The 57,671-nt window shown below is 38.5% G+C and carries 54 protein-coding genes and 1 tRNA gene (1 of these 55 cut by a window edge); 20 read left to right on the forward strand and 35 right to left on the reverse strand.

Going from position 1 to position 57,671, the window contains the following annotated elements; translation table 11 throughout:
* Positions 1-50: 50 nt before the first annotated feature.
* The 3 genes from B3C94_RS19140 to B3C94_RS19150 form a co-directional block, all read right to left on the reverse strand.
* On the reverse strand, positions 51-1,298 hold the full coding sequence (locus tag B3C94_RS19140; RefSeq protein ID WP_293906676.1) for a hypothetical protein: 1,248 nt from the start codon (positions 1,296-1,298) through the stop codon (positions 51-53).
* Positions 1,299-1,434: 136 nt separating this feature from the next.
* On the reverse strand, positions 1,435-2,508 hold the full coding sequence (locus B3C94_RS19145; RefSeq protein WP_293906678.1) for a Gfo/Idh/MocA family protein: 1,074 nt from the start codon (positions 2,506-2,508) through the stop codon (positions 1,435-1,437).
* A 25-nt stretch (positions 2,509-2,533) separates the two neighbouring features.
* A complete protein-coding gene (locus tag B3C94_RS19150; RefSeq protein ID WP_293906680.1) occupies positions 2,534-3,124 on the reverse strand; it encodes a phosphatase PAP2 family protein in 591 nt (196 codons plus the stop codon).
* 395 nt (positions 3,125-3,519) lie between these two features.
* Here B3C94_RS19150 and hisG point away from each other — a divergent pair, with 395 nt between their 5' ends.
* The gene (gene hisG, locus B3C94_RS19155) at positions 3,520-4,371 is read left to right on the forward strand and encodes an ATP phosphoribosyltransferase (RefSeq protein WP_293906682.1); all 852 of its coding nucleotides are present in this window, start codon (positions 3,520-3,522) and stop codon (positions 4,369-4,371) included.
* 21 nt (positions 4,372-4,392) lie between these two features.
* Positions 4,393-5,679, forward strand: a complete 1,287-nt coding sequence (gene hisD / locus B3C94_RS19160; RefSeq protein WP_293906685.1) for a histidinol dehydrogenase — start codon at positions 4,393-4,395, stop codon at positions 5,677-5,679.
* A gap of 98 nt (positions 5,680-5,777) precedes the next feature.
* On the opposite strand, the gene B3C94_RS19165 is transcribed toward hisD, so the two are convergent.
* The 3 genes from B3C94_RS19165 to B3C94_RS19175 form a co-directional block, all read right to left on the reverse strand.
* On the reverse strand, positions 5,778-6,692 hold the full coding sequence (locus B3C94_RS19165; protein ID WP_293906687.1) for a YARHG domain-containing protein: 915 nt from the start codon (positions 6,690-6,692) through the stop codon (positions 5,778-5,780).
* Positions 6,689-7,258: a DUF2306 domain-containing protein gene (locus tag B3C94_RS19170; RefSeq protein ID WP_293906689.1), complete on the reverse strand. Its 570-nt coding sequence runs from the start codon at positions 7,256-7,258 to the stop codon at positions 6,689-6,691. Before B3C94_RS19170 ends, B3C94_RS19165 begins: the two co-directional genes overlap by 4 nt.
* Before the next feature lie 81 nt (positions 7,259-7,339).
* On the reverse strand, positions 7,340-8,584 hold the full coding sequence (locus tag B3C94_RS19175; protein ID WP_293906691.1) for an ABC transporter permease: 1,245 nt from the start codon (positions 8,582-8,584) through the stop codon (positions 7,340-7,342).
* Between the two features lie 185 nt (positions 8,585-8,769).
* Here B3C94_RS19175 and queA point away from each other — a divergent pair, with 185 nt between their 5' ends.
* Positions 8,770-9,819, forward strand: coding sequence for a tRNA preQ1(34) S-adenosylmethionine ribosyltransferase-isomerase QueA (gene queA, locus B3C94_RS19180; RefSeq protein WP_070567689.1), 1,050 nt, complete (start codon positions 8,770-8,772; stop codon positions 9,817-9,819).
* Positions 9,820-9,904: 85 nt separating this feature from the next.
* A complete protein-coding gene (locus B3C94_RS19185) occupies positions 9,905-10,588 on the forward strand; it encodes a 2-C-methyl-D-erythritol 4-phosphate cytidylyltransferase (RefSeq protein WP_293906694.1) in 684 nt (227 codons plus the stop codon).
* A gap of 6 nt (positions 10,589-10,594) precedes the next feature.
* On the opposite strand, the gene B3C94_RS19190 is transcribed toward B3C94_RS19185, so the two are convergent.
* The 8 genes from B3C94_RS19190 to B3C94_RS19225 all read right to left on the reverse strand — a co-directional run bounded on the left by B3C94_RS19190 (position 10,595) and on the right by B3C94_RS19225 (position 17,472).
* On the reverse strand, positions 10,595-10,750 hold the full coding sequence (locus tag B3C94_RS19190; RefSeq protein ID WP_104382583.1) for a lmo0937 family membrane protein: 156 nt from the start codon (positions 10,748-10,750) through the stop codon (positions 10,595-10,597).
* A 78-nt stretch (positions 10,751-10,828) separates the two neighbouring features.
* Positions 10,829-11,596 (reverse strand): MBL fold metallo-hydrolase, encoded by a 768-nt coding sequence (locus B3C94_RS19195; protein WP_293906699.1) that lies wholly within the window; start codon positions 11,594-11,596, stop codon positions 10,829-10,831.
* A 355-nt stretch (positions 11,597-11,951) separates the two neighbouring features.
* Positions 11,952-13,070, reverse strand: coding sequence for a glycosyltransferase (locus B3C94_RS19200; RefSeq protein ID WP_293906701.1), 1,119 nt, complete (start codon positions 13,068-13,070; stop codon positions 11,952-11,954).
* Positions 13,071-13,085: 15 nt separating this feature from the next.
* Positions 13,086-14,036: a glycosyltransferase family 2 protein gene (locus B3C94_RS19205; RefSeq protein ID WP_293907361.1), complete on the reverse strand. Its 951-nt coding sequence runs from the start codon at positions 14,034-14,036 to the stop codon at positions 13,086-13,088.
* 97 nt (positions 14,037-14,133) lie between these two features.
* The gene (locus tag B3C94_RS19210; RefSeq protein ID WP_293906703.1) at positions 14,134-14,736 is read right to left on the reverse strand and encodes a DUF4199 domain-containing protein; all 603 of its coding nucleotides are present in this window, start codon (positions 14,734-14,736) and stop codon (positions 14,134-14,136) included.
* 4 nt (positions 14,737-14,740) lie between these two features.
* Complete coding sequence (locus B3C94_RS19215; protein WP_293906705.1) at positions 14,741-15,415, reverse strand: hypothetical protein; 675 nt, start codon at positions 15,413-15,415, stop codon at positions 14,741-14,743.
* A gap of 3 nt (positions 15,416-15,418) precedes the next feature.
* Positions 15,419-16,687, reverse strand: coding sequence for a dihydroorotase (locus B3C94_RS19220; RefSeq protein WP_293906707.1), 1,269 nt, complete (start codon positions 16,685-16,687; stop codon positions 15,419-15,421).
* Between the two features lie 215 nt (positions 16,688-16,902).
* The gene (locus B3C94_RS19225) at positions 16,903-17,472 is read right to left on the reverse strand and encodes a UbiX family flavin prenyltransferase (RefSeq protein WP_293906709.1); all 570 of its coding nucleotides are present in this window, start codon (positions 17,470-17,472) and stop codon (positions 16,903-16,905) included.
* A 346-nt stretch (positions 17,473-17,818) separates the two neighbouring features.
* Between B3C94_RS19225 and B3C94_RS19230 the strand changes: the two genes are divergently transcribed.
* A complete protein-coding gene (locus B3C94_RS19230) occupies positions 17,819-18,469 on the forward strand; it encodes an ankyrin repeat domain-containing protein (protein WP_293906711.1) in 651 nt (216 codons plus the stop codon).
* Here B3C94_RS19230 and B3C94_RS19235 read toward each other — a convergent pair.
* Together B3C94_RS19235 and ribD are read right to left on the reverse strand one after the other, a co-directional pair.
* Positions 18,466-19,749 carry a DUF2851 family protein gene (locus tag B3C94_RS19235; RefSeq protein WP_293906713.1) on the reverse strand — a complete coding sequence of 428 codons (1,284 nt, stop codon included), beginning with the start codon at positions 19,747-19,749 and terminating at the stop codon, positions 18,466-18,468. The genes B3C94_RS19230 and B3C94_RS19235 overlap by 4 nt on opposite strands.
* Before the next feature lie 69 nt (positions 19,750-19,818).
* Complete coding sequence (gene ribD, locus B3C94_RS19240; RefSeq protein ID WP_293906715.1) at positions 19,819-20,862, reverse strand: bifunctional diaminohydroxyphosphoribosylaminopyrimidine deaminase/5-amino-6-(5-phosphoribosylamino)uracil reductase RibD; 1,044 nt, start codon at positions 20,860-20,862, stop codon at positions 19,819-19,821.
* A gap of 34 nt (positions 20,863-20,896) precedes the next feature.
* Here ribD and prmC point away from each other — a divergent pair, with 34 nt between their 5' ends.
* The 3 genes from prmC to B3C94_RS19255 all read left to right on the forward strand — a co-directional run bounded on the left by prmC (position 20,897) and on the right by B3C94_RS19255 (position 23,573).
* Positions 20,897-21,760, forward strand: a complete 864-nt coding sequence (gene prmC, locus B3C94_RS19245) for a peptide chain release factor N(5)-glutamine methyltransferase (RefSeq protein ID WP_293906717.1) — start codon at positions 20,897-20,899, stop codon at positions 21,758-21,760.
* Between the two features lie 115 nt (positions 21,761-21,875).
* Positions 21,876-21,948, forward strand: a tRNA-Lys gene (locus tag B3C94_RS19250).
* Between the two features lie 587 nt (positions 21,949-22,535).
* On the forward strand, positions 22,536-23,573 hold the full coding sequence (locus tag B3C94_RS19255) for a LacI family DNA-binding transcriptional regulator (protein ID WP_293906718.1): 1,038 nt from the start codon (positions 22,536-22,538) through the stop codon (positions 23,571-23,573).
* An 89-nt stretch (positions 23,574-23,662) separates the two neighbouring features.
* Here B3C94_RS19255 and B3C94_RS19260 read toward each other — a convergent pair whose 3' ends face one another.
* Genes B3C94_RS19260 through B3C94_RS19275 form a run of 4 tightly spaced genes read right to left on the reverse strand, consistent with a single transcriptional unit; the run spans position 23,663 to position 26,534 of the window.
* Positions 23,663-24,508, reverse strand: coding sequence for a hypothetical protein (locus B3C94_RS19260; protein ID WP_293906720.1), 846 nt, complete (start codon positions 24,506-24,508; stop codon positions 23,663-23,665).
* Positions 24,505-24,888 carry a GntR family transcriptional regulator gene (locus B3C94_RS19265; protein ID WP_293906722.1) on the reverse strand — a complete coding sequence of 128 codons (384 nt, stop codon included), beginning with the start codon at positions 24,886-24,888 and terminating at the stop codon, positions 24,505-24,507. The genes B3C94_RS19260 and B3C94_RS19265 overlap by 4 nt, the downstream gene beginning before the upstream one ends.
* Before the next feature lies 1 nt (position 24,889).
* Positions 24,890-25,699: a hypothetical protein gene (locus B3C94_RS19270; RefSeq protein ID WP_293906724.1), complete on the reverse strand. Its 810-nt coding sequence runs from the start codon at positions 25,697-25,699 to the stop codon at positions 24,890-24,892.
* The gene (locus tag B3C94_RS19275; RefSeq protein WP_293906726.1) at positions 25,683-26,534 is read right to left on the reverse strand and encodes an ATP-binding cassette domain-containing protein; all 852 of its coding nucleotides are present in this window, start codon (positions 26,532-26,534) and stop codon (positions 25,683-25,685) included. Before B3C94_RS19275 ends, B3C94_RS19270 begins: the two co-directional genes overlap by 17 nt.
* 680 nt (positions 26,535-27,214) lie before the next feature.
* Here B3C94_RS19275 and B3C94_RS19280 point away from each other — a divergent pair.
* Positions 27,215-27,694, forward strand: a complete 480-nt coding sequence (locus tag B3C94_RS19280; RefSeq protein ID WP_293906728.1) for a hypothetical protein — start codon at positions 27,215-27,217, stop codon at positions 27,692-27,694.
* Here the strand turns inward: B3C94_RS19280 and B3C94_RS19285 are convergent.
* From B3C94_RS19285 to B3C94_RS19295, 3 genes are read right to left on the reverse strand one after another with little or no spacing between them, the layout of a single operon-like run.
* A complete protein-coding gene (locus B3C94_RS19285; RefSeq protein ID WP_293906730.1) occupies positions 27,691-28,467 on the reverse strand; it encodes an enoyl-CoA hydratase/isomerase family protein in 777 nt (258 codons plus the stop codon). The genes B3C94_RS19280 and B3C94_RS19285 overlap by 4 nt on opposite strands.
* Positions 28,468-28,476: 9 nt before the next feature.
* Complete coding sequence (locus B3C94_RS19290; RefSeq protein ID WP_293906732.1) at positions 28,477-29,316, reverse strand: hydroxymethylglutaryl-CoA lyase; 840 nt, start codon at positions 29,314-29,316, stop codon at positions 28,477-28,479.
* Positions 29,317-29,322: 6 nt separating this feature from the next.
* Entirely contained in the window at positions 29,323-30,471 is a 1,149-nt protein-coding gene (locus tag B3C94_RS19295) for an acyl-CoA dehydrogenase family protein (protein ID WP_293906734.1), read from the reverse strand.
* 153 nt (positions 30,472-30,624) lie between these two features.
* Here B3C94_RS19295 and B3C94_RS19300 point away from each other — a divergent pair, with 153 nt between their 5' ends.
* On the forward strand, positions 30,625-32,232 hold the full coding sequence (locus B3C94_RS19300; protein ID WP_293906736.1) for an acyl-CoA carboxylase subunit beta: 1,608 nt from the start codon (positions 30,625-30,627) through the stop codon (positions 32,230-32,232).
* A gap of 71 nt (positions 32,233-32,303) precedes the next feature.
* On the opposite strand, the gene B3C94_RS19305 is transcribed toward B3C94_RS19300, so the two are convergent.
* Together B3C94_RS19305 and B3C94_RS19310 are read right to left on the reverse strand one after the other, a co-directional pair.
* Positions 32,304-34,232 carry an acetoacetate--CoA ligase gene (locus B3C94_RS19305; protein ID WP_293906738.1) on the reverse strand — a complete coding sequence of 643 codons (1,929 nt, stop codon included), beginning with the start codon at positions 34,230-34,232 and terminating at the stop codon, positions 32,304-32,306.
* A gap of 124 nt (positions 34,233-34,356) precedes the next feature.
* Positions 34,357-35,403, reverse strand: coding sequence for a ferredoxin--NADP reductase (locus tag B3C94_RS19310; RefSeq protein ID WP_293906740.1), 1,047 nt, complete (start codon positions 35,401-35,403; stop codon positions 34,357-34,359).
* Positions 35,404-35,823: 420 nt separating this feature from the next.
* Between B3C94_RS19310 and B3C94_RS19315 the strand changes: the two genes are divergently transcribed.
* Positions 35,824-36,540, forward strand: coding sequence for a superoxide dismutase (locus B3C94_RS19315; protein ID WP_293906742.1), 717 nt, complete (start codon positions 35,824-35,826; stop codon positions 36,538-36,540).
* Between the two features lie 54 nt (positions 36,541-36,594).
* Here B3C94_RS19315 and B3C94_RS19320 read toward each other — a convergent pair whose 3' ends face one another.
* Together B3C94_RS19320 and pyrE are read right to left on the reverse strand one after the other, a co-directional pair.
* Positions 36,595-36,993: an SRPBCC family protein gene (locus B3C94_RS19320; RefSeq protein WP_293906744.1), complete on the reverse strand. Its 399-nt coding sequence runs from the start codon at positions 36,991-36,993 to the stop codon at positions 36,595-36,597.
* Positions 36,994-37,012: 19 nt separating this feature from the next.
* Positions 37,013-37,663, reverse strand: coding sequence for an orotate phosphoribosyltransferase (pyrE, locus tag B3C94_RS19325; protein ID WP_293906746.1), 651 nt, complete (start codon positions 37,661-37,663; stop codon positions 37,013-37,015).
* A 22-nt stretch (positions 37,664-37,685) separates the two neighbouring features.
* Between pyrE and B3C94_RS19330 the strand changes: the two genes are divergently transcribed.
* The 4 genes from B3C94_RS19330 (at position 37,686) to B3C94_RS19345 (ending at position 40,711) form a co-directional block, all read left to right on the forward strand.
* Positions 37,686-38,273, forward strand: a complete 588-nt coding sequence (locus B3C94_RS19330; protein ID WP_293906748.1) for an NUDIX domain-containing protein — start codon at positions 37,686-37,688, stop codon at positions 38,271-38,273.
* Positions 38,274-38,330: 57 nt separating this feature from the next.
* A complete protein-coding gene (locus B3C94_RS19335) occupies positions 38,331-39,047 on the forward strand; it encodes a 3-ketoacyl-ACP reductase (protein ID WP_293906750.1) in 717 nt (238 codons plus the stop codon).
* 119 nt (positions 39,048-39,166) lie between these two features.
* Positions 39,167-40,228: an NADH:flavin oxidoreductase/NADH oxidase gene (locus B3C94_RS19340; protein ID WP_293906752.1), complete on the forward strand. Its 1,062-nt coding sequence runs from the start codon at positions 39,167-39,169 to the stop codon at positions 40,226-40,228.
* A 90-nt stretch (positions 40,229-40,318) separates the two neighbouring features.
* Entirely contained in the window at positions 40,319-40,711 is a 393-nt protein-coding gene (locus tag B3C94_RS19345; RefSeq protein ID WP_293906754.1) for a VOC family protein, read from the forward strand.
* Between the two features lie 64 nt (positions 40,712-40,775).
* Here B3C94_RS19345 and infB read toward each other — a convergent pair whose 3' ends face one another.
* The 4 genes from infB to B3C94_RS19365 form a co-directional block, all read right to left on the reverse strand.
* Positions 40,776-43,925 (reverse strand): translation initiation factor IF-2, encoded by a 3,150-nt coding sequence (gene infB, locus B3C94_RS19350; protein WP_293906756.1) that lies wholly within the window; start codon positions 43,923-43,925, stop codon positions 40,776-40,778.
* 103 nt (positions 43,926-44,028) lie between these two features.
* Positions 44,029-45,270: a transcription termination factor NusA gene (gene nusA, locus B3C94_RS19355; RefSeq protein WP_293906758.1), complete on the reverse strand. Its 1,242-nt coding sequence runs from the start codon at positions 45,268-45,270 to the stop codon at positions 44,029-44,031.
* Positions 45,271-45,275: 5 nt separating this feature from the next.
* Positions 45,276-45,740: a ribosome assembly cofactor RimP gene (gene rimP, locus B3C94_RS19360; RefSeq protein ID WP_293906760.1), complete on the reverse strand. Its 465-nt coding sequence runs from the start codon at positions 45,738-45,740 to the stop codon at positions 45,276-45,278.
* 234 nt (positions 45,741-45,974) lie between these two features.
* Complete coding sequence (locus B3C94_RS19365) at positions 45,975-46,751, reverse strand: XRE family transcriptional regulator (RefSeq protein WP_293906762.1); 777 nt, start codon at positions 46,749-46,751, stop codon at positions 45,975-45,977.
* Positions 46,752-46,853: 102 nt separating this feature from the next.
* Between B3C94_RS19365 and B3C94_RS19370 the strand changes: the two genes are divergently transcribed.
* Positions 46,854-47,177, forward strand: coding sequence for a hypothetical protein (locus B3C94_RS19370; protein WP_293906764.1), 324 nt, complete (start codon positions 46,854-46,856; stop codon positions 47,175-47,177).
* 75 nt (positions 47,178-47,252) lie between these two features.
* On the opposite strand, the gene B3C94_RS19375 is transcribed toward B3C94_RS19370, so the two are convergent.
* On the reverse strand, positions 47,253-49,649 hold the full coding sequence (locus B3C94_RS19375) for a penicillin-binding protein 1A (RefSeq protein ID WP_293906766.1): 2,397 nt from the start codon (positions 49,647-49,649) through the stop codon (positions 47,253-47,255).
* Between the two features lie 384 nt (positions 49,650-50,033).
* Here B3C94_RS19375 and rpoN point away from each other — a divergent pair, with 384 nt between their 5' ends.
* The 3 genes from rpoN (at position 50,034) to B3C94_RS19390 (ending at position 53,617) form a co-directional block, all read left to right on the forward strand.
* A complete protein-coding gene (gene rpoN / locus B3C94_RS19380) occupies positions 50,034-51,500 on the forward strand; it encodes an RNA polymerase factor sigma-54 (RefSeq protein ID WP_293906768.1) in 1,467 nt (488 codons plus the stop codon).
* Positions 51,501-51,581: 81 nt separating this feature from the next.
* Complete coding sequence (locus tag B3C94_RS19385) at positions 51,582-52,457, forward strand: carbon-nitrogen hydrolase (RefSeq protein WP_293906769.1); 876 nt, start codon at positions 51,582-51,584, stop codon at positions 52,455-52,457.
* 89 nt (positions 52,458-52,546) lie between these two features.
* On the forward strand, positions 52,547-53,617 hold the full coding sequence (locus tag B3C94_RS19390) for an agmatine deiminase family protein (protein WP_293906771.1): 1,071 nt from the start codon (positions 52,547-52,549) through the stop codon (positions 53,615-53,617).
* A 33-nt stretch (positions 53,618-53,650) separates the two neighbouring features.
* Here B3C94_RS19390 and agaR read toward each other — a convergent pair whose 3' ends face one another.
* From agaR to proS, 3 genes are all read right to left on the reverse strand, one after another.
* On the reverse strand, positions 53,651-54,412 hold the full coding sequence (gene agaR, locus B3C94_RS19395) for a transcriptional repressor AgaR (RefSeq protein ID WP_286801275.1): 762 nt from the start codon (positions 54,410-54,412) through the stop codon (positions 53,651-53,653).
* Positions 54,413-54,632: 220 nt separating this feature from the next.
* Positions 54,633-55,421, reverse strand: coding sequence for a GDP-L-fucose synthase (locus B3C94_RS19400; RefSeq protein ID WP_293906774.1), 789 nt, complete (start codon positions 55,419-55,421; stop codon positions 54,633-54,635).
* 12 nt (positions 55,422-55,433) lie between these two features.
* Positions 55,434-56,906: a proline--tRNA ligase gene (gene proS, locus B3C94_RS19405; RefSeq protein WP_286801277.1), complete on the reverse strand. Its 1,473-nt coding sequence runs from the start codon at positions 56,904-56,906 to the stop codon at positions 55,434-55,436.
* A 178-nt stretch (positions 56,907-57,084) separates the two neighbouring features.
* Between proS and B3C94_RS19410 the strand changes: the two genes are divergently transcribed.
* A protein-coding gene (locus tag B3C94_RS19410; protein WP_293906776.1) for a hypothetical protein crosses the window boundary here: on the forward strand, positions 57,085-57,671 show its start. 604 nt of this gene lie beyond the right edge of the window; only the first 587 of its 1,191 coding nucleotides appear in the window; it begins with the start codon at positions 57,085-57,087; the stop codon falls past the right edge of the window.

Raw genomic sequence — 57,671 nt, forward strand, 5'->3', positions numbered from 1 at the left:
ATCGAAGGCATTTTTTTGATAAGCAATAAATCTATATAATATACTTTAAATCATTTCACATAGGTCTTTAGAAAAGTGTCCAGAGCGAGCGTTTTCGTTTCTTCACTATCTTTCTCTCGAACCAAAACATTTCCAGCGTTATCAGCATCTAGAAATAGTAAGTTCGCCTTTAACAAAATCTTGCCGTTTTCGTCCAACAATCCAACCTTACCATTTTCAGAGAACATCAAATAACTGTCTAAAAATTTACTGATGTTTTCTTTTTTATCAAGCAGCACTTTCCCTTCCTGTGTAACCATTCCAAAATTACCATCTTTCTGAAAAATAGCCAGTTTTTGATTCGCAGGTGTAAGCCAGTCAAATCCATCTTTATTTATCTTTTGACCCTTCTTGTCCAGCAACCAAAAATAATTATCTTTATCTGAAACAATAGCAGTTTGCTCATTAAAGTACGCTAACGAGAAAAGGGAACAGGACAGGACTTCTTCTCCGGCCATGTTCTTGATACCATAATATTCATCATTGGTATCTTTATCCTTGACCATTGTCCATCTTAATGATTTGTCCAACGGAAAAGTGTCCTCAAATAAACTCACATCTTCTCCTTCGCTATTGCTTCCTCCTCCGGAGATATCGATTACCTTGGCATTTTTAGGTAGTTGAAAATCTTCCATAGAAGACACATTGTTCACTTTTGTTGTTTCAAAACCGAGTTCATTGTTTTCACCTAAAGACAATTTGAGCACAGCACCAGGCAAATCATTTATAAACGAAAATGCCGTCAAGTAATAGGTCGGTACTGCTTCTGAATACCAAACGGTTGCTATTGCTGAATCAGCCTGATTTTTTATCAATAACTTTGCTTTCTTACAAGTAATACCCGCAATCGACTCGATCTCTCCCATATCCTGCAACTGCACATAAGGTCCTTCAGATTGCTCCAGCTTGGCACTGACAATCTTATACGAGGGAGTATACGCTTCTGCTGTAACAACATCATCTCCGACCGAATACGAATATGTTTTTGCCAGCTTTCGATTTAAAATGGCATGTGCTTTTTGATTCACTACTGTAGACGAATAATCTGCGTCAGTCAAAACCTCCACATTTCGATAGGCCATTTTCCCTTTCAAGAATGGCTCATAAAACTCTTTTGCAAATTCCGGAACTTCACTTTCAAATTTTTCAGGCGACACTTCACCTTTAAAGACCAATTCCATCTGCCATTGCTTATCTTGCGCATAGACCGTAGAAATTGATAATCCAAATAATAATGCAACTTTGAGTAAATTATTCATAAGAGTGAGAAATATGTAGCTAAATAACAAAAGGCAGACCAAAAAGCCTATCTCATGCGCTATTTTTTTTATTTATTTGCTTTTTCCCATTCCTATTTTTATAAAACGCGAAAAAGAACCCGCCACGCGAAAAGAATTACAACTTTATCATCTGTCTAGTTTTCACCGCTTCGTCACATGCTAAAGCTATTCGTAGACTATTAATAGCATCTTCCATCGAAGCTGAAAGATCCAAATCATCTAAAATCGCCTGTAAAAAGAATAACTGCTCCCGATTACATAGCTCTTGATGATCGGGCTCATCAGACAAGTTGATCCATTCATCGACCTTCATAAATTCATTATTCGAATTTAAATCAGCATAATGCACCCGAAGGCTTTCTGTTTTGGTATGCGATGCGACCGAATCCGATTGACCTTCATCACTTGCTTTATTCGCTACAATGCAAACCGCACCATTAGGCCCAAAAACATCCTTGACAAAAAAAGCATTCTGACTGACCATCGGCCCCCAACCCGCTTCATACCAACCAACAGAACCGTCCTCAAAATGTAATTGCAACTGTCCGTAATTATAGTTCCATGTAGGAATATCATCGGTTAATCGTGCACCTATTGCGGATACATACAATGGCTTGGCTCCGACCATTTGGCACATCACATCAATATAATGCACCCCACAATCGACGATGGGACTTAAGCTAGACATCAGATTTTTATGTACATTCCACATATAACCATGACTCTGTTGATTAAGATTCATACGCATGACAAGTGGCTTTCCCATCGTTTTGGAAAGTTCTATAAATTTAATCCAGGAAGGATGGTACCGCAAAATATAGCCAACAACTAATTTTCTATCATATTTCACGGCCGCATCAACAACATCCTGTGCAGAAGTCACATCCTCAGCCAACGGCTTTTCCATAAAAACATGGGCGCCCGATTGAAAGGCTTTTATAGCATAGTCTTTATGTGTGTCTGGGTATGTCGCTATACAAACAGCATCTGGTTTCGTTTCGGCAAGTGCGTCTTCATAGGAGTCGAAAAGTTTATATATATTTCCTAACTCGCTATTCAGTTTACTTTTACTCTCACCTCGAGCCACTAAGCCTACGATTTCAAACCCGTCTAGATCATGATATGCTTTTGCATGGGAGGCTCCCATATTTCCACAACCTACAACTAATATTCTGATAACCTGTCGCATCAATTATTTTTTATTTAATTTAATCTTATTTCTTTAGCCCATCTAGCGCAAAAGACGAACCTGCACCGAGCACGGCTCCGGCAAGCACATCAGAAGGAAAATGTACACCCAAATACATTCTAGAATACCCCACACTACTTGCCCATAAAAGCGATGGCGCGATTACATACCATTTCGAATACGCACGCGATAGCGCAGAAGCAGTGGCAAAAGCAGAAGAAGTATGACCAGAAGGAAACGAATATCCACCTGCTGTACGAATCGATATAAAATTCGGATATTTTTTAAAGGGCCTGCTCCTTTTAAATAAATGTTTTAGACCAACATTAACTAAAGCAGTAACAGCAGTACTACTCGCAACATACAGCGCATTCTGGCGCATTGTCTTATCATCGTTCACTGCACCGGCAACCAATAAGCCAACGGGGACAGCTATCTGAACATAATTATTGATATCAGAAAGTACCTTAAAGGTTTGTGTTTGTGGTTCTGTCCTTGTTTCTGCAATAGACTCCAATATTCGAATATCCAATGTAGAAGCTGGTTTTTCCTGTCCTAAAACATGATTCTGTAGAAAACCAATCCAACCGATAACAATAAAAACTAATAATCTCATTAAATTAATCTATTTACTCGTTTATAATCCCCCAGCATAAGTATTTATACAATTTCAATCGGTCACAATCGCTTGGCCCATAACGACAGTAACATCAAACAAATTTGGGCATCCTTTCTTCAAAGTCGTTCCGACTCCCTAAAAATAAGGAAATTTACGCGAGTTGAAAGATATGCTGTGATTTTTTTAAAATGAGCATCTTGCATTTCCCATTAATTTACTATACATTTGCTATCAGTTATTAATACAAACATGGTCTATACCTACGTACATCATTTTCATTTGCACCATCGCCATTGTGGCGATATGTTGATTTAATGTGTTCTTACGTAGAATACCTTCCCTCTTGTTTGATTTCTTATTATTAATAATTTACTGCTAACATTTATAAAGCGTTGAAAAATCTTAAAATTGCTATCCAAAAATCGGGTAGGTTAAACGAAAAATCGGTTCAATTACTAAAAAACTGTGGTTTAGACTTTGAGAATTATAAAAGTTCATTAATCACCACGGTAGGAAATTTCCCTTTGGAAATATTGTTTCTTAGAGACGATGACATTCCAGGCTATGTAGAACAGGGAATCGCTGACTTAGGTATTGTCGGTGAAAATATCATCGATGAAACCGAATCCAAAGTAGAATACATCAAACGGCTTGGTTTTGGAAAATGCACGTTGAAACTAGCTATTCCAAAAGACAGCGACATCCAAGATCTTAAAGACCTTAACGGCAAAGCAATCGCAACCTCCTATCCAAATATCCTAAAGAATTTTCTAGACGAGTATAAGATCAATGCAGACATCCGTTTGATATCTGGCTCAGTTGAAATTTCTCCCGGATTAGGTCTTAGTGATGCAATCTGTGATATCGTATCGACCGGCGGCACGCTAAAAAGTAATGGGCTGAAACCTTTTGCCGATGTCAAAAATTCAGAGGCGATATTAGTCGGAAGAAAGGGATTGGAAGGTAATGAGGTATTAATAGAATTAGTACAACGTATTGAATCGGTTCTTTTAGCAAAAGAAACCAAATATGTCGTATTAAATGTCGAAAAGAAGAATTTGCCGGCCATAACTTCTTTATTGCACGGTGTTAAGAGCCCTACGGTTGTTCCATTGGCGGAAGAAGGCTGGGTAGCTGTACACACTGTTATCACCGAAGATGACTTTTGGGATAAGATCAATAAATTAAAAGCTGAAGGTGCCCAAGGTATCGTTGTGATGCCAATTGAAAAAATCATTCTTTAAACTTGATGCACTTATACAACCATGTTAAAAAAATATGATTACAAAACGTTAGGAAAAACTGAAATCCAGCAACTGGTCGCTAGGAATACAGATCCGAACAATGCAATACAAGAGGTTGTCCAAGAAATTATTCAACAAGTACGTCAACAAGGAGATGTCGTATTACGCGAATATGCAGCCAAATTTGATAAAGTTGAACTTGACAGGTTATATTTAGACGAGGGAGATATCGACGAATTGGCATCTACCATAGGCCGTGATCAACAAAGAGCACTGGAGATTGCGTTTCAAAATATCCATAAATTCCATAGTACCCAATTAAAACGAGAGCGTACTGTCGAAACCATGCCCGGTGTAAAATGCTGGCGGGAGGTTCGTCCTATTGAAAAGGTGGGGCTATATATTCCCGGTGGATCAGCGGTCTTGCCTAGTACACTTTTAATGCTAGGTGTTCCGGCAAGAATAGCTGGATGCAAAGAAATCGTCGTTTGTTCGCCACCGCAATCCAACGGAAAAATCAATGGTTTTGTCGCTTTTTGTTTAAAATTGCTTAAGATAAACAGAATATATCTGGTAGGAGGTGCTCAGGCCGTTGCTGCTATGGGCTTCGGAACGGAGACTATACCAAAAGTTGATAAGATATTCGGTCCAGGTAATCAGTTTGTCACTAAAGCAAAATCAATTGTGCAGGGCCTAGCAAATGTCAGTATTGACATGCCTGCAGGACCATCCGAAGTACTGGTCATTGCTGATGATTCGGCTGACCCAGCATATGTTGCAGCAGACCTTTTGGCACAAGCCGAGCATGGAGCCGACAGCCAAGCTGTCTTGGTTTCAACTTCAAACGCTATAATTGATGCAGTTAATACAGAAATTGTGGCTCAATTAGCGGTTTTACCTCGCAAGGAACTTGCTGCAAAAGCTATTGAAAATTCCTATGCAATAACTGTTGAGAATCTTCAGGAGGCCATACAGTTTTCAAATGATTACGCTCCAGAACACCTTATTTTGGAGACGGACCAATGGGAGTCCCTAACACGCTATATCAGTAATGCGGGTTCTGTGTTCTTGGGACACTTGACACCTGAAAGTGCAGGGGATTATGCCTCTGGCACAAACCATACACTGCCTACATCGGGATATGCACGCTCCTACTCAGGCGTATCCGTAGATTCTTTTGTAAAAAAGATTACATTTCAGCATATCAACGAAAGTGGACTTCAACAAATCGGGTCAGTAGTTGAAATACTCGCTGAACTTGAAGGCCTGCAAGCGCATAAAAATGCTATTTCCATTCGGAAGAAATGATATAAGATGAACTCTTGAAATCACAAAAAAAGCTTTACAATGTAAAGCTTTTTTTGTGAAATTGATCTTTCGAATATTCATGACTAATATTGACTACATTATCTCCCGAAGGTATCATAATTATCCGTTGCATATTTTTCAAATCGCGTAAGCAAAGCTATATTATCTTTTTCCAATTGAGTTAAGTCCGCATTGACATCTTTGGAAATAGGTACATACCAATCTACAGGCTCAAAAAACTGACGAATGCTGGGTTTAGTAAATGCATAGCCATGTCGGGCAAAAATAGTATTCCGAATAATCTCCAAATCTAATTTCTTGAGGTTTTTCAGATCTTTCTCCGTCAACTTTTGCTTAGATGCATTTACCGTAAAGACCGCAGGAGAAGCAGATCTATAGTACTGTATAATGTATGTATAAGTTGAATCCCCGTCAACGTCGGTCTCCTCCTTTCTTTTTTCGTTAATCCAGTCGACCAAAGTTCCATTTTCTCCATCCTGATTTTTCAGCATCAGATTTGGATTATAGGCGAACTGTTTTTTTAACAATTTAAAGCTTCGCTTTTTAATCTTTACCCCTTGATCATATGCGGTCCAATTGCCAATTAAGGTATCGTGATTAAGTTTAATTTCAAAACGTCCATCGGACTTTTTATCTCCAGGTTCATCCAATAATAGCCGTACATCAGCACCGTTTTCCTCCAGCTTTCCCACAAAGGAACGCAGATTTCCCTTGACAACATTCTGTCCAAATATATTGCCCTTATCGGTAATTTTTTTTATGGTCAAATTTATCTTCGGAGAATAATCTGTCGTGGGCAATCCCTCTCCTTCTTCAAGAGTACTTTCATCCACAACAAATTCGCCGACCCAATTGCCGTAAAGTTCCTGATGTGCCTCACGTTCGACAACAGCACTATCTTTCGCTTCGGCGACTTCATTTTTTTTGCTTTTCCCATCCTTACAACCTAGGACTGCTCCAAGCAATAACATTAAACAAAGGTTTTTCTTCATAATTTATGATTTTTTTGATAAATAATAAATTCTGCCAGCAACAAATTAGGTATCCATCCCAACCAGGCAATAATTTGATAGACATCCATTGGATTGGGCTGAAACAAGTATACCAAAGCGACCTTCCAAAATCGCAGAGTCAATGCCGAACCGGTTAATGCAAAACTGCGGATCATAAAATCACGGTGTTTATTAAATTTTCGCTGACCTGCCAAACGAACTGCTCGCCATGTAAAATAGAACCATCCGAGCCCCAATAATTCAAATGCAATAATAGAAGTCAAGCCACCATTTGCAACAGAGCCAATAAATAAGCCCGAAGGCGCAGCAAAAATTAAAACTATCAATACATACAAATAGCCGATAGCTCGATGAACACGTGGATATGTATTCAATAGATAGGTACTAAACTGGGTAAAGCCGGCAGGCAAAGCAAAGATAGCTGTGCAGACATGAATATAAAAAACGTAACGATACCACCAGAGCTCTTCAATTTCAGTTTGCTTGATCATCAAAAAATTGGCATCGAGATCGAAGCCACGGTAACGAAGTGTAATTTCCACCATAAGCAAACAGCTATAGGCAAAAATTAAAAGCCAAAATCCATGTAATATCGAAAATTGAGCTTTTTTAAACATATCTCCTTTTTATTTACTCCGGATAGCTTCTACGGGATCCAACCGAGAAGCCATTAAAGCAGGGACAATTCCTGAGATCAGGCCGATAAATGTAGAAAGCGAAACGGTAAGTATCACCATTTTTAAACTAACAACAATCGCCACACCGGTAGCAGCTTGCACTAGAAATGCCAAAAAATAGACAACAATGAGACCTATCCCCCCACCCAACAGACAAAGTACGATAGACTCCACTAAGAACTGTGAAAGAATAAAGAAATTTTTAGCGCCTAATGCTTTTTGAATTCCGATGATATGTGTACGCTCTTTGACACTTACAAACATGATATTCGCAATACCGAAGCCACCAACTAAAATCGAAAAAATACCAATTGAAAAACCTGCAAGATTAATAATGCCAAAAAGCTGATCCAAAGCACCGGTAATCATAGTTGTCTGATTGATGGAAAAATTCTCTTCCCGTTGCGGGGATATCCGACGGATGGAACGCATGAGTGTCTTCGCTTCGCTCTCAGCCTCGCCAAGCGTGTAGTTCGATTTAATAACCATCGCTATACTCGGTGAGAAATTATCATAGTTGACCAAATTCCGAGCCAGTTCAAACGGAATAAAGGCCGTATCATCAGGAGAAGTATTGATCAATACACCATTTCCTTCTTTCTTTAATACACCAATGACCTGAATTTTTCGTCCTAACATATTAATATATTTGCCAACTGGCTCCTCATTAGGAAAAAGCCCTTCTGCAATATTCGCTCCTAATACAGTCACAAGAGCTCCCCCCCTAGACTCGCTTTCAGCAAAGTAACGACCATCGACAATATTCAAATTTTGAATGTAAAGATTTTCGTAAGTCGCCGCATTGACCGACGAACCTTGGGCCGAATTATTTTTATATTTTATCGTCGTATTGCCAATATTGATCATGTACGCCATATACTCTGCAGTCGTCATCCGGCTTTTTAAGTCCAAATAATTGTTATATGTAGGTTCAGGTCTATTCAAGTATTTCCACCAAGGAAAATTGGGACCTCCATCCCATGGCCATTTTTCTATGTAGAGCGTTTTACTACCAATCTTTTTAACAGATTCTTCGATATTATTCCGTAGCGTATCTACGGCTGAAAATACACCTATAATCGTAAAAATACCGATGGTTACACCCAGCAATGAAAGCAAAGTTCGTGTACGATTGTCCTTTAATGCCGAAAAAGCAAATTGACAACTCTCCAGTATTAATCTAAAAAATAGCATAATTGTATTCTAAATTACAATATAGTTTTGATTTAATGTCAAAATCAACAAAAATATATGTATAAATTAGAAATATGCCCTTTCTATACCCGAAAAAATTATAACTTTGTATGCTTTTTGCAGCCTGGTATTTGGCGCACTGTAATGCGCTGAAAGGCAGATATTAATATATTATATTATTAAAGATGAAGTTATCTCAGTTTAAATTCAACTTACCAGAATCATTACTTGCTTCTGAACCTTCTGAAAACCGTGACGAATCACGCTTGATGGTATTACATAGGGATACTGGTAAAATTGAACACAAAATTTTCAAAGATGTATTGGATTATTTCGATGACAAAGATGTCATGATCTTAAACAATACTAAAGTTTTTCCAGCACGCCTCTACGGTAATAAAGAGAAAACTGGAGCTACTATTGAAGTTTTCTTGTTGCGCGAATTGAACAATGAGCTTCGTCTTTGGGATGTATTGGTAGACCCAGCGCGCAAGATCCGTGTAGGTAACAAATTATATTTCGGCGATGATGACTTATTGGTAGCCGAAGTTGTTGACAATACAACTTCTCGTGGCCGTACAATTAGATTTTTGTTTGATGGTACGGATGAAGAATTCCGCCGCAATATTGAGATCTTAGGCGAAACTCCCCTTCCGAAATATATCAAACGTAAAGCAACTCCGGAAGACAAATTCCGTTATCAAACTATTTACGCAAAGAATGAAGGCGCAGTTGCTGCCCCTACAGCAGGTCTTCATTTTTCAAGAGAGTTAATGAAACGTTTAGAACTTAAGGGTGTCGATTTTGCAGAGGTTACTCTTCACGTAGGTCTTGGAACTTTCCGTACTGTTGAAGTAGAAGATTTAACCAAACATAAAATGGATTCTGAGCAATTCATTATCACTGATGAAGCTGCGCGTGTGGTTAATAAAGCCATCGACAATAAACGTCGTGTATGTGCGGTAGGAACAACCTCGATGCGTGCGATAGAATCATCTGTTTCTGCGGACCATCATTTAAAAGCGGCTTCTGACTGGACAAGTAAGTTTATCTATCCCCCTTACGATTTCAGTATCGCAAACTCCATGATTACAAATTTCCATACGCCGGAATCTACGCTGTTGGTGATGATTGCTGCATTCGCGGGTTACGAAAATGTCATGAATGCATACGAAGTGGCTGTTAAAGAAAAATACAGATTCTATAGCTATGGTGATGCAATGTTAATTATCTAGTGATCTGATATAACAAAAACAGAAAACGTGGATGGCCTCATAAACTATCCACGTTTTTTTTAAATAAAAACCTTTCAATAAAACCATGAACTTTATCATAATCGTTGCTGCAGGAACCGGAAACAGAATGAAGAGCGACCTTCCAAAGCAGTTCCTTAATTTGAATGGGCTGCCGATCGTTATGCATACAATTAATCGCTTTTGCCAATCAGAAACTATTTCGGAAGTTATTTTGGTCATCAGCGAGCCAATGGAAAGTTTTTGGACCGAACTGTGTTTAAAACATCAATTTGACAAGCCCATACATATTGCATTTGGTGGAAGCTCCCGTTTTGAAAGTGTAAAAAATGGTCTAGATTACATTCAGCAAAATTTTGATATCGGTCCCAAAGATTATATTGCAGTACATGACGCGGCTCGCCCTATCGTCTCCGACCTCCTCATCAGAAAAGCTTTTCAAGGAGCTTACGAGCATCAAGCGATAGTGCTGGCACAAAAAAGTATTGAATCTGTTCGCATGGGCAATGTATCAACAAATAAAGCTGTGGATAGAAACCAGATTTGGATGATACAAACGCCACAAGTTTTTAACGGAGAATTATTGCTAAAGTCCTATCAACAAGATGAAGATCCACTTTTTACGGATGATGCTTCAGTTGTAGAAAAAATGGGCGAGCGTATCTATATTGTTGAAGGCGATTCTAAAAATATTAAAATCACCTATCCCCAAGACCTGCAGATTGCTCAACTTTATTTGAATCTAATTTAAATGGATTTAGGCATTACCACGAATAACACGCAATAATACGACAATAATTGCTATCACCAACAGAATATGGATGATATTATTTCCAGCTGCATAACCTCCAAAAAAACTTATCGCCCAGATGATAACCAAGATAACGGCGATGATGTACAATAGATTTCCCATTTCCTTATAATTTAATACCTAATTCTATTTTTTATAGGTATAACAAAGAAAAAAGTAGTATAGTTTTATTTAAATGGATTAGCCTACATCCAACTTCAATCTGTCATAGGCTAGGAACATATTTTCAGGCAACTCTCTTGAGACAGCTTCATGAAGCCCCATTCGATGTCCAATATGGGTAAAATATGTTTTATCGGCACGAATGTCACGGGCAAATTCGATTGCCTCATCCAAAGTTAAATGGGAAATATGGGATTCCTTTTGTAAAGCATTTACCACAAGTACGCGGACACCTTCCAACAATTTTCTCGATTCATCGGAGATGAATTTAGCATCGGTAATATAAGCGAAATCTCCTATTCGAAAGCCCAAAACAGGCATCTTATAATGTAAAACTTCAATAGGCATGATTTCCTTACCAAATAAAGGCAATGGCACCCCAGCCTTTATTACCTCCAAATCCAATCTTGGGGCTCCAGGGTATTTAACCTCCGTAAAAGCGTAGTAAAATTCACGTCTTAGCGCCTCATGAAGTGCCTCTGTCCCATAAATAGAAATTGAACTGTGCTGCTGATAATTAAATGCTCGAACATCGTCTAAACCAGCAATATGATCTTTATGGGAGTGCGTCATTAAGACCGCATCCAAATGCATAACTCTCTCACGCAGCATCTGATACCGAAAATCAGGGCCGGTATCCACAACCAGTGTATGTTGATTGTATTCAATAAGAATAGAAGAACGCAATCTCTTATCACGTTCGTCGCTAGATTGACAAACCTGACATTGGCACGCTATTACAGGTACCCCTTGTGATGTTCCGGTTCCTAAAAATGTAATTCTCAAGCTACAGTTTTTGATTTCAATACCTCTTCATATAATGGGAGAAGTTTTTCAGAGATAGTCTCCGAGTCAATTTCAATATCCAGTAATATGTTCCACAATGACTGGATTTTTATTTCAAGATTCGAAAACTTATTGACCACTACAACTTTTGTTGTCTCTAACATACAGGCACCTGTGCGAAACGATCCCTTCTCGTACCTCACCTTATAACCTTGCTCCTTAAAAAACTCCTCTATCTTAGCTAAACTGCTTTGTGTAAACGGCAACAAAATCTCTCCTTCTTTTAAATTTCTACCTCAGTCTCCCAAACTTAGATAAATTTGATTTTAAATACAAATAAATTCAACGCTGCCAATCAATCGGCAAGTTTAAGAATTTCACTACCAAAAGTATCCCAACTGTATTTCCTTTTTTCATCGATAATGTTCGTTCTAAATTGCTCTTCTTTGTTGTAATGGTAAAATGAAAAAATACCGTCGGCTATTTGACGGGCATCAGGTTCCACAACATAACCAACGTAGCCATCTTGAACCAATTCAGGCAATCCCCCAACATTACTCACAATCATGGGAAGATCAAAATGATAAGCAACCTGAGTAATTCCACTCTGCGTAGCACTACGATAAGGCAGCACAACGCAATCTGCCGCTGAAAAATAACGCCCCACCTCCTGGTTTGGAATAAAATCGGTATGCATAAAAATAAACTCTTCGAGTTTATACTTTCTTATAAGCTCCAGATATGGAGCAGAGTCACCATAAAATTCTCCGGCAAGCAATAATTTAACACCGAGATCGCGAACCTTGGAATTAGCTAATGCTTCCAGCAAGATATCTAAGCCCTTGTATTGACGAATAAAACCAAAAAACAATACGACTTTATCCTCTTCGGCAATCTTAAGTAATCGACGTGCTTCCTTTTTACTTTGATGCGCACCATAGTTATCGTAGAGTGGATGCGGCGTATATACCGCTGGCATTTTCGGGCTTAACATTTTGAGATCTGCCAGCACACTTTTACTCATTGTGAGACAAGCATCAACGGATTTCAAAAAATAACGAATCAACTGCTTATCCCCTATGCGCTGTTCATGTGGAATTATATTATCAGCAATGCAGACGATTTTAGTATGCTTATTTTTTCGGACTTGTCGTTGGATTGTCCCCAGACAAGGTCCAAAAAATGGCATCCAAAATCGCACGATAAGCAAATCATAGTTCGCCTTCCTAAGCTCCCTACCAACCTTTATCCAATTAAGTGGATTAATAGAATTCACTGTCGTTTTAATATGAAGACCGGTTGGTGCAGGCTCATCGGAATACTGTGACTTTCCGGGAAAAAGGAAATTGGGATACTGCAGACTAAAGGAATAGATGTCCACTTCATGGCCCAACTCCTGAAAATGGGATGCCAATCGTTCATTAAAAGACGCTATCCCCCCTCCCCTCAATGGATAGGCGGATCCTAAAATCACAATTCGCATATTTATTTAGATGACTTTCTCAATTTGATAATCATTCCGATCGGAGCTGCTTCTAGAGACTAATTCTGCCAAGAAACCTGTCAGAAATAATTGTGTTCCCAAAATAATCGCTGTAAGCGCAAAGAAAAATAAAGGCTGATCTGTTATATCTCTGAAGGGAGTACCGCTGGCTATACTCATAAGCTTGTGGCAAATCAGATAAATGGAGATAAATAAACCCGCAAGAAAACTAACCACTCCCATAACACCAAAAAAGTGCATCGGTCTTTTCGAGAACTTACCAACAAAAAATATGGACAATAAATCCAAGAACCCTTTTACAAAGCGACCGGGACCAAATTTAGTTGTACCGTATTTGCGTGGGTAATGCTGTACAATCTGCTCCTGTATATTTGTAAATCCAGCCCATTTTGCGATAACGGGTATATAACGATGCATCTCACCATAAACCTCAATGTTCTTAACAACGTCCTTTTTATAGGCTTTAAGACCACAATTAAAATCATGCAGATTATGAATTCCAGACATTGACCTGGTCACTCCATTGAATAATTTGGTTGGGATTGTTTTGGTCAATGGATCATAACGTTTTTGCTTCCAACCGGATACCAAGTCAGCCCCTTTATTTATGATTCGGTCATACAATTCAGGAATCTCATCCGGGCTGTCCTGTAGATCCGCATCCATTGTAATAACCACATCGCCCTGTGCAGCAGCAAAACCTACATTCAAAGCAGCAGATTTCCCATAATTACGTCGGAATTTTATAGCCGAAATATTCGTATTTCTTAATTTCAATTCTTCAATAACTTTCCAGGAATTATCTTTGCTCCCATCATCAATCAAAATAATTTCATACGAGAAATGATTTGCGGCCATGACACGGTCGATCCAAGCTGTCAATTCGGGTAAGGATTCTTCTTCATTAAATAAAGGAACAACAACAGAAATATCCATGTGAATGTTAATCATGCTAAAAATGTAGTATTATAATACCAACAAAGGTATTACTTTTTCAGTAATACCTTATAGGGTCAATTTTATTTATTAAACACTAATTGGTCTCTTGTTTAACCACCAATCTTTCTCGTTTTGTTAAAGCTGATAATAGTAAAGCAAAAACAAATTGGAACATCAATGTGATGGCCAATCCTTTGAACACCTGTCCTAAGGTTATCTTTCCGATAGAATCAACTTGCTTTTCAAGTTCTGCTATTTTTGAATCAATCACCTCATCTGGCACATTGTTCTTTTCCATATACTCAATTGTAACATTAATCGTATGCGTCACTACCTTTTCTTGCAAAGTTGGATTAATGAAATTGACATAGAGCTGAGTTCCAATTGTGGAAATAATGGTCGAGATAGCAAGCATCATAAATATCGATTTCAATGCGATGGAAAAATTCCAATATCCACCATTTGCTTTCCTAAGAGAGAATGCAAACAATGCTGAAATTACAACGAAAAGACCAGTATTAACAACAAATGACATCGACATTACTCCCCAGAAAGAATTTAAGTCTTTGACAACAAACAAGACAACTAATCCGAGAACAAAAGAAATTATTCCTAAGATGACACCATAGATAATACTTTTCTTCTTATTAATTACCGCATCAAATCCTATGTTACTTTGATTGATTGAATCTGTCATAAAGTTATTTGTTATAGTAAGTACTGATTATTTGGTAAAGGGCAATGTCAAAGGCTTTATTGTTCGACGCTTCCGCATATTCTTCAAACTGTTTTTCGGTAGGTTTCAACTCACTGAAGAAACTCATAATAGGATAGAAAAGTTCATAAACCTCACTTCTTGGATTTAGTCCTTTACCTACTTTTGCGATTTCTACATATGGACTATCTACGACAATTTGGTTGGCAATAATATCTTCATAAATCTCATGCTCATCTTGAAATTCATCTTCATCAACCAGCAAAAATTCTTTTAAGAAATCATCCAATTCAGGTTCAATCTCGTCATCCTTGCACTCTCCTAAATAAAGAAAAATATTCAACAATTCAGTTCCACGATCTATAGTTTCATCTTCGATTGCTTCCCATTCCTCTGAATCTAGATAATCATCTTCAAGCTTTAGTACATCGTTGGAAAAAAAGTTCATCAGTAAAAGATCGACATATACCTCACGCAGTTCATCAAATAAAGGATAGTCATCAAAAGATTGATCCAAAAGTTCTAGTTTCTCTAAATAGCTCGACTCCGTATTGAAGACATTTATGACTTTTTCGAGAAATTCTGGGGCGGTCGAAATTCCATCAACTTTGCCATAATTTAAAATACCTGCCTCAATGGCTGCTTTAATATTTGCTTCCATGGTTTAATCGTTTTTTTTGAGTTGATTATTATTGATGACCAATTCGACAGCACCCATTAGCTCCTGTCCGAATAGTGGCGAATTTTTTGACTTTGATTGATTCGTTTTTTCATCGAAATTCCAAGATTTCTTCAGATCAAATACAACAAGATTGGCTGTAGCCCCCTCTTCAAAACGAGGAACTTCAAGTCCCAGAATCTGCCTAGGTCTAATTGACAAACTATTTACAATTTGCTCCTCGTTAAGTCCAGCACGAATCAATAATGGTAACACTGTTTGCAATCCGATGATGCCATTTTTTGCGATGTGGAATTCAACATTTTTGAATTCTATTTCCTGTGGTGTATGTTGAGAAACAATAGCATCTATGGTACCTTCTTTAACACCTTTAAGTAAAGCTTTAACATCTCCCTTAGTTCGTAAAGGTGGACTCACTTTATAATTACTATCAAAACCGATAATATCTTCGTCAGTAAAGACCAACTGATGTGCGGCAACATCACATGTAACTGGAAGCCCTTTTGCTTTTGCTTTTTTTATCAGATCAACCGCTTCCGGCGTACTAATAGATGCAAAATGAATAGGAGCTCCTGTATATTCCGCCAAATATAGGTCACGAGATACCATTAACGATTCGGCGAGATTAGGAATACCTTTCATTCCCAAATAAGTACTCATCGCGCCTTCATTCATTTTGTTTCCACCAGCCATTGACTCATCTTCAGCGTGTGAAAAAATCAATCCATCAAATCCTTTCGCATATAACAGTGCTCGACTCATTAATCCTGCCTGTTGTACACTTCTATTTCCATCGCTAAAGGCAACTGCTCCTGTCTGCTTCATATCAAACAACTCGGCCAATTCCTTTCCTTCTCTCTTTTTGCTGATCGCTCCAATCGGATGAACATCAATAATATTTCCTTTTGCCGTATTGACAATAAGTGCAACTTCGGAACGGCTTTGAATAGCGGGCTCGGTATTCGGCATTACTGCTACGCCGGTAAACCCTCCCGCAGCAGCTGCCGCAGTTCCAGTTAGGATATCTTCTTTGGTTTCTAGTCCGGGCTCTCCAAAATTGGCATGTAAGTCAAAAAAACCGGGCGCCAAAATCTTTCCTGCACCATCAACGGTCTCAATGTTTTTATCAGCTACTTTGACAGTTTTTCCAATCTGTGCAATCTTTCCCTTTTCGACCAATACATCAACTTGCTGCTGATGAAATTCGTTACCAGGTAAAATTACTTTAACAGAAGTAATCAATAAGCTTTTCATATATGAATGTGATTGAAATTAATAGGATACAAATTGTTTGTCGAAGCATGTAGCATTCTCAGTATGAACAAACAGACAGCCGCTTTATCACTATAAATCGTATAGCTACAAATAACTTTTTCGCGCGATGCTTGTGATTGCTTCATTTCGAGAAACAAAGTTACAAAATACAAATTTATTAAAGAACATTAAAAATAGATTTCAAAGATCAGTAACTAGGTATTTTCTCCCCACTGATAATGTTTAAATTCAAATCCTGCCAAGCTCAATATACGGTCAACCACAGTTTCTGCTACATCCTCCAATGTCTTTGGCAAACTATAGAATGAAGGGGACGCAGGACAAATGATCCCTCCAGCCTCCGTAACCAGTTTCATATTTTGAATATGAATAATACTTAAAGGTGTTTCACGAGTAACCAATATCAATCGCCGTCGTTCTTTTAGAATTACATCAGCCGCACGCGTTGTCAAATCAGAAGAAATTCCATGCGCTATTCTTGATAATGTCCCCATTGAACATGGGCAGACAATCATCGTATCATACTGTGCGGATCCTGAAGCAAAAGGAGCAAAAAAATCACCTTTATCATAAAACTTGAAAGGTACGTCTTGATAGCTCTCATCGCCTAACTCCGCGCGCCATACATCCTTCGCATTGTTTGACATCACTATCCCAACTTCTGAAATTTGTGTTCTTAATACCAATAGCTTTTTAAGTAAAACTTTAGCGTAGATCGAGCCGCTGGCTCCAGTAATGGCAATAACAATTTTTCTCTTCGACATCTTTTTAAAATATAAAAACAAAGCTATAAAAAAAGGGTCGTAGTGAGAAACACCCGACCCTACATCTACCTATGAAAAACATGCCCTTGGGAGGGGCTTAACAAAAGTACATCTAGTTTTTAATTTACAAAAACATTATATGCATTACTACACATTTGTGTATATAAAATACCAAAAAAACAACCTTTTTCGAACTTTTACTCGTCGATTTTTTCTTCAAAATCACTTTCATCTCATTTTTCAATTCGATATATGACAAAAAGAAATACAAATAATTTCTTCAATTCAACATTTATTCTCATGAATAAAGTCTATTTTAGTATGACAGTAGACAATTAGTGAAGACATGAACCTTTCCGTTTTAGAACAGTATATTGAAGAAGGCAAAAGCCATGATATTGACCTCTTATTGATAGGAAATCCCGAACTTTTACAAGAAACAACAAGTCATGGAATTTCCCCATTGTTATTGGCTTGCTATTACAACAAACCTCAAATCATACGGATACTTTTACAGCACACCAAATCCATGACTATCCACGAAGCCTGTGCCGCCGGATTAACCTCATATCTCGAAGCGATTATCGTTCAAGCCCCGACAGTTGTTAATGAGTGGTCATCACAGGGTTTTACACCATTGACCATCGCTGTATATTTCAATAAAGTAGACATTGTTCGTCTTTTGTTATCAAAAAAAGTAAACCCAAATGCAGTGACCAAAAATGAACAACTTACGACAGCGCTACATATTGCCGCGTCAAACAACAATGAAGAGATTGGAAAGCTCCTTATCGAGGCCAACTCAAATGTCAACGCCATTCAAGCTACTGGCGAAACTCCACTTCACTTTGCAGCTCAGCATGGTAACATCGATTTTATTGTCGCCTTATTAGAGAATGGAGCTGATACCAGAATCATCAATATTTCAGGATTATCTCCAATTGATCTCGCATATGAAAAAGGTCATAGAGAGATTGCAGAGATTTTAAAGAACTAGCTTCTTTTCAAAATTTCGGATCCAATCCGGCAATAAAGACAGCGTCTCCTATCACAATAGAATCTCTTTAACTGCAAAATCGCTTGGCTTTCCAATGCACTTTGCACAGGCCAATCACATTGAGCAAACCGCCTTACAACAACGTTCTTTTCCGCAGGCATCTCCTCCAATAACTCTAATGCTTTATCTATATAGGTCTGAATACCGAAATATTTACCATATGAAAAAAGAAATACGACGATAACGTTGATCACCAGGACATCAACCGTATCTTTCCCCAACCGCACAGATTTTTTCTTCCCCGCTTTTGTACCGAATGAAAAATGCGATACCCAATAATCACTTAACGAATCTATCTTGAACAGTTTTCTAGCTGCCTCCAAATCTTCGACCGCTAAAATCTTAGAAACACCAAGCTCATTCCTACTGAACAAAACGGCTAATTGAGCAATCCGCCGATCAGGAAAACTATAAGGTCTCATTCTCAACTTTTTCCAAATACCATATACAGACTCCAAATCGTGAATATGTTTTTGATACTTGAACTCGTCCATTAACTGATTGGCATAGTCACTTCCTTCCTGCTGTTTCAGCAAACCACTGATTCCAAAGAAAATAGCTTCTATTTTAAACAGATTTGAGCGATATTTTTGTAGAATACTCAAAGGCAATTTTTCTCCAAGCTCCTGGAATGTATCGGCATTAACTTTTAATCCCATACACCTGCACATCCATATCCAAAAAGTTTTTTCCCAATCGGCATCAAAGTGTTTTAAAATAATCATAATCTGTTGAACTTTTATTTCCAGTCGTTCAATAGACAAAGTATTCAACCACATTGATTTCTTTAAAACATCAATAGAGCCAAGCTGAGATCTACAAGGGATCCAGCTTTTATTATTCATCATGTTTGAATATTTCTCCAATAAAAGCTGATCTACATATTCTGAAAGCACAATTGTCGGAATAGCTGTCCCATCACTTCGGTAAATGACTCTATCATTCTTCCAGACCACATGAAGAATGACATTATTATAAGCGGCATCTTGCTGGTGACAATGCCGATCCCAATCAGATGATTGAATATGCATCTCCACATGACCAAACCAATCATCACCTTTATACCTAATATGGGACATTAAAAAATCGGGACCGGAATCTGTATTATATTGTCCCACATGAACAACGACTAAGGATTCTCCATCAGAAGAACTCAATCCATTTGCACGGAATAGCCGAAGTTTCCAGATAAACTGCATTAAGTTTTCTGTAACTAACATAATTGTAATTTAAGAATTAAACTAACCGGCTATGGCTTATAATTACCTAAATATACAATTTAATCATTACTATTTCTTATAGATCTTTAAAAGATCATTGGAAACCAATTTACTTTCTATAATTTGCCCACTGAATCGCGGAGCCACAACCCCATTAAATAGCTTAATTTCAGATTCAAACACTCTTGCCTCATCCCAAAGTCCCGCATCGATAAACATTTGTAGGGTGGCCGCGCCCCCTTCTATGATTATTGACTGAACATCCATTAAATAAAGTTGATAAAGAATATTCTGTGGCAAATACAAACTATAATTCTCAAGCTCAATGTACTTAACATTTCCCTTCCATTCTGTCTTTTTAGCGTTAAACACAATCGTATCAGCTTGTCCATTGAGGATATTGGCATCTAGCGGAATAACCAGATCCTTATCTAACAGAATTCGTAATGGATTTTTACCCTGCCAATGTCTTACAGTCAGACTGGGATTATCGACAACTGCCGTTTTTGTACCAACCAAGATCGCATCTTCCTCCGCTCTCCAACGATGAACGAGCTGCTGGCTAGCAGCGTTACTTAACCAGATCTGTTTATTTTCCTGACCAATAAATCCATCCTTAGACTGGGCCCATTTCAAAATAACATAGGGGCGAAATTGGCCAATACGTGTAAAAAAACGACGATTGAGCCACACTGCCTCATTTTCCAACAAACCAATTTCAACTTCAATACCCGCTGCCCGTAATATCTCCACTCCTTTGCCATTGACCTTTGAAAAAGGATCCAAACAAGCTATATAAACTTTCGAGGGTTTTAAGTCTGCAATCATATTGGCGCATGGCGGTGTCTTTCCGAAATGTGCGCAGGGCTCAAGGCTAACATAAAAAGTACTTTCCCCAAGGACCTTCTTTGCGTCTTCACCATACCTTTGTATAACCTGCTGCACAGCGTTAACCTCTGCATGCGGTCCACCATAGGGAGAGGTATATCCTTCACCGATAATTTTACCGTCAAATACTATCACCGCCCCGACCATTGGGTTGGGACTCACGGAACCCGCACCCAGTTGAGCAAGTTCCAAACAACGATGCATATATTGCCTGTGCATATCCATAGATACAAATCTATGAAAATCGTACCTTTGACACATGAAAATACTTCAAGATTTCGAATTATTATTTCAACATGAGCTCCAGACGTTATACGATAACGAGGAAATAAAAGCAATATTCTTCGTAGTTATTGCCGAAACCTTTGGATTAACTAGAGCCAGTTATCAGTTTAGGAAAACAGATAGCGTAAGCGAAACGGATAGTTCGGACATAGGTAGGATCCTTCAGGATTTAAAAAAGCATAGACCTATACAATATATCTTCAATAAAGCGGATTTTTATGGCGAAGTTTTCCAAGTCAATGAATCGGTCCTAATTCCCCGGCAAGAAACTGAAGAACTTGTTGATCTGATTATTAGAAACCACAAATCTTCTCCAAAATTAAAAATCATAGATATAGGAACTGGCTCGGGCTGCATTCCGATTACCCTGTCAAAGCATCTAAACGATGTATTAGTCACAACAGTAGATATCTCAAAGGAAGCTATAAAAACCGCACAGGAAAACGCTAAGAATTTTAAGACCTCAATTCAATTTATCAATGCAGATATATTCGAATGGGATTATATTTTTTCTGATCAGCAATATGACATCATCGTTTCCAATCCGCCTTATATTACCCCACGAGAAAAACAATATATGAGCCAAAATGTACTAGCTTATGAACCTGAACTTGCATTATTCATTGAAGAAAGCGCTCCGCTGATTTTTTATGACGTTATTTCATCCTTCGCGTTGAAACATCTAGCGCCGAATGGAGATCTTTACTTTGAAATCAATCAATACCTGGGGGCAGAAATGGAAGATCTCATCAATAAAAAAGGATTTGAGCAAGTTAAACTTATTAAAGATATCAATGGTGCAGATCGAATAATTCATGCAAAGAAAAAAGCCCAATAAAAAATAATCCTTTTATTTATTAAGCAGTTAAAGCTTTTCCATTAAAATTTACACGTAATAATTTGGCGTATATTAAAAGAAATTCTACCTTTGCATCACTTTCAAAAACAGAAAGGATTCCGTAGCTCAGCTGGTAGAGCAATACACTTTTAATGTATGGGTCCTGGGTTCGAATCCCAGCGGGATCACAAAAGAAAAGCTAATCTTGCGATTAGCTTTTCTTTTTTAAGAATATCAGGATTCGAAAGAGGCACCAGCTGGGGCCGATCCTTCACAAAGATTCTAATTCTCCCTATTTCCTCAAAACTATATCCGTTTTCAATTGTCTCTATTTTATAACCACACACAAAGCAAACGATGAAAAAGAAATTAACATACTTCTTGATGTCAAGCTCTTTTTTTCTATTGACAGGCTGCTCCGTCATAGAAGGAATATTCAAAGCGGGCGTTTGGACAGGCATTCTCATCGTCATTGTTGTAGTCGCTCTCGTCATTTGGCTTATTAGCAAACTTTTCGGTGGCTCCAAATAATGACAATTACTCTGCTAACAATTTCCTCTACACCTTTTATCTAAACACAAACTACAACAATTTCCACCAACGGTTTTCTTGTTCTTCATTTGAAAACATGTTTTTTATCCTATCTTTATGATTTCAAGAATCTACGGCCAAACTAATTTAAAGGGCAACCGGCAATTCAAAAAATAATTCTAGCTCAATTGGACCATAGTATTGACGCTAGAACATTTGCACTAAATGAAAGAGGATCGAGCACATGAAGAGATTTACGTTAAAAGAGATTGGCCAACAATTAAACCTATCTCCAGGAACCATTTCCAAAGCACTAAACGATAGCCATGAAATAAGCGCAGAAACAAAAAAGCTCATTTTAGATTTTACGAAGAAAATTAATTATATACCAAATTTTTCGGCAAAAAGCCTAAAGACAGGGCGCTCAAATACCTTGGCAATCATTGTTCCATTTATTTCGAGTTCATTTTTTTTTGATTTCTATGAAGATATCTCACTCATTCTAGCACAGACAAACTATAAATTAATCCTATTGCAAACTTTTAATGATGAGAAAAAAGAAAAAGAAGCCCTAGAGCTTTGCATACAAAGCAATATTGAAGGAATAATCATTTCTCCGGTAAAAAATGATTCAAGCTTATCGCTCTTGTTCTATATTATGGAACAGATCTGCCCAGTTATTATTTTTGACCGAATAAATCATCAACTCGATACATTCAAAATCGGGATCCAAAACAGCAAGGTTATCTATCAGGCAACGGAAGAAATGATCAAAAACAAACGAGAAAATATCATTCTTTTACTCTGCAAAGGCATCGGTGGAAATGTAAGTCGAATAAAAGGATATAAAGATGCACTCTTCAATTCCTCACTACCTTTCAAAGAAGAAAATATAATTGAAATATCCTATTCCAGCCCTAAGGATAATATCGATGATGAACTGGAAAGCAAAATTAGCCTACTATTAAATCGCGTATCAGCACCGAATGCGCTCCTCTCAACAACAGATACTTTATCGCTCAAGGTATTACATATCTTAAATAAATTGAAGGTGAAAATTCCTGAAGACATGAACTTAATTGGTTTTAGTAATACCCCTTTTGCAAACAGTCTCAACCCCTCGCTGACAACAATTACGCAACCTACGCATCTTATGGCAGAAAAATCTGTAGAACTACTATTACAGATGTTAAAGAAAAGAAACAAAAAGAATTATTTCGAATTCGAAACGTATTTTTTGGACTGCAGTATCGAACACCGAAAATCCACATCATCTCTTTAAAAAGAAAAGGTCATAATTCCCCAATGGAATTATGACCTTTTCAAAGAATCACCGCTTTACAATCTACCGCAGCGTCCATCGTTAACATCTTATTTAATTAAGGATCGCAATGCATGGACAGGCAAATCTATTTTGGTATCATTAGATAAACTTCCATTTAAAGCTCCCCATTGCAAACTATCTAACCGGACAGATGAACTCCCTTCTGTTTTGATATTCAGAAAATCAACTTTGGCACTCGGACCTTTTCTATTAAAATATACTTCTGAATTGTTAGCAACGATATCCGCACTTTGATAATTAGTACGCGGCAAACCTAAAACGCTATTTGTCGTGTTGACAAACAAACGATTAATTAAAGAATTACCCTTACTATCCGTGCCACCAAGATCATCAATAGTAGAATTGGTCAAATTCAGGTTTAACGTAGTTATAGTGGATTTCTCGGCTAAGGAGAATACATCAACACTATCGCCAACAACAGTCAGCTCATTCAGCTTGGCCGACAACTCATTAATTCCTGCATTTTTTAAATTTAAAACTTTAAGATCAGGTGAAAAAATATAAATTGACTTATAAAACTCATCTCCTCCAGGTAAAAAATCTAATGTAAGATTCCCGGACTGATCCACACTCGTTTTCACATATTCAGCCTGACTTTTATTAACTTTAACCATAAACTTATCGCTTTTCACCCAATGCAAACCTATACCGTTTGCATTTTTTCCAATTATATAGAGCTTGTCAAACACTGCCAACGGAAATGACCGAAAATAAACATCCTTAGCATCTGGCTTAGACACCTCCTGTTCCACCTCAGCATTATATTTTTTTGCATCAACGCGATTTATGCTAACAAGGTAAGACGCAACAAGCATAGGAACCGCGAACAAGCCTATTGCTAATCCCATTATAATTTTTGTACTTAATTTCATAATTCATTTTGATTAAAATTCTGACTAATGAACCGTTTATAACGTTGTTCTAACTCATCGAGACCAATTTCCAATAGATAAATATTACGAAAAAATAGTGGAAGATCTTCTTCCAGAAAAATCGCTTTTCTATATGACTTCACATTTTTTACAGAATCCTGCGTCAGAAAAAAACCAATACCACGTTTATTTGCTATAATTTCTTTCTGCTGCAGCATATCATAGGTCCGCATCACCGTATTGGGATTAACCTCCATCTGTACCGCCAATTCCCTCACCGATGGAAGTTTTTCATCCACTTTCCAGGTTGCTAATAAAATATGGTCACATACATACTCAGCGATCTGAAGGTAAATGGCTTTATTTGCGTTAAATTCCATATTAAATCTCCTTTTCTTTTAGCCTTAAAAAAGCAATACCCCAAAATATTATAGCAAGCAACACGCCAACGGCGCCAATCAATGCAAAAATGTGATTTGAATCAGACCAATAATTATTATCCATAGTACCTACGGTATCCTGGGTTTGCGTTTTCATCAAGTAAACAAAAAGACACATCCAGACAACACAATAAAGCACAAGGGAAATAGCTGTCTTTACATATTGATAGTTTTGATAGACAATTCCTCCTAGTAAGAATATAGCATTCAAAAGAATCGGCACAAAACAGAAATAATAAGCTGGATCCGGGTATCGCACCTTGAAAAAGTACTGCCAAAGATCCACACTAGCCGTTTCCCCTGAGTGTTGCACCTCATTTATGACCACAGAACCAAAACTTCGCAAATAGGAAACAAACGCTAAATCAATCAGATAAAAAACCAATAAGTAAGAACCAATACTCACCACAACTGTATAAAAGAGACTTACCAAAAATTTCTCCAGTTGTGAAGCGGGAATCATCAATTCAAAAATTGCACGGGTCTTTTTACCTAAGTCTGCAAAATAACTACTGGAAATAACTGTCACAAAAAACAATCCTAAGATGCAAAACAGTGGTGCCCTGAAGTTTAGCAACGAATAAATAGTGTTCTTTTTAATATCATCATAATTTGATCCAAAATTAACAGCATAAAAACCAAAAATTACCCCTGCAATAATTCCTATTGCCATAAGATAAATGCGCCCAAAACCAATCCATTGTCTTCGAATCAGCCCAAAAAAACGAGTAGCATTAAATAGGTTTGACATATTCATCAAGTTTAATAAGGTTCGTAATTTTTTCCTTGCATTTTAAAACGGCATTAAATAACAACTCCAAATCAAGCTTCGAGTCTTCTGCCACTAAGTTTGGGAGGATTACATTAAAACCACCCAACCCTTCTTCAGAATAGAGTGTATCTAAAGGCAGCTCTCTTACTTTTTTAAAGCATAAACGATCAGTGATAACGTGCATAGGTGCATTAAGTGCGACCTTGTGATCATCAAGCAAGATAACAGCGTCAATAAGGTTATCAAGATCACGCACTTGGTGCGTGGAAATAATCACACATTTATCTTCTGTTATCGCAGAAGCCATAATCTTTCGGAACTGAACCTTAGAAGGAATATCCAAACCGTTTGTCGGCTCATCCATAATAATCACTTTTGTATTAGACGCTAAGCCAAAAGAAATAATATATTTCTTTTTCTGTCCATAACTCATGTTTGCCAGCTTCTGCTCAATAGGAACATCAAACTCGTCAATCAGACGATCAAAATATTCCCGATCAAAGTTCGGGTAAAAACCCGCATTTGCCTTCAGAAACTGATCAGATTTAACTGCTGGCAGATAAAACTCTTCCGGAATAAAGCTAATCTCCTTTAACAACGAGGGCTCCCTTCGATTCGGATTGTGTCCCAACACATTAACCCGCCCAGAAACAGGATATACCAAACCTGCAATATTTTTAAGCAAGGTCGATTTACCTGCGCCATTTTTCCCTAATAAACCATAGATATGCCCCTGCTTCAATTCAAGATCCATCTGAAGAAAGAGCGGCTTTGATTTACTATAGCTGAAATTTAGATTTTGGATAGTAATCATACTACTGTATTATTTAATTAATACACTAATATAGATATGAATTTTATATAATTCCAAAAAATATTTAAAAAAATACTCCTATCAATCTGATTAAATTATAATTCGAGATTGTAAGGAAGGCCGCATTAATCTAAGGATATTTAAATATTAAATTTATATAATAAAATATACAAACCTGGAAAATAGATACTTATTATTTAACATTACGAAATTCATAATGAAAAATTGGACGGCTTTGATCAACACTGGTGATCCATTTTAAAATCCTATATAATTTTTTTAAAAATCTAAATAAATTAAAACTATCCAAGATAGATGAAAATATCCCCTCTACGAGCTAATATAAATGCGCATTGAAAGAGAACTCGAAGGGCAGGAGATAATGCTTTAGAAAGGCTAAAACCAATCAAAAACAGGATGTAGAATTACACCATCCATTATTTAATTCAACACAAGCCTCGTTTTCTTGCAATCAATGCAGTTATCTACCAACAGCTTTAATTCTATGCAAGCCATGAATAATACAGATATCCAGCACCAAACACTATTAACCAATAATTAATTTAAAGACAAAACAAACTAATAATCAAATTAATACAAATTTTATATAACGTATAAATAAACATACATAAATCATTAATTTCATCTTCAGTATAAATTTTATTCCCATCTTTGTCCCTATGCTTAATTACTTTTATCCTTTCATTCTTGCGATGCATTCTTTATGGCGATGGGAAGTATTGATCATACTAACCATTAGCCTCTCGATTTATTTTTACAAGAAAAAAAAACAGCTTCCATTCTCCCCTATCGATCAATTACTCTTAAAAACAACGGTTATTTCTTTCTATATTCAGCTATTTTTAGGTTTTAGCCTCTATCTATTGAGCCCAATTACACAGTATTTCATGCAGCATTTTAGCAAGGCAGTTCACCTCAGACAAATCCGCTTCTTCGGGATGGAACACAGCAGCATGATGATTATTGCGGCAATTTGCTTGACTATAGGTGCCCTAAAAAGCAAAAACGCCGATACGAATGATCGACGTTTTAAAATATTATTAATCTGGTTTGGCCTAGCACTCTTGATCGTACTGAGCTCTATTCCTTGGGAATTCTCCCCCTTGACAAGCAGACCTAGTTTTCGATCATTTTTTTAGCTGTTTTTCCAGTTAGCTTTTCTTTTGCTGCGCATCGCATCCATTCCTTCCTTGAAATCGGCTGTTTGACGCAAATCTGCTAGTGCATCTAGTAGAAAGCTATATTTATCCTCAAAATGCTGCTCTTTTAACCTCCGCAGTGCACTAAAACCTCTTGCTATAGCTAAAGGAGCATTATCAAGGATAGTACTTTTCAATTCAATCAATGCCTTTTCCTCAACATCCAAAATTCCGTACAAAATTTCCTTATCTAAAGCCTCTTGCGCAGAAAAAGAAGCTCCTCTGATACAGAGGTCCATCGCTTTTCTTTCAGGCATATAGTCCAGAAGCAAAGCCAATACCTGAAAAGGAAAGAGTCCAATTTTGACTTCTGGCAAAGAAAAACGCACTTGCGGAAGAGCATATAAATACGTACAGGATAACGCAATCAAAAAACCGCCGGCAATAACATCCCCTCTAACAACACAGATAGAAGGTTTGTCTAAACCTGCAAACAACTCGGCCAGGGATTTTTCTACCCGAGGAATTGCGGGATTACCCACATCCATTGCAGGATCTTCAAATGCTTTCAGATCCATTCCGGCACAGAACACGGGACCTTCAGCCTCCACTTGCACTAGACGTACATCAGGGTTGCTATTCGCGATATTCAATACATAGGCTATCTCACTAACCATAGTCGGGCTAAAAGCATTCCTTTTTTCCGAACGAGCCAACGTCATTATAAGCACATGCTGTTCAATAGTTACTTTTATAAAATTTAGTTTTTCCATCTAAAAATTCTACAAAATCAATTGTCTAAAACTCTGTTCAAGGGCTACTACCTCGGCTACACTACCTCGCTGAAAATAGTCCAACAGCAGTTCAGAAGGAATATTTCCAACCAAATCATCCTTGGCAAATGGACAGCCCCCATAACCTAACAATGCTCCCTCAAATTTACGACATCCAGCGTGATAAGCTGCCTCTATCTTAGCAAGGCTATCTTCTCGCTTGGCGTGAAAATGTGCACCTATCTCAAGTACCGGGAAACGGGCTTTGACATGTCCAAAGAGCGCCGAAATCTGATTTGCATCAGCCTCCGATGTTGTATCCGCCAATGAAAACTCACAAATCCCAAGATCCAATAATCGTTCCACCCACTCTTCCACCAATAAGGGTGACCAAGCATCGTGATAGGGATTTCCAAAAGCCATACTAATGTAGACCACTATAGATTTATGAGCAGAATCTGCCAACAATTTCATCTGTTTTAGCTGCTGATAAGACATCGCTAGATCCATATTGGTATTTCGCAGCTGGAATGTTTCAGATATTGAAAACGGATATCCTAGAAAATCGATTTTTTCCTCCTGAACAGCTTCTTGTACTCCTCTTAGGTTTGCTACAATAGCCAGCAACTTTACCTTTTCATTCTTATTGATCCCTTTTAATACCGCTGCTGTATCTGCCAGCTGCGGCACGGCTTTCGGCGAAACAAAAGAACCAAAATCTATCATATCAAACAGGCCACTTTCAATTAACGTATTGATATGTTTAATTTTTTTGTCAGTTTCAATAAAATTGTGAAGCCCTTGAATAGCGTCTCTCGGACAATCAACCAATACTACCTGCTCCTTCATATTGTATTAAAAAATATCTTTCTCAATTTCTCTGGCAATCACCATTTTCTGAATGCTGGAAGTACCTTCGCCTATCGTACATAACTTCGCATCTCTAAAAAACTTTTCGGCCGGATAGTCCTTTGTAAATCCATACCCCCCAAAGATTTGCACTGCTTCATTTGAGACACTGACAGCCGCTTCAGAAGCATAGAGCTTCGCCATCGCACCAATTTTAGAAACCCGGTCTCCGTGATCCTTTAAATAACCCGCCTGCCTCGTCAGCAATTCACTTGCCTCAACCTGTGTAGCCATATCAGCTAACGCAAAAGAAACCGCCTGAAAGTCATAAATTTTCTTCCCAAACTGCTCCCTCTCGTGTGCATATTTAAGCGCACACTCGTATGCTCCACGCGCAATACCCAACGAGAGTGCAGCTATCGAAATACGCCCACCATCCAACAGCTTTAAAGCTTGTACAAAACCCTGCCCTTCCTCGCCAATAAGTTGATCGCGATGAATTCTACAATTATCGAAAAATAAACAGGCTGTTTCTGATGCCCGCATTCCCAATTTATTTTCTTTTTTACCAGCAGTAAATCCCGAAGTTCCCTTCTCCACAATAAAAGCCGACATTCCTTTTTTATCACCTTTAGCACCTGTTCGGGCAATCACTACGGCAACACTCGAACTAATTGCATGTGTAATAAAGTTTTTGGATCCATTTAAAACATAATAATCTCCATCTTTTTCGGCGAATGTTGTCATTCCCCCGGCATCCGAACCTGAACCTGTTTCGGTAAGCCCCCATGCTCCTATCCATTCAGCCGTAGCTAGCTTTGGAAGATAACGTCTCTTTTGTTCCTCGTTTGCAAAACTCAATATATGATTTGTACACAGCGAATTATGGGCAGCAACGGATAAGCCTATGGAACCACAGACCTTAGAAATCTCATCGAGCACGGTAATATATTCTTGGTAACCTAAACCTGATCCACCATACTCTTCCGGAACAATAACTCCCATAAAGCCATGTTCGCCTAACTTTTTAAAAACTTCTATAGGAAATAACTGGGCTTCGTCCCATTCCATCACATAAGGTTTGATATGATACTGTGCGAAATCTCGTGCACTTTGTCTGATCATATCCATTTGTTGTTTATTTTCAATAAACATAAGCATGAATATTAAATTTACAATCGGTAATTTAATTCAAATATATCAAAATATTTAGGAATAAAATTGCAAATATTTTAAAATTTTATTTTAAATTTATCTAAAAATAAGAAATTCTTAATTCAATAGCTTTTTAAACCAAGATTGTAAATTATGAAGGAGCTAATCGCATTACTTCGCCAAAAAAGAGAAAATTTAAAATTCGGTGGCGGCATCGATAAAATAAAAAAACTGAAAGAAAAAGGCAAAATGTCTGCCTGGGAAAGGATAGAATATTTACTGGATCCTGACCGAGAATATCTTGAAATAGGCATGTTTGCTGGCGAAGGAATGTACAGAGAGCATGGGGGATGTACAAATGCAGGCTGCGCAGCGGTACTAGGCTACGTAAAATCCAAGCTCTGTGTTATTGTCTCCAACGACGCCACTGTGAAAGCCGGAGCCTGGTTCCCTATTTCGGCCAAGAAAAATCTACGGGCACAAGAAATTGCTATGGAAAACAACCTTCCAATTATCTATTTAGTGGATTCTGCAGGTGTATTTTTGCCGCTGCAAGATGAAATCTTCCCCGACAAAGATCATTTTGGGCGCATATTCCGTAACAATGCTCGGATGTCCTCCATGGGAATACCCCAAATTGCAGCAATTATGGGTAGTTGCGTGGCAGGTGGTGCCTATCTCCCTATCATGTCCGACTACGCCTTTATCGTCGAAGGAACGGGCTCTGTATTTTTAGCAGGCCCATATTTAGTCAAATCCGCAATAGGTGAAACTGTGGATGCCGAAACACTAGGAGGAGCTTCTACACATTCGGAGATCTCTGGAGTAACGGACAATAAATTCCCCAACGACCAAAGCTGCTTAGATGCTATAAAAAACGTTATTGATAAAATCGGTGGACATCCTAAAGCTAATTTCAACAGAAAGGAAAGCCGACTTCCAAAAATAGATCCCAGCAGAATAGCAGAGATTCTTCCCGAAGACAGGACAAAACCTTATCGGATGCAGGATATCTTGAATGCAATTGTAGATGCAGATACTTTGGATGAATACAAGCCGGATTATGGAAAAACCATTGTATGTGCCCTTGCACGCATAGACGGATGGGCAGTCGGAATCGTTGCCAATCAACGTGAAATCATCAAAGCTAAAAAACCGGGCAACGCTATGGAAATGCAAATGGGTGGAGTTATCTATAGCGATTCTGCAGATAAGGCCGCACGCTTCATCATGAATTGCAACCAGCAGAACATTCCACTCGTATTTTTTCAAGACGTTACAGGCTTTATGGTAGGTAGCCGTTCAGAGCAGGGAGGAATTATTAAAGATGGCGCAAAAATGGTTAATGCCATGGCCAATTCAGTCGTTCCCAAATTTACATTTATCGTCGGGAACAGTTATGGCGCCGGAAACTACGCTATGTGTGGGAAAGCATACGACCCACGGTTAATTTATGCCTGGCCTACCGCCCAGATGGCTGTTATGAGTGGCGCTGCCGCAGGTAAGACATTATTTCAAATCCAGGAATCAACCTTAAAAGCCAAAGGTCAGGAAATCAGTGAAGAGGAAAAGAACAATATCCTCAAATCAATTGAGGATCGATATAATGAACAACTAAGTCCATATTATGCTGCCGCGAGACTGTGGGTGGATGGCATTATCAGTCCCGAGGAAACACGAAAAGTCATTAGTATGGGAATAGAAGCAGCCAACGAAAAGCCTATTGTTGACCGCTACAATGTAGGCGTTATTCAAGTATGACACAAAAATTTCCCCTCATACGAACGGACAGCCTAATCTATGAGGGGAAAACTGATAACTATCTGCTGTACTTAAGATTTAATCCACGATTTTCTAATTCTCTCAAAATCATCTAGCGACCCCCGATTTCGCATAACGTCTATCGATACGGCTTTCTCTATAGGAACCCCCGAGAAAATCTTCTTGATTGGCAATTCCAGCTTTTTCCCACTTAAAGTATAGGGAATAGCCGCTACCTGGAAAATATCGTCAGGTACATGCCGAGGACTATACTGCTGTCGAAGCGCCCGCTTAATTTCTCCCTTTAATTCATCGTTCAATAAACCATCGTCCAATTGAACAAAAAGCAACATATCAGATGAACCATTCTCGTGATCTACACAAATAACCAAACTATCCAGGACACCTTCAGTTTTATTTAAAACATTATAGATCTCCGCAGTACCGATACGTACACCCCCACGGTTCAGCGTCGCATCTGATCGCCCATACATAATTATACCCTCATGCTTCGTAATTTTAATCCAATCTCCATGATTCCAAATCCCTGGATATTTTTCAAAGTAACTGTCGTGATATTTTTTATTTGCGACATCATGCCAAAAATAGATGGGCATACAGGGCATTGGAGCTAATATAACGAGTTCTCCCACCTCTTCGTAAAGAGGGTGACCATTGGCATCAAATGCTTCTACCTTAGCACCTAGTGTGCGGCATTGAATCTCTCCTGCATAAACATCAAGCAATGTACAGCCCGAAAGAAATGCGCTACAAACATCTGTACCTCCGCTTAATGAAATAATTTGACTTCTTGGAAACTGTACATTTAGCCATTCAAAGACATCAGGTGGAAGTGGTGATCCCGTTGATCCGATCGTTTTGGGTTGATAAGCCAGAGACTTAAGGTCTTGATCCTGACAAGATATAAGATAAGCTGCACCAACACCAAAATGGTCTACCTTGCTTTCCTTTGCGAATTGCCACAAACTCAATTTATCGGGATAATTCGTAGCTCCATCATATATACACAATGTATTTCCCATTAAAAGTGCCGAAACCGCATAATTCCACATCATCCACCCTGTAGTGGAATACCACATAAATCGATCCCCTTCTTGCACATTTTGATGCAGCCCAAGTGCTTTCATATGTTCCAGTAACATACCTCCAACTCCGTGTGTAATAGCTTTGGGTTTTCCCGTAGTTCCTGAAGAATACAAAATCCATATTGGTGCATCAAAGGGCAGTGGGTTAAATTGAAGCTTAGCCTGAGCAATATCTTTTGCCATAATCTCTTCCCAAACATTGTCTTCTATAAAAATACATGCTAACAAAGATGGCAACTGACGTGAAAGTTGCCGGACACTCTCCGACTTCTCAAAAAGTCGCCCATTATAGTAATAACTCGCATTAGCGAAAAGGACTTTGGGTTCAATTTGCTCAAAACGATCCTGAATACTTGCCTCCCCAAAGTCGGGGGAACAACAGGACCAAACAGCTCCAATCGAATTTACAGCCAAAAATAATGCGACAGATTCAATGCTATTAGTCAAAACACCCGCCACCCGGTCGCCATTTTGGACACCTATTTCATTCAGGTAGACCTGAAGCTTAAGAACCATAGATTCCAATTCAGCCCAGGAAACTTCCCGTATAGCTTGCTGCTCCGATTGAAAGATTAATGCAGGACGCTTGTCCGTCGCTTTCCGAAATACATGTTCAGCATAATTCAGGGTAGCCCCTTCAAACCATTTTGTTCCAATAAAGCTTGTGGAATCTGCTGACGGCTCAAAAATGTTTGTAAAATCTGAATGAAACTCTAAATTAAAATACGAGGCTATACTCTTCCAAAAATTAGTCAGTTCTGTTGTTGACCATGTCCAAAGTTCATGATAGGAATTAAAGGATAAGTTATATTCCTTCTCAACATATTGTTTATACTTATTGATCTCAGATTGAGATTTTTGCTCTTCTGTTGGGCTCCAGAGTAATTTCCCCATAATAGTTGGATATAAAACGGTTATATCCAAACTTAGAGAAATTTACTTGTATATGCAATTTTAATTATTGCTAACTATTCTTCAAATCTACACGCTATATTGTTGTCGCAATACTCATGCTTCACTAGAGCACTTCAATCTCGGTATTGATCTCCATTGGATGCCCCGTACACAAAAGTATTTTTCCTTGCTCAACTTCGCGATCTGTCAGCACTTCATTATAATCCATCCTTACCTTTCCTCTTGTACACTGTGAAATACAAGTACTGCACATACCAGATTTACAGGAATACGGCAACTTGATTTTATGCTCTAGCCCTACATCTAAAATAGATTTATTGTAGGGAACTTCAAGACTATAAGTTTCACCTTGAAAATATAATTTGACAGCATAGGTCGTTTTATCGACTTCCTTTTCAGTCTCGTCGTCGTCATCCTCTTCATTTTCGGGCAATAGAAATGTCTCTCGTTTTATCTGATTGGAATCAAATCCCATCCCTAAAAGCGTGAAACGGCATAGATCCATATAAATCACAGGACCACAGGTGTAGAACAAAGCCTCTTCTTTACTTCCAAACAAATGGTCTTTAACAATAGCATGAATATAATCTCTATTCAACCGTGCTTTCATCAAATATTTACTATTGGAGTAGATCCATATAATTGTTAAGCGATCAGGAAACTGATCCGCCCAATGCTCCAATTCCGATCGAAATGGAGTCGATTCCGATGCACTATTACTGTAAACCAACACTATTTTGGATTTCTTCTCGGTAAGGAGCGCTGTTTTTAAAATAGCATATAAAGGAGTGATGCCAATTCCTGCAGCAAACAGAAATAAAGTCCGAACCTTTTCGGGTTCAGGATCATATACAAATAAGCCCTGAGGTTCCATTGCATTGACAATATCCCCTTCTACAATAGTATGGTGTAGAAGTCTGGATATTTCGCCATTTTCGACACGTTTAACAGTAATACTTAAGGGTTCATTATTATCCGGTGAACTATTAAAAGAATAGGAACGACGTACCTCACGATCACCAAAAACAAAAGAAAGTGTAATAAACTGCCCAGCTTTATAAGATGGATAGTCTCCTGCCACAGATTCAAGCTGAAAAGTAATGTTGTTATTGGGTTGAGGGATAATTTTTGAGATCCTTAATGTATACATAGCTCAAACTTACATAAAAATCAGAAATTAAAATCGTATTCAATAAAAATGGAAGCAATCTGTACACTTAAAATCAATTGAATTTATCCCACGATCAATTAAACGTAAAGCACAATATATTAGACCGCCAAGCCCCCTCAATCCGACATGAGTCCGTGTCCACTCCGTGTTGAGAGCGAGTATATCATGCTCTAAGGTTGGTATGACTTTCTAAGCACCACGGATGCACTTCCTTTGTTAACCCAATCTTCACTAAAGTCACAGTCAACCATATCAACTAAAAAATTGATAAAGCTCGTATCATCCTGAATGAGGAAATCAATAACAATTTTGTTGTATTACAATTAACAGACAATTCTTGCACAATAATTGCAAAATTTCGCGTTATATTTATATCAAAACTAATCATAATAAGATTATATGCAAACACGCAGAAACTTCCTTCAAAATGCAGCAAAGGCCACTTTAGGCATCGCTGTATCTGGATCAATATTACAAGATATCGCTTCCGCGAAAGCTACTGAATTAAATGCCGCTACTTTAAAGTTTTCTCAAGTAAAATTACCTTTCAGTTATGCCGCTTTGGAGCCTAATATTGATGCGTTGACGATGGAAATCCATTATACAAAGCATCATATGGCTTATATCAATGCTATTAATGAAGCAATCGGTGCTGAAAATATCAAAGAAACTTCGGAAGAGCAACTTTTAGCGAACATATCTAAGTATTCGCCAAAAGCGCGGAATAATGCTGGCGGGGCTTGGAACCATAATTTCTTTTGGGAAAGTCTATCCGATAAACCGAGCCAACCTTCCGAAAAATTGTTGAAGATGATCACTAAGACATTTGGTTCATTGGACAAATTTAAAGAACAGTTTGGCGCAGCAGCGACTTCACGGTTCGGTTCGGGATGGGCATGGCTGATTTTGGATGACTCAGGCAACTTGAAAATTACCTCTACTCCAAACCAAGACAATCCTCTAATGGACGTTGCAGAGGTAAAAGGCATCCCTATTTTAGGTCTTGATGTATGGGAACATGCTTATTACCTACACTATCAAAACAAGAGAGCTGATTATATTAAGAATTGGTGGAATGTTGTAAACTGGAAAAAGGTCAATGAAAGATTGGCATAAAAAAAAGCTCGGTTATTATTAATCGAGCTTTTTTTATATCTGTTAAGAAACAAACTATCCTAGCACTTCCTTTAATTTGTTGACCTGAAAATCAACTAATTTTTGGAGTGGTCCCGAGGCTATCATTTTCATCATCATGTTTAGATCGGCATCGATGATAAACGTTGCGGTCGTTATCGTATCAGTTACCGCTTGTAATTCCCAACGCAGTCTCACTTCAAAAGGTGCCTTTTCGGAAGGAATCAACTTAATAACTTGATTTTCGACACGCTCTTCTACCTTAAGTGCCAATTTCGCCATATTCTGAATTGTAAATCGCGTCTCGTCCTTTGTCGAAGACCAATTGTAAATATTCTCTGGCATCAACTGTTCATGATTATTGAGATCAGCCAAAAATGCGTATACCTCGTTTACATGTTTGTTGATTTCTGCTGTGTTTTGAATAGTAGTCATAACGATAAATAAATCCTCTCTATTGAAAATTTTCTCCCCAGGTGGCAGGGTTTAAACGCCATTTTTTTAAGATCTCAATATCCTCTTCCAATACATAACTGTTTTCAGCAGCAACCTGAATCAATGCATCATAATTACATAAACTGAAATAAGGACATTTTGCATCAGCAAAATTATCAGTAGCCTGTTGCAGTCCATAAGTAAAAATAGAGACCAATCCAACAACATTACAGCCAGCCTCACGTAATGCCTTTACAGCGACTAAGCTACTCTTACCTGTCGAAATCAGATCTTCAATTACCACTACACGTTGACCGCTAACCACTTCACCTTCAATCAAATTTTGACGACCGTGGTCTTTAGCTGAGCTTCTAACATACGAAAATGGCAGTCCTAAATCCTGTGCCACCAAAACGCCTTGTGGAATACCTGCCGTAGCGACTCCAGAAATCATATCCACTGATCCAAACTCATCTTGAATAAGCTTAGAAAGCTTCTGACGAATGTATGTACGAATCGCTGGATGAGATAAAGTGATACGGTTATCACAGTAAATTGGAGACTTCCAACCCGACGCCCACGTAAAAGGACTTTTAGGTTGCAATTTTATTGCTTTAATTTGCAATAAGGATTCAGCAACTTTTTGTTCAACCTCATTTAAATTATTCATGGCGCAAATTTATAAAATTTATATGAACGAAACCGTGCTAATTTTAGCAGATTTTGTTCCTTCGAAAATCAAAAACCCACAAACAATTAGTTTTCAAGAGATTGACCTCCAAAAACTTTTCAAACAATCTGAAATTGATAAAGTTCCAAAAACATATCTCTACATCAACAAGGATTTTGAAACCGTATTTCAGAACTTAAAAAATAAAATAAAGATCATTAAAGCAGCGGGTGGATTAGTTAAAAACGGTGATGGAGATTATCTTTTTATCTACCGATTGGGAAAATGGGACCTCCCTAAAGGAAAAGTGGAAGACAATGAAAAGATGCGGGAAGCAGCAGTACGCGAAGTTGAAGAGGAATGTGGTATCAAAATCAACTATTTGGGAAAAAAGATTACGACATCTTACCATACCTATTTTTTACGGAACGGAGAATTTGTCCTGAAATTAACAAACTGGTATGAAATGGGAGTTAACAAAGCCCCTAAATTGATTCCACAAACGGCGGAAGATATTACAAAAGCGGAATGGCGTCATGTAGATCAATTTGAAGAAATACGGGCTAATACCTACCCTATTATAGAAAATATTATCAAAAAGGCAAAATAAATTGCCTTTTGAGGTTTATCTGACACGAATAAAAAAGATCATAGTTATTTTTATGATATGGAAAATATAAAAGGAAAAAGAGCTTTAGTAACTGGTGGTGCGAGGGGGCTAGGAAAAGCTATCGCCATCGCACTAGCCAAAGAAGGTGTACACATCGCCATCACAGGAAGAAACGAATCTAGTCTAAAGGCAACAGTCGCTGAACTTGCCCAACTAGGTACTGAAGTGACCTATGCTGTATTCGATGTATCCGATTACTCTGCCGTACAGCAGGAAGTCGAAAAGCTTCAGGAGAATTTCGGAGGCTTTGACATCTTAATTAATAACGCAGGAGTATCGTCCTTTTCCTCTGTACTCGATATGGAAGTTGACGATTGGACATCAATCATCAATATCAATCTTTTGGGAACATATTTTGTTACAAAAGCAGTTCTTCCAAAATTAATTGAGAAAAACCAGGGGGATATTGTTATGGTATCTTCTACCGCGGGATTAAACGGCGCCGCAACCACGTCCGCTTATAGTGCTTCAAAGTTTGGCGTCATCGGTTTTGCCGACTCCTTAATGCGTGAAGTACGTAAAAACAATATTCGTGTTTGCACGCTAATGCCGAGTACTATTGCTTCAGATATGTCCAAAGACCTTGGACTGACCGATGGGGATCCAGAAAAAGTTCTCCAGCCCGAAGATTTTGCGGAGCTGGTCATCGCCAATTTAAAACTACCTAGAAGAGCGATGCTAAAATCGGCATCCTTATGGTCTACAAATCCTTAATAATCGAATAGCGATTCGTCAGGCTTAATAAGAAGCCTTTTAAAGGCTTTCTTTTAAAACAAGTAGAATAAGATCATGGCGGGAGCATTCCTTGCTCCTGCCTTATATAATGAGCAATTATGAGTCAATTATTTTCAGCAATAAATATCGGGAATCTACACTTGAAAAATCGTTTGGTGGTATCCCCGATGTGCCAATACTCCGCAATAGATGGTTTTGCGAACAACTGGCACCTGGTTCATTTAGGCCAATTTGCAATCGGTGGAGCTGCAGCCGTAATACAAGAAGCGACAGCAGTTAGTCCTGAAGGTCGAATCAGCGATGGAGACCTTGGTTTATGGGACGATCGTCATATCGAAAAATTAAAGGAAATAACCGAATTCATTAAACAAAACAACTCCATACCGGGCATCCAGCTCGCCCACGCAGGCCGCAAAGGAAGCAGCAATAAACCCTGGCTCGGCAGAAATCAATTTTCTCCAACGGATCCTCAAGGTTGGCAAACAGTCGCTCCATCTCCAATCGCATTTCATACTGGAGATCATGAACCACAAGAGCTTAATATTGCCGCTATAGGAGAACTTATTGAACAATTTGGAACAGCAGCTAAAAGAGCAATAGAGGCCGGCTATCAAATTATTGAACTCCATGCTGCACATGGCTATTTGATTCATCAATTTCTTTCACCGTTGAGTAACTTAAGGACAGATTCATTTGGCGGCACCTTTGACAATAGAATCCGTTTTCTCATTGAAATTGTAAAAAGAGTACAACAAGAAATAACAACTCAAAGTCTGTGGGTGCGTATTTCTGCAACAGATTGGGCCGATAACGGCTGGGATCTAAAGCAGTCCATCTCTTTATCAGAGGTGTTGCATAAATTAGGTGTCGATCTAATTGATGTGTCAAGCGGAGGCCTGGTCTCTCATCAAAAAATCGCCGTTGGCCCCGCCTATCAACTCCCTTTCGCTATGGCTATCAAGGAGAATACGAAGAATAAGGTTGCCACTGTGGGTTTAATTAAAAACGCCGATCAGGCATCGGACATTATTACTCAAAAACAGGCTGACTTGATTCTAATTGCGCGCGGGTTTCTTGATGACCCCCATCTTCCATTACATTTTGCCAAAGAACTATCTGTCGACATTCAATGGCCAAAACAATATGAAAGAGCAAAATAATATAAAATATATTGAAAATGATCGGCGTATCCTCTATGCATTTAATGGAGAGAAACAAATAATGAATTTCGAGGAGAAAAGCATTTTTACATGAAATTAAGCCTAAACAAAATACATCATATCGCCATTATCTGTAGCAATTATGAGCGTTCCAAAAAATTCTACACGGAAATTCTGGGCTTAGAGATTGTACAAGAATATCATCGCGTGGAGCGTGATTCATACAAACTGGATCTCAAACTTAACGAAAATTATATTATCGAGCTTTTCTCTTTTCCTTCGCCCCCAAAACGACTTAGTTTCCCCGAAGCTGCAGGCTTAAGACATCTGGCATTCGAGGTGGATAACCTGGATCTGGAGTTGAATAAATTGGAAAAAGCTGGCATATCACATGAAGGTATCAGAATCGACGAATTAACCAATAAACGCTTTACTTTCTTTTTTGATCCGGACCAAATTCCGATAGAACTCTATGAGTGTTAAAACAAAAAACGGCTTTGATTTTCATCAAAGCCGTCTTTTGTTTTTATAAATATTACTTAAGTAATTACAATTTACGTTTTACTTCTACTTGTTCGTAAGCTTCAACAATGTCTCCAACTTGGATATCATTAAAACGGTCAATATTCAAACCACATTCGTAACCTTGTGCAACTTCTTTCACGTCGTCTTTGAAACGTTTCAAGGATGCTAGTTTACCAGTATGAATAACAACACCATCTCTAATTACGCGGATATCATTATTTCTATTGATTTTACCTTCGCGAACCATACATCCCGCAATGGTGCCGACTTTAGAAATCTTAAATGTCTCTCTGATTTCAACTTCCGCAACAATTTTTTCTTCAAATTTCGGCGCTAACATACCTTCCATCGCAGACTTAATTTCTTCGATTGCATCATAGATGATAGAGTATAAACGCACATCAATTTGTTCATTTTCCGCCAATTTACGCGCATTTTGTGTTGGACGTACTTGGAAACCGATGATGATCGCATCAGAAGCAGATGCTAATAATACATCTGATTCAGAAATTGCACCAACTGATTTGTGAATAATATTAACTTGGATCTCGTCAGTAGACAATTTCAATAATGAATCTGATAACGCTTCGATCGAACCATCCACATCACCTTTAACGATAATATTAAGCTCTTTAAAGTTACCGATTGCCAAACGACGACCAATTTCATCCAGGGTGATGTGCTTAGTCGCACGCATACCTTGCTCACGTTGTAACTGAAGACGTTTGTTTGCTACAGTTCTTGCTTCGGATTCACTTTCAAGAACATAAAGTTTATCACCTGCTGTTGGCGCACCTGCCATACCCAAGATCTGAACTGGAACAGACGGTCCTGCTTCTTTAACACGTTCACCTCTTTCATTCGTCAAAGCTTTCACTTTACCAGAATGTGATCCAGCTAAAATAGGATCTCCAACCCGTAAAGTACCTCCTTGAATCAATACTGTAGTTACTATACCACGACCTTTATCTAAAGCTGCTTCAATCACTGAACCAACAGCACGTTTCTTCGGATCAGCTTTTAGATCCAACATCTCAGCTTCCAATAGAACTTTCTCTAATAATAGATCCACATTCTCTCCTGTTTTAGCCGAAATCTCTTGCGCTTGGAACTTACCACCCCAATCTTCAACTAAGATATTCATCGCAGAAAGCTGCTCACGGATTCTATCAGGATTTGCTCCCGGTTTATCTACTTTAGTAAATGCAAATACGATCGGAACTCCTGCGGCTTGTGCGTGATTGATTGCTTCTTTTGTTTGAGGCATCACAGCGTCGTCTGCTGCAATAACGATAATAACGATATCCGTTACTTTAGCACCACGGGCACGCATAGCAGTAAACGCTTCGTGACCAGGTGTATCCAGGAACGTAATCTTCCGGTCATCATCCAATTTCACCGCGTAAGCACCAATATGCTGAGTAATACCACCAGCTTCACCAGAAGTAACGTTTGCCTTACGGATATAATCCAATAAGGACGTCTTACCATGATCGACGTGACCCATTACCGTTACGATAGGCGCTCTTGGTATCAAGTTTTCTTCAGTATCCGGTTCCTCGAGTTCGGCAGTTTCCTCATCCTCTGGTTTGATAAACTCTACCTGGTAACCAAATTCATCCGCCACAATTGTTAGAGTTTCAGCATCTAAACGTTGATTAATTGACACGAACATACCCAAACTCATACAAGTTGCGATAATTTGGGTTACCTGAACATCCATCAAATTGGCCAATTCGTTTGCTGTTACGAATTCTGTAACACGCAATACTTTCGCCATCATTTCTTGCTCCATTGCAGCTTCTTCTGCATGTTGAGCAACATCATCACGTTTTTGACGTCTCAATTTAGCACGTTGTGCAAATTTACCTGACTTACCTGCACCACTCAAACGAGCAAGTGTTGCTTTGATTTGGTCTTGGATTTCTTTTTCAGTAGGCTCTTCCTTATTCTCAACAGGTCTTCCTTTCCCTCTATTGTCAAAACGATTACCGTGTTGCGGTCTTGTACCTTGTCCCGGTCGACCTTGGTGTTGGTTGTTGCCGCCTTGTCCTGGTCTACCAGGATGTTGGTTGTTACCACCTTGGCCTTGACGATTGTTCGGATTGTTGTTATTACCATGATTCCCAGGACGATTACCTTGTTGGTCTCGGTTGTTGGGATTATTACCATCACGCGGACCTCGGTTCTGATTGTGATTACCGTGGCCTTGACCCGCATTTGGATTCACTGGACCATTTGGATTCGTACGCTTACGCTTACGTTTCTCATTATTATTTCCAGCATTTGAAGATGAAGCCACTGGTTTGTGGGAAGGTCTAGCAGATGGCAATTCAATCTTACCAATTACTTTAGGACCTGTCAATCTTTCTGCCCGTGCAGAAATAATCTCATCTCCTTGTTTTTTCGCAGGCTCCACTGTTGGAGTTACTGGTACAGCTTTTGCCGCTGTTTCTTCTTTTTTCTTGTCTTCTACCTTCACAGGTTCAGTTTTTGTCTCTACAACCGGAGTTGCTTTTACTTCAGTTTTATCTACTTCGGTTTTTTGGATCTCAGCCTTTGGCGCTACAGCTTCGGGTTTCTTCTCAATAGCCTTTGTTTCTTCTTTTTTCGCTTCAACGATAGGTGCTTTGACTTCGGCTTCCTTCTTCTCTTCCACCTTAATTTCAGCTTTGACCTCTACAGGCGTTTCTTTAACAGCTTTAGGTTCTTCCTTGACGAGCTCTTCCTTTTTGATCTTATTTCCGCCTCGGTTTAACGCGTCTAGATCAATTTTACCAACGACCTTCATTCCGCCTTGATGAACGGGTTCCTCTGTTTTTACAGGAGCATTTTCTTTAATAGAAGGGATCTCTACAGTATTCTTCACCAAGATTTCCTTGGACTCATCATGATCGTCAAAATCCTCATTCTTAGATGATTCCTTAGGAGAAGTGGACGGCGACTCCTCACGACGAATTTTGCCAATAACAATTTGTTTAGCTTCATCTTTCAGTGATTTGTCTCCCTGAAACTCTTTTAACAGCACACCATACATCTCTCCGCTCAGTTTAGTGTTAGGCTTTGCTTCTACATCATATCCTTTTTTCACTAAACATTCCACGGCAGTATGTATCCCGATGTTGAGTTCCTTTGCTGCTTTAAGCAAGTTTGTTCCTTTTCCTTCAGTCATCTATAATATAAACTATTTTAATATAATTACAAAAATATGTTTTTTTCCATCCATAAACAATTTATTCCGAATGTTAGATAGAAAAAAATTAACGAGCTGAATTTTATTCAAATTCAGCTTGTAAAATACGGACAATCTCCCGAATAGTATCTTCTTCCAAATCGGTACGTCTCACCAACTCTTCTTCAGTAAGAGACAATACAGATTTTGCCGAATCCAATCCAACGCGTTTCAATTCATCGATAACCCAGCTTTCAATCTCATCGCTGAATTCTTCAATATCAACATCCTCATCAAACTCATCATTTTCGCGATAAACATCAATCTCGTAACCAGTCAATTTGCCTGCTAATTTGATATTGTGCCCTCCACGTCCAATTGCCAAAGAAACCTGATCTGATTTTAAGTATACAGCTGCAGTCTTATTTTCTTCGTCGATTTTGATTGAGCTAATCCTTGCAGGGCTTAATGCACGAGCAATATACAAGGAATGATTCGTTGTAAAGTTAATAACGTCAATATTCTCGTTACGCAATTCGCGAACGATACCATGAATACGGGATCCTTTCATACCCACACAAGCTCCTACTGGATCAATACGGTCGTCATAAGACTCAACAGCAACCTTCGCTCTTTCTCCAGGTTCACGAACGATTTTCTTGATGGTAATCAAACCATCAAAAATTTCAGGAACCTCAAGTTCAAATAAACGTTGTAAAAATGCAGGTGCTGTACGTGAAATGATAATCTTTGGATTATTATTCATCATATCCACTTTATGTACGACTGCACGAATACCGTCTCCCTTTTTAAAATAGTCCGCAGGAATCTGTTCTGATTTAGGAAGGATTAATTCATTCCCATCCTCATCCAATACCAAAATTTCCTTTTTCCAAATCTGATAAACCTCACCAATAACCAGCTCTCCTTCTCTATCTTTATATTTCTTAAAGACCTCGTCTTTTTCCAATTCCAAAACCTTAGAAACAAGCGTCTGGCGAGCAGCTAAAATTGCACGGCGGCCAAAGCTCTCCAATGTGATCTGTTCGATAAAATCATCTCCCACTTCCAAATCCTCATCATGTTTTCTAGCTTCCGCCAACTCGATCTCAAGATCATCGTCCTCTGAAAATTCATCCTCAACAACGACACGCGTTCTCCAAATCTCCAAATCTCCGTTATCTGGATTCACGATAACATCCACGTTTTCATCCGTACCAAAACGACGACGGATCATACTACGAAAAACCTCTTCCAATACTGTAATAACAGTAGGTCTATCGATATTCTTAAATTCCTTAAACTCTTGGAAAGAGTCTATCAGATTGATGTTGCTGTTACTCATTATTATTAAAATGAAATTACCACTTTTGTTGCTTTTATTTGATCAAAAGGAAGTTCTTTTTCTACCTCTTGTGCTTTTTTACCTTTTTCTTTTATCTTCTGAAGAATAGTGATCTTCGCATCGTCTGCTGCTAATAATGTACCTTCAACTTTCACATTATCATTCAATTTCACCTGAACTGTACGACCTATATTCTTTTGGTACTGTCGGATATTGACGAAATTAGCATCGATTCCGGGTGATGAAACCTCCAGACGATACGCCTTATCAATAACATTTTCCTCTTCCAAATGAAAACCAACGTGACGGCTCACCTGCGCACAATCATCAATGTTAACACCATTATCTCCGTCCAAAAGAATCTCAAGAATTTTATTTGGACGCATCTTCACACTGACGATAAACAGATCCTCGCGATCTGCTATTTTTTCCTCTATGAGTTCAATAACTCTCTTTTCTACATTCTGCATTGTTCTGTTTCTAGAAATGCTAAATTAATTGAATTAAAAAAAGGGGGCAATACGAGCCCCCTTCCTTTCAGATATGCAAATATAGCATATTATAATATAAAAAACAAACTTAGGCAGATTGTTTTTTATATTCAATACCTACATTCTTTATTAGAACAACCTACCTTCCCCCAAACGAAAACTAAAATCTTTTCGCCAAGAACAGAAAAGATAAGATGCATCGCTATTTTTTCATTATTTCGAACTATCTACCACTGCATTAATTGTTTTCTGCATCTGCGCCATCATACTGGTTAGAGTTTCCATTGTTGGCTCTGGAGTAGGCTCAGGCAATTGTGTACTTATAAAGGCTTTAGCCCTCCAAACTTCTATAATATCAGCGGTTTCCACCCAATAAGGCTCATATGTCTTATTGTCAGAAACAAGTTTCAAACCTTTATCTTCTTTAAATTTAAAAGCGATGCGTTTATATACTACACCATCCTCCTTAGACACCACTATATAGGTATTTCCCGGTTTGATATCATGCCAGTTTTCTACATACTCGGCCACAATAATTGACCCGGACGGCAAAGGTAACATAGAGTCTCCCTTTATCTCAAAAGCGCGAAACGTGCCCTGACCAAACATCGGAAGCGAAAATTTAGGTAACTCAGCCACATATTCCGGATCGCCATAACCATTCAAATACCCCGCACTCGCCTTAACAGGAACAAGTTCAATATTCTCGCGATCATCAGCATTCACTGTCACACTAAGAACTCTTAAATTGGACGCATTGCTTTTTGGAACTGGCTTCCATTTATCATCAATTACATCATTGGCCAACTCATCCATAGTCAAACCATAGAATTCGGCGATTTTCTTTAACAACTCATATTTAGGTTCAGCCCTATCTTCTTCGTATGCACCGACGGATGCACGCTTAATCTCCATAATATCAGCAAATTGTTGCTGTGTAATTTTTTTCCCTTTTCTCAGGAATTTCAGATTGGATGATATATTTGACATATTATTTTTTCAAAAAAATATTTTGCAAAAACTAATTTTATTAGTAATATTGTGCCAATAAAATTAGTAAATATATTTTAAACGTCCAAATAATTTAGCATTATGAGCAATTTTATTATTTACATATTGACTGACAGCAATCGTAAACGCTTTGAAATAGGCCTCAGCTCCAATATATTCGGCACCGTAATGGAATTACAGCAATCGAACAATTTTATTTTCAATCAGGGCGGCAGTTTGAATCGAATAATCTACACATCTTCTTTTACAGACCTTGGAGCTGCTCATAAAAAAATAGACGAACTACAGCATTTTACGCGCATGCAAATCGAAAGGTTAATTCGTAAATCCAACCCAAACTGGAATAATCTTTTCCCGCATCACCATCAGACCTTTCAAAAAAGGAATGCACATTATGCAGCTTAAGGTATAAAAAAAGCCACCTAAGTTAAAACTAGGCAGCCATCTTTTATATTTAAAATTGTCTCTTAAAATCAGAGTTTAATCTGGTACATTCTCCTTTTCCAATGAGGATCCCCAATCATTTTTAGCGCCGTCCTGATTGCCTTGCGTATGATTACGCTCAATAGGCGGCTCCGTCTCTTCTTCTTCCGGACCTATAAAACCTTCTTCTGCAGGCTCTTCCACTTGCGTGGAATCACTCTGCTCAGGCTCTGGATCACTATAACGTGGCGTCTCACATTTATAGGATTTTGTAATTTCAACAGTTGGACTAGGAAACTTCCCCTGTGTATACCCCAGTTGCTTGTCTTTATAAACGGACTCCATATACACCCCAAAAATTGGCAATGCAGTACGAGACCCTTCTCCAGAATGAGAATTTTTAAAGTGAATACTCCTTTCGTCGCAACCTACCCAAACACCAGTAACCAGATCTTTAGTCACCCCCATATACCAACCATCCACATATTCAGAAGAAGTACCCGTCTTCCCGCCAATCTCATTTTCCTTATCAAACAGATCCCATTCCCATAATCCCTGAGATGTACCACCAGGCTCTTCCATACCGCCACGAAGCATATAGGTCATCAACCAGGCATCTTGTTTATCCACCACTTGTTTACGTTCCGCCTGAAAGGTTGCAATCACATTACCGTCATGATCTTCGATCTTCGACACCAGTAAAGGTGAGACACGCTCGCCATGGTTCATCATCGTTGAATACCCGTTTACCATTTCAAAAACAGACACGTCATTGGGTCCCAACCCCACGGAGGCAACTGCATTTAATTTACTCGTGATTCCGCAGCGATGAGCAGCATCAACGACTTTTGCAGGTGTAACCATATCAGTTAATTGCACAGTTACGGAATTGATGGACCGAGCCATCGCATGACGCAGTGACATTTCACGATAAGAAAAATTCCAGTCAGCATTTTTGGGTTCCCATACTTCAACCGAATCTCCTTTATCAATTTTAATAGTTACAGGTTTATCCGTAATCTTATCACAAGGAGACATGCCTGATTCCAAAGCTGCCAAATAAACAAAGGGTTTAAATGTAGAGCCAGCCTGCCGCTTAGCCTGCATCACGTGATCATACTTGAAATACTGATGGTTTATTCCACCGACCCAAGCTTTAATCTCTCCTGAATATGGATCCATGGACATCATCCCTGCATTTAACATCATCGCATAGTATTTCAAAGAATCCATCGTAGACATGTCCTTTTCTATCTTAGTACCATCCTTCCAATTATAGACATCCATCTTTTTCTTTTTATTGAGGAAGTAATTTATACTATCAGGCGTGTTTGCATATTTCTTACTCAAAAAAGCATAATATGGGGTTTTCTTAGCGAGGTTTTCCAAAAAATTAGGAATAACCTTACCTGACAAATCACGCCAAGGCTCCTGTCCTTCCCATGTATTATTTAGACGTTGCTGCAGTTCGCCCATTTGTTTCGCTACAGCTTCTTCAGCATGTTTCTGAAGCTTGGAATTTATGGTCGTGTAAATTTTTAAACCGTCCGTATAGATATCATAATTATTTTCCTCAGACCATTTTTCAAGCCATTTAGCTACTGCCGCACGTAAATAAGAGTCTCCACCCGCATTAAGATCTTGGCTATTTGTATTTAAAACGATTTTCTCTTTAATCAAGCTATCATATTCTTCTTTTTTCAGAAAACCAACTTTATACATTTGACTCAATACAGTGTTTTTCCGCACAAATGCATTTTCAGGATTACGAATTGGATTGTACAATGTAGTTCCTTTTAACATACCAATCAAAACAGCCGCTTCATTCTGATTCAACTGATTAGCACCCTTTGAAAAATATCGTTTCGCAGCCGTTTCAATTCCGTAGGCATTATTACTAAAGGATACTGTATTTAAATACATTTCCAATATCTGACTTTTCGAATAACGTTGCTCCAATTTATAAGCTGTCATCCATTCCTTGAACTTCGTAACCACCAAGCCCGCAACGGGAAGACGTGTCAGCAAACCACCCGATTTATTATAACGTGTACGATAAAGATTTTTAGCCAATTGCTGCGTAATTGTACTAGCACCGCGCTTATCTCCTTTCAATGTTGAGATGATACCTGAGCCAAGCCCAAAAAAATCAACGCCATTATGACTATAAAAACGCACATCTTCGGTTGCTATCAACGCATTCGTAACTGACTTAGGAATACTGTCAAATGGAATCGGATTTCTATCCTCATCGAAATATCTTCCGATTAAAACACTATCCGCTGTATATAATTCCGTAGAGATATTTACACTGGGCATCACAATATCCTTTTTTGTCGGAGAATAACCAAAAAGCCACAAAAAATTCAACTGTATAGCACAAACCAGTATAATGATAAAATATATTGCTATAACAAGATAACGAAGAATTCTATTCTTAATACGTTTAAACATAAATGGAAATTTATCTTATATTCAACACATCCGAGCAGTAAAAGGTTTTATACCCACTCAATATGCCTTTATATCTATTTTCAGGGGCTAAATATACAACTAAATAAATCGCTGTATTCAACTATTTACATTTTTTAACAATAAAAAAACCGCATCTGCAACGACATATATCGCGCTGTTCCCAATGGTCTATTTTGGAAATAACAGCACTGCATCGATAACGTAAGTTAATAGTCCAGAAAAAAACAGGCTTATCTTATCTTCGTTGATAATTTTAGCCCGCGTTCCACAAATATTATACCTATTTTTTATTTATTATCGATTTTATTTTAAAATAATAATGATATTTGTTTAAATTTAGATGTAAAAAAGTCGACTATTAGCATGTTAAAACAAACATTACAACAAAAGCTATTACAAAAATTATCACCGCAACAAATACAATTTATAAAATTGTTGCAGGTTCCGACAGTTTCATTAGATGCTAGAATCAAGGAAGAATTAGAAGAAAACCCTGCTTTAGAAGATGGTAGCTTGACTAATATGACCGATCCTATTGAAGAATACCCCGATAAAGATCCAGACGATAATTTTGACAACGAAGACGGATTTGATTCGGAAGACTTTAGCCTAGAAGACTATATTCAGGAAGATGATTTCAAAGACTATGGCAACGGTTACGATTATGGAGACGATGATGACGATCGAAAAGAAATGCCGGTCGCTATTCAACACTCCTTTTATGAGCAGCTGCAACAACAATTGGACCTTCTAGCGTTAGATGACAAGCACTTCTTAATTGGCCAACAAATCATTGGCAGTTTGGATGACGACGGCTACTTACGCCGTCCTATTATCAATCTTGTAGACGACTTAGCTTTTGGCCAAAATGTAATGACCGATGAGCATGAAGTACTTGATATGCTAAAAGTAATTCAAGATTTTGAGCCTGCAGGAATTGGGGCACGCGATCTACAAGAGTGTTTATTGATCCAATTACAAAAAAAAGACACACAAAATCCAACGATCAAACTTGCGATTAAAGTCGTAGCGAATTACCTGGAAGAGTTTACCAAAAAGCATTATGACAAGTTAGAAAAATCTTTAGGTATTTCATCTGAGGACTTAAAAAATATAGTCAACGAGATTCTAAAACTTAATCCAAAGCCGGGAGACTCCGGTGCAGTCGCAGGTAAACAACTTCATATTATTCCCGATTTTCATATCAGCAATAATGATGGCACGCTACATCTGACTTTAAATGGGCGAAACGCACCCGAACTCCGGATCAGTCGTGATTACCAACATATGTTTGAACATTACGAAAAATCGGATCAAAAGGATAAAAAAATGAAAGAGGCTGTACAATTCGTCAAGCAAAAACTCGACTCAGCCAAATGGTTTATAGATGCAATAAAGCAGCGTCAACAAACTTTACTCAAAACAATGAATGCAATCATGGAATACCAATACGATTATTTCCTTACAGGTGATGATCGAAAGTTAAAACCCATGATATTGAAAGATATCGCTGATAAAATCGACATGGATATATCCACGGTGTCACGGGTAGCAAATTCAAAATATGTACAAACAGAATTTGGAACGTTTCTACTAAAATCATTTTTCTCCGAAGCCATACAAACAGATTCTGGAGAAGAAGTTTCTAATAAAGAAGTTAAAAAAATATTAGAGGAGTGTATTTCAAAAGAAAATAAACGGAAACCATTGGCTGATGAGAAACTCACCGAGATTCTCAAAGAAAAAGGCTACAATATCGCACGGCGAACAGTAGCGAAATATCGGGAGGCATTAAATATTCCCGTGGCAAGATTAAGAAAAGAGCTCTAAGAGCTCTTTTTGCTTTCCCTACCGACCAAATCCAAATTAAGAATAGTATCTTTGTGCTTGAATTAAAATAAGCATTAAAGAATGAGCAAAGTAAAAGTTGGAGTTGTACAGATGAGCTGTACCGCAAGCAAACAAGAGAATCTCGAAAAAGCTATCGCTAAAGTAAAAGAAGCCGCTGCAAAAGGTGCGCAAATTGTGTGTCTGCAAGAACTATTTACCTCTTTATATTTCTGCGATGTAGAAGATTATGACAATTTCGCATTGGCTGAATCTATCCCTGGGCCATCGACCGATGCACTATCAGCTGTTGCCAAAGAAGCAGGAGTCGTCATTATCGCTTCATTATTTGAAAAGAGAGCTGAAGGACTGTACCATAACACAACCGCTGTATTAGATGCTGATGGTTCCTATCTAGGGAAGTATCGCAAAATGCATATTCCCGATGATCCTGCGTTTTATGAAAAATTCTATTTTACACCAGGGGATTTAGGCTACAAAGTATTCAAAACAAAATTTGGAAAAGTAGGTATATTAATCTGCTGGGATCAATGGTATCCTGAAGCATCTCGAATCACTGCGTTGATGGGTGCAGAAATCTTATTCTACCCGACTGCCATTGGATGGGCAACAGACCAAGATGAGGAGACCAACAAAGATCAATATAACGCATGGCAAACAATACAACGCTCACATGCAGTCGCTAATGGTGTTCCTGTTGTATCCGTTAACCGCGTAGGATTTGAACAAAATGGTGCAATGAAGTTCTGGGGCGGAAGCTTCGTAACGAACGGACAGGGAAAATTGCTTTACCTCGCTTCACATGACAAAGAGGAAATTGAGGTTGTCGAACTGGACTTGAATGAATCTGATTATTTCAGAAAACATTGGCCATTTTTGAGAGACCGAAGAATTGAAACATACGCACCGATCACCAAGCGTTTTATTGACGAAGATTAATATTGGATATGCAAGCCATTTCGGTTTCGAACGCACATAGCCGTGCAGATACGAACTGAAATGGCTTTTTTAATCCCCTTAAAATAAGTATGGCACAAAAAAAGACATTCACACAGGCATATTTTGACAATTCCCCCAAAAAACAGGGATTCTCATTTCCCGCAGAATGGGCAAAGCAAGAGGCTTTATGGTTAAGCTGGCCACATAAAGAGGAATCTTGGCCAGGGAAAATCGAAACTATATACAAACCTTATTGCGAATTTATTAAAGTCGTAGCAGCTGGGCAGAAAGTAAGAATTAACGTTGCGAATGAAGAAATGCGAGATTTTGCGATTGAAGCATTAAAAAAAGTAACAGCAGATTTTAGCAATATTGAGTTCTATTTTAATCCGACCAACGATGCTTGGTGCAGGGATCACGGCCCGGCTTTTATCATCAACCAGACAACAAATCAAAAAGCAGTTGTCGATTGGGGCTATAACGCATGGGGCGGGAAATATCCGCCTTTCGATTTAGACGATGTCGTTCCGACACGCATTGCCAAAGAATTTAACCTTCCTTTATTTACCCCGGATATCGTCATGGAGGGTGGTTCAGTTGAATTCAATGGCGCAGGAACTATTATGACTACGACAGCCTGTCTAATGAATGAAAACCGAAATCCGCACCTAACAAAGGAACAAGTAGAGACTTATTTAAAAGAATTTTACGGACAGGAGCAAGTGCTATGGCTAGGAGATGGTATCGTTGGCGATGATACAGATGGGCATATTGATGACATTACTCGTTTTGTTAACGAAACAACGGTTTTAACTGTCGTGGAAGAAGATCCGACAGACGAAAACTATGAAATACTTCAAGAAAATCTAGAAACACTTCGTTCATTCAAGCTTTTAAATGGCGAATCACTTCGTATTATTGAACTTCCAATGCCGGCACCGGTTATCTATGACGACACCAGATTACCTGCTTCATATGCAAACTTCTATATTGCAAACGAAGTCGTGGTTGTACCGATCTTCAATGACAAAAATGACCAAAGAGCGCTAGATATCATCCAAAGCTGTTTCCCGACTCGCAAAGTCGTCGGTATCAATTCGGTTGATATTATTTGGGGATTAGGAAGTTTTCATTGTTTAAGTCAGCAAGAACCAGCTTAACTAGAAAAGCTGTCCTTAACTGGACAGCTTTTTTTATACAACAATAACATTGACCCCAGCTTTTTCCAACGATTCAACAAAGCTTGAATTTACTTTATCGTCTGTAATTAGCACATCAATTTTATCAAAACCACAAATTCGTCCGAAACTTCGACGTCCAAATTTAGAAGAGTCTGCCAGTACAACAACTTTTTGCGCTGTATCAATCATAATGCGATTTAATTGTGCTTCCTGAGCACTAGACGTTGATACGCCGTATTCCAGATCAATCCCATCTACCCCCAAAAACAATTTACTGCAATAAAAATCCTGCAATAAATTTTCCGCATATTTTCCAGTTACAGATGTAGACGTTTTACGAAGTGTCCCTCCCATCTGCATGATTTCAACCGAAGGATATTTTATTAATTCCATAGCGACATTCAATGCAGATGTTACTACGGTAATATTCCCTTTAGGAACAATCTGCTTCGCCAGCGACTGCATGGTTGTCCCTGAAGCAATAATAATTGAATCATTTTCTTCGATCATTTCAGCGGCCTTTTTACCTATTCTACTCTTATCGTCCGAACGAAGCTTCTCTTTTTCGAATACGGTACGGTCAGTCGTATAAGGATTATACTGTGTTGCCCCGCCATGCGTTCTAAACAACAATCCGCTATCTTCCAACAAGGTCAAATCTTTCCGAATGGTCACGGAGGAAACACCCAATTCCTCACATAGATCAATTACTTGAACTACGCCGACTTCCTTTAATTGTTTTAAGATATATTGATGTCTCTCTACATTTGTCATGGCTCTATTATAATAAGCTGTTAAAATACTAAATCTATTATCGGTTTGTTTAAAGGAATATGTCGATATCTGGAAAATATCCTTCGATATCGATAAATTTCAACAAATATGACATTCTACTTAAATTTCCCTCAGTAGAATTAAGGTTAAAATAATGAAATTATTTAATTTTTTCACCTTGATAATCACAAATTCATTTTTCTTTTCAAATAGAAATAAATCAAAATTGCAAAGGATCCGGTAAGATAAACTGATATTCCAATTCCTCTTGAAGTAATTTTCCGCTAACGATTTTTTGAACGGCATCCGTGGCTTCGAATGCTAGCGGCAAAGCATAGCCATATTTTTTTGCCGAGGCTAGAATAACATCCATTTTCTTTGGATGTAAGGGTGCAACAACATTATAAATAGCATGTCTTAGCAAATGGCAAGATGCCTCCTCTATTAGCTTGACCGCATCGTCGATATGAACAAAATTGGCTGGCTGCTCCCCTGTCGTGCATATACGTTCGGAAAAATATTTGGCAAAAACACGATTTTTACCAAATAGACCTCCTAAACGATAAACAATGGTATGAGCCAATCCCAACATACACTTCTCCGCGAGGAAGAGTTTTGACGAAAGCTCTGCTGTATCAACATAGGACTCATCAAATACAGCATCTTTGTCTGGATAGATCCCAATAGAACTCAAGAAAACCTGTTTTCTCCATGTAATATGACCAAAAAATAATTTGATGTTTGAAAATCTGTTTTCAATAACCGTTAAACTATTTTTCTGACTTGCGGGTATACTGTTCAATACGAAGTCAAATTGATCAGGTAAATCGGCCTTTTCTGGAAAGCTTTCACAATCAAAGTCTAGGATAAACGAAAAAATACCATCAGCTTTAAGCCGATGGTATTTTTCATATGTTGTCGTACTTGCCCAAACCTCATGGCCTTGACGCTTCATGTGTATCGCAAAAGACTCTGCGAGCCAACCGCATCCCAAAATGAGTATCTTCATACGACGAAACTATTAATAAGCTTTAGCAAAAAGTACGCGTCTATTCGAAGGTTTTCCAGTAAAGATACAGATACCTTCCTCTTCTTTCGCGTCCAAAGGAATACAACGAATCGTTGCCTTGGTTTCTTCTTTGACACGTTTTTCTGTTTCTGTTGTTCCATCCCAGTGACAAGAGATAAACCCACCTTTTCCTTCCAACACTTCTTTAAACTCATCATAAGAATTAACCTCCGTAAAATGAGATGTTCTGAAGTTTAAAGCCTTTTGGTATATATTTTCCTGTATTGTATCTAGCAGCTGTGCAATAGTACCCGCTAAACCTTCCTGAGCAACAGTTTCTTTCGTTTGTGTATCGCGACGCGCCAACTCTACAGTACCGTTTTGCATATCTCTTGCGCCAACAGCTACACGTACAGGGACACCTTTTAATTCCCATTCTGCAAATTTAAAACCAGGACGCTGTGTATCCCGATCGTCATATTTTACAGAAATATCTTTTATCTTCAACTCATTTGTCAACTGATTCACAAACCCATCAATCTGTGCTTTTTCTTCTTCCGTCTTAAAAATCGGAACGATAACAACTTGAATTGGTGCCAATTTTGGTGGCAATACCAATCCCTGATCGTCCGAGTGTGCCATAATCAATGCACCCATCAAACGCGTAGAAACACCCCAAGAAGTTGCCCAAACATGCTCCAATTTTCCTTCTTTAGACGTAAATTTCACGTCAAACGCCTTTGCAAAGTTTTGGCCAAGAAAATGAGAGGTTCCTGCTTGTAATGCTTTTCCATCTTGCATCAATGCTTCAATACAATAAGTATCCAAGGCGCCTGCAAAACGTTCGTTTTCGGTTTTTCTACCACGAACAACGGGTACAGCTAAAATATTCTCCGCAAACTCCGCATAGACATCCAGCATGCGTTCTGTTTCAGCGATAGCTTCCTCTTTTGTTGCATGAGCTGTGTGTCCTTCCTGCCATAAAAATTCCGCTGTACGCAAGAAAAGGCGCGTACGCATTTCCCAGCGTACTACGTTCGCCCATTGGTTCACCAAAATTGGGAGATCACGATAAGACTCAATCCATCCGCGGTAGGTATTCCATATAATCGTTTCGGAAGTCGGACGTACAATCAACTCTTCTTCGAGCTTCGCCTCCTCATCCACAACAATCTTACCTGTGCCATCATTTTTTAATCTATAATGTGTTACCACTGCACATTCAGTAGCAAAACCTTCCACATGGGCTGCTTCTTTAGAAAAAAACGACTTGGGAATGAATAAAGGGAAATAAGCATTGCTATGACCTGTTTCTTTAAATCTTTTGTCTAAGATTGCTTGCATTCTTTCCCAGATAGCGTATCCGTATGGTTTAATCACCATACAGCCTCGTACAGCTGAATTTTCAGCGAGATCAGCTTTGATCACAAGCTCATTATACCATTGCGAATAATCTTCTGCACGACTTGTTATTCCTTTACTCATATGAAATTGATAAATTATTGTAACATTCTTACGTTAAATCTCGTCTGCAATTCTAATACGAAAAGCGTTCAATAAAAAATATTTGTATTTTTGATTACTTCGATTAAACCCCGTCGAGAAATTTGCGTCTAAGATAGTAAATAAGGCTGTATAATCGAAAATAACGATTTAGGATATTATGAAAAAAAATAGATTATTTATCGGAGCACTTGCCATAACAGGAGCGTTCATGCTGGGTTCCTGCGGTACGAGTAGGCAAATCTATGGCGACGATGTCTATGGCAATAGTGGGCAAGCGAGACAAAAGGTTTACCAAAGCCCAGATTATTATTACACGGATGCAGATCAGGCCCAACCAAATGGACAGGCACAAGGTGGTTATTATGATGATGAATATTCCGATCAGGATTACAACAGTGATTCCTATGAAGATCTCGAATACGCTAATCGTATCAACCGTTTTTATTACGCAACTCCAGGGATGACCTATTTCGACCCATTTTTTGACCCATGGTATGGCTATGGCTTCGGTGGTTGGTACGGATACGGACCATCATTTGGAATGGGCTGGGGATGGAACTCTGGTTGGGGATCATCGTGGTCGATCGGCCTTGGATGGGGTTGGGGATCTAGCTGGGGCTGGGGATCTCCTTGGTATGGAGGCTATAGACCTTGGGGTGGCTGGTATGGCGGTGGCTACTGGGGATCAGGCTGGTACGGAAATGGATACTGGGGTGGTGGTTATTGGGGCAATTCGAGACCTCG

It is taken from the genome of Sphingobacterium sp. UBA5670 (assembly GCF_002420705.1).
Taxonomy (GTDB): Bacteria; Bacteroidota; Bacteroidia; order Sphingobacteriales; family Sphingobacteriaceae; genus Sphingobacterium.

Coding starts and splice junctions, on each gene's coding strand:
- B3C94_RS19140 (WP_293906676.1), bottom strand. CDS start 1,298: ATGAATAATTTACTCAAAGTTGCATTATTATTTGGATTATCAATTTCT.
- B3C94_RS19145 (WP_293906678.1), bottom strand. CDS start 2,508: ATGCGACAGGTTATCAGAATATTAGTTGTAGGTTGTGGAAATATGGGA.
- B3C94_RS19150 (WP_293906680.1), bottom strand. CDS start 3,124: ATGAGATTATTAGTTTTTATTGTTATCGGTTGGATTGGTTTTCTACAG.
- hisD (WP_293906685.1), top strand. CDS start 4,393: ATGTTAAAAAAATATGATTACAAAACGTTAGGAAAAACTGAAATCCAG.
- B3C94_RS19165 (WP_293906687.1), bottom strand. CDS start 6,692: ATGAAGAAAAACCTTTGTTTAATGTTATTGCTTGGAGCAGTCCTAGGT.
- B3C94_RS19170 (WP_293906689.1), bottom strand. CDS start 7,258: ATGGTGGAAATTACACTTCGTTACCGTGGCTTCGATCTCGATGCCAAT.
- B3C94_RS19175 (WP_293906691.1), bottom strand. CDS start 8,584: ATGCTATTTTTTAGATTAATACTGGAGAGTTGTCAATTTGCTTTTTCG.
- queA (WP_070567689.1), top strand. CDS start 8,770: ATGAAGTTATCTCAGTTTAAATTCAACTTACCAGAATCATTACTTGCT.
- B3C94_RS19185 (WP_293906694.1), top strand. CDS start 9,905: ATGAACTTTATCATAATCGTTGCTGCAGGAACCGGAAACAGAATGAAG.
- B3C94_RS19190 (WP_104382583.1), bottom strand. CDS start 10,750: ATGGGAAATCTATTGTACATCATCGCCGTTATCTTGGTTATCATCTGG.
- B3C94_RS19205 (WP_293907361.1), bottom strand. CDS start 14,036: ATGGATATTTCTGTTGTTGTTCCTTTATTTAATGAAGAAGAATCCTTA.
- B3C94_RS19210 (WP_293906703.1), bottom strand. CDS start 14,736: ATGACAGATTCAATCAATCAAAGTAACATAGGATTTGATGCGGTAATT.
- B3C94_RS19215 (WP_293906705.1), bottom strand. CDS start 15,415: ATGGAAGCAAATATTAAAGCAGCCATTGAGGCAGGTATTTTAAATTAT.
- B3C94_RS19220 (WP_293906707.1), bottom strand. CDS start 16,687: ATGAAAAGCTTATTGATTACTTCTGTTAAAGTAATTTTACCTGGTAAC.
- B3C94_RS19225 (WP_293906709.1), bottom strand. CDS start 17,472: ATGTCGAAGAGAAAAATTGTTATTGCCATTACTGGAGCCAGCGGCTCG.
- B3C94_RS19230 (WP_293906711.1), top strand. CDS start 17,819: ATGAACCTTTCCGTTTTAGAACAGTATATTGAAGAAGGCAAAAGCCAT.
- B3C94_RS19235 (WP_293906713.1), bottom strand. CDS start 19,749: ATGTTAGTTACAGAAAACTTAATGCAGTTTATCTGGAAACTTCGGCTA.
- ribD (WP_293906715.1), bottom strand. CDS start 20,862: ATGGATATGCACAGGCAATATATGCATCGTTGTTTGGAACTTGCTCAA.
- prmC (WP_293906717.1), top strand. CDS start 20,897: ATGAAAATACTTCAAGATTTCGAATTATTATTTCAACATGAGCTCCAG.
- B3C94_RS19255 (WP_293906718.1), top strand. CDS start 22,536: ATGAAGAGATTTACGTTAAAAGAGATTGGCCAACAATTAAACCTATCT.
- B3C94_RS19260 (WP_293906720.1), bottom strand. CDS start 24,508: ATGAAATTAAGTACAAAAATTATAATGGGATTAGCAATAGGCTTGTTC.
- B3C94_RS19265 (WP_293906722.1), bottom strand. CDS start 24,888: ATGGAATTTAACGCAAATAAAGCCATTTACCTTCAGATCGCTGAGTAT.
- B3C94_RS19270 (WP_293906724.1), bottom strand. CDS start 25,699: ATGTCAAACCTATTTAATGCTACTCGTTTTTTTGGGCTGATTCGAAGA.
- B3C94_RS19275 (WP_293906726.1), bottom strand. CDS start 26,534: ATGATTACTATCCAAAATCTAAATTTCAGCTATAGTAAATCAAAGCCG.
- B3C94_RS19280 (WP_293906728.1), top strand. CDS start 27,215: ATGCTTAATTACTTTTATCCTTTCATTCTTGCGATGCATTCTTTATGG.
- B3C94_RS19285 (WP_293906730.1), bottom strand. CDS start 28,467: ATGGAAAAACTAAATTTTATAAAAGTAACTATTGAACAGCATGTGCTT.
- B3C94_RS19290 (WP_293906732.1), bottom strand. CDS start 29,316: ATGAAGGAGCAGGTAGTATTGGTTGATTGTCCGAGAGACGCTATTCAA.
- B3C94_RS19295 (WP_293906734.1), bottom strand. CDS start 30,471: ATGTTTATTGAAAATAAACAACAAATGGATATGATCAGACAAAGTGCA.
- B3C94_RS19300 (WP_293906736.1), top strand. CDS start 30,625: ATGAAGGAGCTAATCGCATTACTTCGCCAAAAAAGAGAAAATTTAAAA.
- B3C94_RS19305 (WP_293906738.1), bottom strand. CDS start 34,232: ATGGGGAAATTACTCTGGAGCCCAACAGAAGAGCAAAAATCTCAATCT.
- B3C94_RS19310 (WP_293906740.1), bottom strand. CDS start 35,403: ATGTATACATTAAGGATCTCAAAAATTATCCCTCAACCCAATAACAAC.
- B3C94_RS19315 (WP_293906742.1), top strand. CDS start 35,824: ATGCAAACACGCAGAAACTTCCTTCAAAATGCAGCAAAGGCCACTTTA.
- B3C94_RS19320 (WP_293906744.1), bottom strand. CDS start 36,993: ATGACTACTATTCAAAACACAGCAGAAATCAACAAACATGTAAACGAG.
- pyrE (WP_293906746.1), bottom strand. CDS start 37,663: ATGAATAATTTAAATGAGGTTGAACAAAAAGTTGCTGAATCCTTATTG.
- B3C94_RS19330 (WP_293906748.1), top strand. CDS start 37,686: ATGAACGAAACCGTGCTAATTTTAGCAGATTTTGTTCCTTCGAAAATC.
- B3C94_RS19335 (WP_293906750.1), top strand. CDS start 38,331: ATGGAAAATATAAAAGGAAAAAGAGCTTTAGTAACTGGTGGTGCGAGG.
- B3C94_RS19340 (WP_293906752.1), top strand. CDS start 39,167: ATGAGTCAATTATTTTCAGCAATAAATATCGGGAATCTACACTTGAAA.
- B3C94_RS19345 (WP_293906754.1), top strand. CDS start 40,319: ATGAAATTAAGCCTAAACAAAATACATCATATCGCCATTATCTGTAGC.
- infB (WP_293906756.1), bottom strand. CDS start 43,925: ATGACTGAAGGAAAAGGAACAAACTTGCTTAAAGCAGCAAAGGAACTC.
- nusA (WP_293906758.1), bottom strand. CDS start 45,270: ATGAGTAACAGCAACATCAATCTGATAGACTCTTTCCAAGAGTTTAAG.
- rimP (WP_293906760.1), bottom strand. CDS start 45,740: ATGCAGAATGTAGAAAAGAGAGTTATTGAACTCATAGAGGAAAAAATA.
- B3C94_RS19365 (WP_293906762.1), bottom strand. CDS start 46,751: ATGTCAAATATATCATCCAATCTGAAATTCCTGAGAAAAGGGAAAAAA.
- B3C94_RS19370 (WP_293906764.1), top strand. CDS start 46,854: ATGAGCAATTTTATTATTTACATATTGACTGACAGCAATCGTAAACGC.
- B3C94_RS19375 (WP_293906766.1), bottom strand. CDS start 49,649: ATGTTTAAACGTATTAAGAATAGAATTCTTCGTTATCTTGTTATAGCA.
- rpoN (WP_293906768.1), top strand. CDS start 50,034: ATGTTAAAACAAACATTACAACAAAAGCTATTACAAAAATTATCACCG.
- B3C94_RS19385 (WP_293906769.1), top strand. CDS start 51,582: ATGAGCAAAGTAAAAGTTGGAGTTGTACAGATGAGCTGTACCGCAAGC.
- B3C94_RS19390 (WP_293906771.1), top strand. CDS start 52,547: ATGGCACAAAAAAAGACATTCACACAGGCATATTTTGACAATTCCCCC.
- agaR (WP_286801275.1), bottom strand. CDS start 54,412: ATGACAAATGTAGAGAGACATCAATATATCTTAAAACAATTAAAGGAA.
- B3C94_RS19400 (WP_293906774.1), bottom strand. CDS start 55,421: ATGAAGATACTCATTTTGGGATGCGGTTGGCTCGCAGAGTCTTTTGCG.
- proS (WP_286801277.1), bottom strand. CDS start 56,906: ATGAGTAAAGGAATAACAAGTCGTGCAGAAGATTATTCGCAATGGTAT.